Here is a 57222-nt window from a genome sequence, read left to right on the forward strand (position 1 = left end):
AAAATTCTCACATGCCTTAGGAGCAATCTCCGGCTTGAGTGCAAAAACAATTTTTCCTTGTGTAGTTTCAAACACCACTTCACTTGCCATAAGAGCACTAAACAGACCTAAAAATAGAACTAAAATCACTTTTTTCATTTACTAATCTCCAATGAGTTTTGTATTTCGGAAACGATACATTTTATTTTTGACTTTTTCTAAAATACCTACTTTAATAAGCTGTTGAAACATGTGTACAACAGTAGGCTTACTCACGCCAATATTATCAATTATATCTTGGTATGAGCCATTAAAAATCTTGTTTTCATCTAAGTGGTTAATGATGTATTTTAAAATCTCAATCTTTTTACCACCAATAAGTGCGGCAAGTCCCTCAACAATAAAAGAACACCCTTGCAACTCTTTATTGTGTAGTTTTGGAAGCATCACGGTGTAAATATTGCTAATCAAATCTTTCACATTAATCGGTTTCATGATAAAACCATCCACTTTAAGCGTAATCGCTTCGATAAGATACTCTGTCTCCGTAAATGCCGTTGTAATAATGACAGGAATATTACGGTTGTGCTCTTTTTTGAGCTTTTTAAGCATCTCGATGCCATTCATCACCGGCATCAAAATATCAGTCACAATAATATCCACATCTTTTTCAAGAGCAATTTTTAGCCCCTCTTCGCCATTAGATGCCAAATACACCTCTTTGACAAAATCCTTTAAAATCATCTGTGTTTGCATTTGCACCGATTTTTCATCTTCTACATATAATACAACACAGTCTTTTAACCCGTTAAAATCCATGTTATTTGTCCTCCTTTTTATCAAGTGGTACTAAAATAGTTATAATCGCACACTTATCATAACGTTTTCCATTCTGGAAAACATAGGCGATATTTGTGCCACTAATACTTCCTCTCATCTGCTTTTCAATAATTTGCTTGGACATATAAAGCCCTATGCCCGTACCTGAAGATTTATGTTTCGTTGTAAAATAGGGTTCAAACATCCTATCTTGCACCTCATCACTAATCCCACCGCCATTGTCTATAACACTAATAACCGCATTACTCGCCTCTTTTCTAATAACAACTTCAATCAATTTTTCGGCCATGCCTCGTTCTTCAAGTACATCTTTAGCATTGGAGAAAAGATTCATAATGACTTGTGAAAATTCATTGGGATAGCCACTAATTTGAACATCTTGAGTGCAATTTAAAAATATCTCAATTCCTGATTTTGCATAATATTCTTGCACCAATTTTAAACTATAAAGTACCGTTTCTTTAACACTAAAATGCTCTTCATTGTGGTTCGGTTTAAAAAAATTACGAAAATCATCAATCGTATGTGACATTAAAGATGCCAGTTGAATTCCTTCATTAACTTGCTTATCGATAAATTCATCACTCAGCTCCATCCCTGCCATACGCTTCATCTGAAAGCTTTGAATAATCAGCACGATTGCATTAAGTGGCTGACGCCATTGATGTGCAATATTACCAATCATTTCTCCCATGGAAGCAAGCCTTGATTGGCGAAACATGATCTGATCTTTTTGACGACTCTGCTCAACTTCATACTGAACTTTGAGCTCAAGATTACGGTTAAGTTGTTGTAATTCGTGTGTTTTTGCATCGACCATTTTGGCAAGTCTAGCGTGAAGTAAACGAATATTTTGCAACAATACAATCGCTAAAAGTGCCGCAAAAGCAATTGTGCCAAGCGTGGCTACAACAATCCATTCAAAGGTATTATCATATACTTTTTCAGTACGCGAATAGCCCTCTTTGGCGCCATCAAGATTAAGGTTAATAAGTCCTGTAAGATCGATATTGATGGAATAAACACTCGGATAAAGCTCGTTTTGGAGCGTATCAATCGCCTTATGCGCTTGTTTAGTCTCAAAATAACTGAACATTTTAAGCAAGATACCATCAATCGTATGAATCTTTTGTTCAATCTTGGAAGTTAAAATATCATCTTCTTTGGTTTTAAAAAATGGCTTATGGCTTTCATTCATCAAGCCCCAAGAGCGTGCCAATTTAATTAACCAATCACTCTCGTCAATGCCTAAACTATTTTTATACTCTTGAAGTTCTATCTTAATAAGCTCTTGTGCTAACGCTATGACTACTTTCCCATCTTTATCGCTAATGGAGCCTTTTTCAATATCGCGGATTGTGTCTAAGATATTAACCGTGTAAATATCTTTAAGATTTTCAAGCCGAATTGTAGGAAGCATTCGTTTGGTGTATAAAATATCGAAATTGTTTTTGATACGATTGATACTCATGTGAGCAAAACTGCCAATAAAAAGCATGCCAACGACCATAATCAGAAAAAGAAGCGTTGTCTTTTTCGCAATAGTCATCTCATCAATGCTACCCATAAAATCGTTCAATGGACTAGTGCTCATCATTTCGTCCTACGGAGAAGAAGTCATCATCGACATATTCACTTAAATGTACACGATGCAAGCATTTACAACGCTCATCTCTATTTTTTGAAATAACATTTTCATCCAATGTCTTGGAAAATGTGCCTAAAGCTTTGATAAATTCTTCTTTAGTAAACTCTTTTCCTAGACTTTTAAAGACTTCAGCTATCATACGCGCTGCAAAATAGCCCTCCAATGAAACATGACTAAGTTCTTCTTTGGGATAGTATTTACGCATCAAAATACGATAATTTTCAACTTCATCCACCTCCGATGTCCAAGGAGACGGCACAACTTGCGCAAAAGTAATACCCTTACCATCGCCTTTTAAAAAATCGATCAATGGCTTTGGTTCCACAAAAGAAAAGAGTCCAAAGTGAATCTCTTTACGGATTTTGGTACTTTTACGTGCTCGTTTGATAAACTCGGCTACAGGAGTGGTAGATCCAATCATTAAAATGACTTCTGGATTACACTGTTCAATCTCATATAACGCATTACCTACTGAAAGCGTATTGCGTTTATAACTTCCTTCACCTACAAGAACCAAATTACGTTTAGAAAGAGCACTTTTTACACCATTAAGACCTGTTCTTCCATAACTATCATTTTGATAAAAAAGTGCGAACCGCTTATATTTAAGGTCTTCGGCGTAGTACTGTACAAGCTTTTCGATCTCATCAAGATCGCCAGCCCTAGCATTAAGTACGATGGGATTTGGAGGATTACGTAAAAATTCTGCACCTGAATACGCACCTACAAAAGGAATACGCTTTTCAATGGCAATGGGGAAAACAGCTTCCGTTACGGGTGTACCAATAATGCCAAAAAGTGCGAAAATTTTCTCTTTTTTTATGAGTTCATAGACATTTTCAACAGCGATTTTAGGTTCATACCGATCATCTTTGGCAATAATTTCTATTTTTCTTCCATAAACGCCGCCATGATCATTAAGATTTTGCAGATAAATCTCCGCTCCTAATAAAAATTGATTTCCAACACTATTGAGCCCACCACTAAAAGGTCCGCTCATGCCTAAACGAATAGTATTCCCCTCAAATTTAGTATTAGAGATGTAATAAGGCAACAGAAAAATAGATACAAAAAGGATAACTGCAATGAGTTTACGCATCTTTTTTTAGCTTTCTTTAGACTTTAAACACTATGATGGCATAGGCTATAAAAGAAGTCTCTGTATATTTTGCAGATATAATATCAATTATTTTTTATAAAAATGCTTAATTAGTAAAAAAATATTTACTTAACCGATCTTTTCAGAAAAAACTAAAGAGAGTTAAAAAATGAAATGTAGAATTTGCGATTTTGATACAAAACTCTTTGAAGATACACAACTAAAAAAACACTATTTTCACTGTTCAAAGTGCCAGTGTATAAGCCTTGACCCTACCTATTACCTCTCTTTGGAAAAAGAGAACACGCTTTACAATAATCACCAAAATTCGCTTGAAAATCAGGGCTATGTACAGATGTTTGAAGATTTTTTAGATTATTTTTGGGAAGATCTTACATGTAAAGAAAAATCGCTCGATTTTGGGTCAGGACCAACGCCGGTTTTAAGCCAATTACTGACACGAAGAGGTGTCAAGGTTGATTGTTATGATAAATTTTACCAGCCTATAAAATGCTATGAGCATCAAACCTATGACCTCATCACGTCTACTGAAGTGTTTGAGCATTTAGATGATCCAAAAGAGACATTGAGGCTTTTAGCCAAGCATCTTAACCCCAACGGTGTGATTGCATTAATGACCTTGTTTCATAGTAATGACGAAGCTCATTTTTTAACATGGTGGTATCGAAGAGATCCAACACATATTATTTTTTATACGCCAAAAACAATTGAAGTATTGGCGCAACAATGTGGATTAGAAGTTGTTAGAACGGATGGTAAACGAATAGCAGTCTTAAAAAAAAGGTAGCGATGGGTGTCGCTACCTCGACTTTGAACTTTTAATGCTTATCTATAAGAACGGTAATAACCGTCGTCATAGTGATGATGATGGTGACGTGGTGGGTCAACATATATAACCCTCTCTTGCACATACACAGGTTCTCTATATACCACAGTTGGTCTAGGTTCATAATATACAGGACTTTCAACGTAACGTGTTGGTTGTTGCGATGCATTAATCAAACTACCTAACAATACCACTGCACCTGCACCAAGAAGAGCACCCTTTTCTCTATCGCCCATTGCATGAGCGCTTGTGATGCCACTGAAGACTAACACAGTTGAGATTAATAGTGTTTTTACGATTTTCATCTGGGACTCCTTTCCTTTTATGAAGAAATCCTAACGCAAAATCGTGAAGTCTTTGTGAATTCAATCTTTTAAATTTTCGCGTACCTCTAAAAAAGCATCTAGATGCTCAAAGAAAATATCAACCAATTTTGGATCAAACTGTTTCCCTCTCTCCTCTTGAAATAAAGCAAAGATTTTTTCATCATCCCATGCTGGCTTATAAACCCTCTCACTTCCAAGAGCATCAAAAACATCTGCTAACGCTGTAATGCGCCCATAAATATGAATATCTTCGCCACTTTTTTTATCAGGATACCCTTTACCATCATAACGTTCATGGTGCTCTTTAGCCACAATAGCTGCCATTTTGAGAAGTTCTCTTTGTGAATGTTTGAGCATTTCATACCCAAGCATTGAGTGCGTATTCATGATCTCACGCTCCTCTTCATCAAATCTTCCAGGTTTATTTAAAACACTATCGGGAATACCGATTTTCCCAATATCATGCATTGGGGAAGCAAGTTTAAGCATTTCAGCCTCTTCTTCATCAAGCCCATAATACAAAGCAAGTATTTTAGTGTACTCAGCAACACGCTTGACATGATTACCCGTCTCTTTAGACCGTGTCTCGCCAATAGAGCCCATCGTAAAAAGAACCTCTTTTTGCGTATCTTCTATCTCGCGATTAAGGGCATTAACCTCTTCTAAGCCTTCTGCTATCTTTGCTTCAACTTCATCCATTGTAAGAGAAACATTGCGAGAAACTTTGATGGCAAGAAAAACGATAAAAAGAATGGTCACCATTCCTACAAAAAGCTGAATTAATCGCATCTGATCAAGGAAACGACTCGAGAGTTCAGCGATCATCTCTTCCAAAGAAACACTGACTTTTTTATTGTCATCCAAGACTTCAGAAGCTTGATCAATGGTTGTGTTTTCAATCAACTTTGTCTCTTCGATTTTTATTGCTTTTTCGGCAATAGTGCGTACAACTTCCTTATAGTGAATTAGATTTTCATGCAGATCGCCACTATCGTTTTGCGTTGCCTCAATGAGTTTATCAATAGGCACAAGCCATTTCTGCATTGTGGCATCATTACCATGTTGATAAAGCATCTCTTTACTGTAATAGCGAAGGTCGCTGAGTGCTTTGATTTGATCAATACGATTATTATGCAAAATATGATCTTGAATTTCAACGCGTCTATTATTTTCTTGTGGATAAAGCGTGTTAAATACACTTACATATTCTAATTTTTCACGTTCAAGTTTAAAAATTTCATCATACATAAGTTCAAGGCGATGCTCATTCGTATAAAGATCATTAAGATAATTTTTGATTGTTTTATCTTCTTGTATATTGGGTAGCAATGTACTAAGAAGATAATGTTTCTTGTGTTGGGATAACATTTCGCGTAAATCTTCAAAATGTTTTTCATACGTAACAAACTCTGTATGTAATTGCTCTAATTTTTTAGCTTCAGTCGTTTTTGTACTTTCAAGAATAATGTCATTCATGCTCTCTTGCATAAGAAGAATCGAAGAGATACTCTCTCTAAAATTGCTATTTTCTTTGATTTGATAGGTAATCACAACACTAATTAAACCCAAAAAAAGCAACATTGCTATAATTAAAACGAAACTAAGCTTTACCTTATTGCGAATATTCATGCATTATCCTTCATTGATAAAAGAAACTATTTTATCACAGTTTTTGTATCCATTTCCAGTAAAAACCAAAAACAAGGAAAGCGACACCTAATCCACACGTGATCTGCCACAAAAATACTCCCCACTCAAACAATGCTCCAATGGCAAACGAGACGAGTGTACTCATTCCCATAAAAACCATATCGTTATAGGCAATTACTCTGCCATAAAATGCACTATCGGTTTCATACTGTAAAATCGTGTACGTATAAGACCATAATGTTGTGGTAAAAAGTCCGCAAAAAAGAATACCAATGAAACTCAGATAAAAATCATACTGCAATACACCCCACACTATGATGCTCACTCCTTGCAAAATGAAAAGATAAAAAAGGCTCTGTTTGTTAATATGACGACCAAGAAGAAATTGCCCTAAAACTAACGAAAGAGCACGTGAAGCATTGATAAATCCCATGACCAACGAGATCGATAAAAGATGTTTGTATTGATGGTCGGCTAAAAGGGCAATGAGAGCATCATAAGCTGTCAATCCTACACTGGCATGAAGAAAAATAAGATGCATGATCTTGGGATTTTCTCGCAAATAAGTAAACCCACTCCAAATCATCGCCTTTACATGTAAAGCATGTTTACTTACAAGAGAAGGAATATCTAAGCCCAGAAGCATGTAAAAAGCGATCGCATAAAAAAACATATCGGCGATAAATGCGCTAGTCGTTCCAAAATAGTGAATATAAAAACCTGCTACTGCCATTCCAAACGCATACGAAGTTGACCAGATGATTGAGTGAATTTCATTGGCAATTTTCAACTCTTCATCGCTCAAAAGTTTAGGCAAAAGTGACATCTCGGTTTGAAAGTAAATACTTCCCGTTCCCATACGAATAAATATAAGCCCCAAGAGTACCCAAAGAGCATCCAAAGAAGTAATAAACATTAACCAAAACACCGTAAAAATTTCAATAAGCGTTAAAAAAAGCATAAATTTTTTGGTATCTACTTTATCAATAATGGCACCACTAAACGGGGCTAAAAGCATCGAAGGTAAAAAGGTAAATCCCGCTGCTGCGCTGAGTGCCCAAACAGGAGCTTCAAGGTTAATAAGTAATGTATAAATCGCCATATGACTAAACCATGCACCAAAATAGCTAATAAGCTGGATAATACTTAATCGGCGGAGCGTCGCATTAGTGCGCAACAACTCTCTGTAAAGGTTCATTTTTACTCCTAGATTCTTTCGTCACCATTGTAGCGCTTTTCATTAATAATTATGGGCTTTTTTTTATGCTACAATAGTAGCTTGATCTAATAAACCTAATAAAAGAGGAGAAGTTGATATGAAAATCTCAACAAGGATTTTAATCTCACTCATACTATCGTTGGTAGTTTTGGGCGCTTGTATCATCAGTATAGCGTATACCAATACCCAAAAAAATGCGAAAATGTTCATTTCTGAATATGAAAAAGATGCTTACGCGTCTCACGAAGATGAACTGAAAAATATCATGATCATCATGAAACAAATGGCTCATGCAATATATAAAGTAGAAAAAGCCAAAGGAACCTCTGATGAAAAGATCAAAGAAACCATTTTGGCACAATTTGACGCATTGCGTTTCTTTGATGATAAAAGTGGTTATATCTTCGCTTATCAATATGATGGTGTCAATGTTCTCTACCCTACCAATAAATCTTTACAAGGTACAAATCTTATAGGGCTCAAAGATGCTAATGGGGTCTATCTTATTAAAGAGCTTATTGAAGCGGCTCAAAAAGGTGGTGGGCTTGTAAAATACAGCTTCCCAAAAGTAAAAGATGGTAAACCGCTACCAAAGTTCTCGTATGCCCTTTCATTTGAGCCCTATAACTGGATGATAGGAACGGGTATCTATGTTGATAACGTGGAAGAAGAAGTTGCAAAACTTCAAAAAAATATTGATGCCAATACAGCATCTCAAATCCAGTCGTTTCTTGTAATCTCAATCGTGTTGCTATTGCTTAGTATTATTGCTACTTTATTTATTATTAAGAAGACTATTTCTAAACCATTGGGCGATCTTATTCACCGTGCCGATAATCTCTCTAGTGGCGATGGTGACCTCACACGTAAACTTGAAGTCATAGGCAATGATGAAATAGCTATTGCAAGCAGCAGTATTAACCGTTTTATTGAAAAAGTACGTATTCTCATCAGCGAAGCAAAAAACCTCTCTAATGAGAACTCTTCTATTTCGCATGAACTCTCTTCTACCTCTTTAGAAGTAGGTCGAGCCGTGGAAACATCTATGCAAATTGTTGGAAATACGACTTCCAAAGCCCATCTTTTAAAAGATGAACTGGTTGAAGGCATTACGGAAGCAAAAGAAGGAAAAACAGAACTTCTCAAAGCTAACGATTATCTCAAAGACGCTAACAACGCCATTTTAGCTCTTACCAATGATATTCAAAGCAGTGCTGCAACCGAAATAGAACTTGCAGGAAAAATTCAACAACTCAGTCATGATGCGGAACAGGTTAAAGAAGTTTTAGTTGTCATTGGTGACATTGCCGATCAAACCAACTTACTTGCTCTTAATGCGGCTATTGAAGCAGCAAGGGCTGGGGAACATGGACGAGGCTTTGCGGTTGTTGCTGATGAAGTAAGAAAACTTGCAGAACGTACCCAAAAAAGTCTTCAAGAGATCAATGCCACGATCAATGTTATTGTTCAAGCCATTGTGGATAGCAGCGATCAGATGACCGCTAACTCAAAGAAAGTAGAGTCTTTAGCAACCACAGCGAGTGATGTTGAAACAAAGATCAACAACATGTTCCATGTTATGGGTAATGCCACTAAAGTTTCCGATAAGACAACCGAAAATTATCTTAAAACGGGTACCGACATTGAGTCTATGATAGATGATGTAGCACAAATCAATGACATCTCATCTCAAAATGCCAGAAGTGTTGAAGAAATTGCTAGTGCGGCTGAACATCTGAGTCGTATGACCGAAACACTCAACCTCAAACTCTCTGAGTTTAGAACTTGATGAGTTGCTACATGTAAGGATTTGATGGCATATCAAATCCTTCATTGATTTGTAATATAAAACTACTTTTTTGTGATATTTTTTTCATCAATCCCTCCTTTAGTCCTATTTATGTCCTAATGTTCATAATAAAATTAATGCTATTATGTGTTACAATTGAGTAACAATAAGCTTTAAAGGAGGGGAAAATGAAAATATCGACACGGATTTTAATCTCACTGATTCTTTCATTACTGGTTTTGGGCGCTTGTTTAATTGGCATTTCATATACCAATACTAAAAATAATGCACATGTATTTGTGAATGATTATGAGAAAAGTGCTTATAGTTTTTATGCCAGTGAACTTAAAACAATAATGGAACTGATGCAACAGACTGCTCAGACAATTTATAAAGCAGAAAAAGCCAAAGGAACCTCTGATGAAAAGATCAAGGAAATCATTCTGTCACAATTTGACGCATTGCGTTTCTTTGATGATAAAAGTGGTTATATCTTTGTCTATGACCCCGATGGGACAAACGTCTTACTTCCAACTAATAAATCCCTACAAGGTAAAAATCTAACCCATCTTAAAGACACTAACGGTGTCTTTTTTGTGAAAGAGATGCTCGAAATTGCTAAAAAAGGTGGCGGACTTATCCAATACTTCTTCCCAAAAGTCAAAGATGGCCAACCTTTCTTAAAATATGCCTATGCTGTACCTTTTGAGCCTTATAATTGGATGATGGGAACGGGTATTTATGTGGATAATGTTGAAGCCGAAGTGGGAAAACTTAAAAATCAAATAAGTGATAATGTTGCCTCTCAAATTCGCTCTTTCCTCCTTATCTCCATTGTGCTTATGATTCTTAGCATTGTAACGACAATGTTTATTATTAAAAAAACCATTTCCAACCCCTTGGGTGATCTTATTCACCGTGCCGATAATCTCTCTAGTGGCGATGGTGACCTCACACGTAAGCTTGAAGTGATTGGTAATGATGAGATTGCACTTGCTAGTATGAGCATTAACCGTTTTATTGAAAAAGTACGTATTCTCATCAGCGAAGCAAAAAACCTCTCTAATGAGAACTCTTCTATTTCGCATGAACTCTCTTCCACCTCTTTAGAAGTAGGTCGAGCTGTGGAAACATCTATGCAAATAGTAGGAAATACCACACATAAAGCGACCTCGCTTAAAGCGGAGATGAATACCAATATGGGTGAAGCCAAAGCAGGTAAAGAAGAGCTTATAAAAGCCAATGGGTATCTCAAAGACGCTAACAACGCCATTTTAGCTCTTACCAATGATATTCAAAGCAGTGCTGCAACCGAAATAGAACTTGCAGGAAAAATTCAACAACTCAGTCATGATGCGGAGCAGGTTAAAGAAGTTTTAGTTGTCATTGGTGACATTGCCGATCAAACCAATTTACTTGCTCTTAATGCCGCCATTGAAGCAGCACGCGCTGGGGAACATGGACGAGGATTTGCGGTTGTTGCTGATGAAGTAAGAAAACTAGCAGAACGTACCCAAAAAAGTTTACAAGAGATCAATGCCACCATCAATGTTATTGTTCAAGCCATTGTGGATAGCAGCGATCAGATGACCGCTAACTCTAAGAAAGTAGAGTCTTTAGCAACCACAGCGAGTGATGTTGAAACAAAGATCAACAACATGTTCCATGTTATGGGTAATGCCACTAAAGTTTCCGATAAGACAACCGAAAATTATCTTAAAACGGGTACCGACATTGAGTCTATGATAGATGATGTAGCACAAATCAATGACATCTCATCTCAAAATGCCAGAAGTGTTGAAGAGATCGCTAGTGCGGCTGAACATCTGAGTCGTATGACCGAAACACTCAACCTCAAACTCTCTGAGTTTAGAACTTGATGAGTTGCTACAGATGAGTGCTGAATTTTCCATTGTCTCAACAGCCATTTTGTTGATGTTTGTCATCGACCCTTTTGGCGCAGTTCCTGTTATTCTCTCCATCCTAAAAGATGTGGATATTTCACGAAGAAGGGTCATCATTCTTCGTGAGATGATTTTTGGACTTGGCATCTTGATGCTCTTCCTCTTTGGAGGAGAGCTTTTTTTAAGCATCTTTCACCTTGAAACAGAGTCCGTGCGTATCGCAGGGGCGGTGATTTTCTTTGTGATTGGCATTAAGATGATTTTTCCAGGAGTTGAAGGCAGTAGCGGACTTTATGGCTCTTCAAAAGAGCCTTTTATGGTTCCCATCGCTATGCCTCTCATCGCTGGACCTTCGACACTTGCAACACTTTTAGTCCTTGGGAAATCACACACGCAAGAACTTGGAGGCGTATTTGCCGCGCTCATTTTAGCATGGCTTATCTCAGCGCTCATCATGTACCTCTCCCCCCTTCTTTATAAACTGCTTCGCGAGAAAGGGCTCTCAGCGTTGGAGCGTCTAATGGGAATGCTTCTTTTGATGATGTCCGTACAGATGTTCATCGATGGCATACGAGGGCTTATGCATACCTTTTAGCTTTACATGTAAAAGCTAGCTATCAAACGAATTTTGATCTTCCTATACCAATATTAGGGCAAGATATTTATTTCTGAAGTATTAACTTTTCAGTGTATGTTTTTTCTTTGATTTGCTTGAGTTGTTCAAGATTTTTTTCAACTTCTTCGATTTGTTTATCAAGCATCAATCCCGCATTAATCAACTTAATAAGTTCAGGTTTATTTTTTTCCCAATTCCTTAATGTTGTAGGATCAACCTGTAATTTATCAGCGAGTTCTTTGCGTGTCATATTGAATAATTCCTCTTTTTTTATATTTTTAATTAAATATTCACTTTTATGTTGCTTTTTTAATATTTATTTGTTATACTGCTGCAATGAATAATTTATTATTTATTATAAATAACATGAATTATTCATTATAAATCCAATAATGATCTAAAGGATCGTCTATTCTGTTTTAACATAAAAATAGTTCAACATACAAAAAATGAATTTATTTGATACTCAATTATATCCTACATTTTTTAGTGAAACCAAAAAATAAATCATTTATATATATTTATTATAACTCTTAGCATTGTAAATATTTCAAGGAGTATTGATGAAAATTTCAACCACAATTCTTATGGCTTTAACTCTCTCACTGATCATGCTAGGCGCTTGTATTATTGGTCTTTCTTACATAAATACAAAAAAAAATACCGAAACCTTTTTGCATGAATATGGGAAAAGTGCTTACTCATTTCATGCAAATGAACTTAAAAACATTATGGACATGATGCAACAAACTGCCCATGCAATCTATAAAGCTGAAAAAGCCAAGGGTACCTCAGACGACAAGATCAAGGAAGCAATCTTAGAAAAATTTGACACATTACGCTTTTTTGATGATAAAAGTGGTTATCTCTTTGTCTATAAATCAGATGGAGTTGCTGTTTTAATGCCAACCAATAAAATGCTTGAAGGTAAGAACTTGATTGATCTTAAAGATAGTAATGGTGTGATGATCATTAAAGAGTTGATTGAAGTAGCTAAAAACGGTGGAGGGCTTGTCAAATACAACTTCCCAAAAGTCAAAGATGGTAAGCCACTTCCAAAATTCTCTTATGCAGTACCTTTTGAGCCTTATAACTGGACTATAGGTACGGGTATCTATGTCGATACTGTACAAGAGAATATTGCGAGTATTCAAAAACAGACTGATACAAACGTCAAAGAGCAAATTCAATATTTTCTGTTTATTTCAACTATCTTAATTGCTCTTAGCATCGGACTAACTATGTTCTTTATTAAAAAAATGGTATCGGCCCCTATTAACAATCTCATTCAAAGAGCCGATAACCTTTCCAGTGGCGATGGCGATCTTACCCGAAAACTTGAAGTCATAGGCAATGATGAGATAGCCATTGCCAGCCGTAGCATTAATCGCTTTATTGAAAAAGTACGTGTTTTAATCAGTGAGGCTAAAAACCTCTCCAATGAAAACTCATCCATTGCGCATGAACTCTCCTCAACTTCCTTACAAGTGGGTCGTGCCGTGGAAACATCTATGCAAATTGTGAGCAATACTACCCATAAAGCAACGTCACTCAAAACAGAGATGAGTTATGGTATTGATGAAGCAAAAGATGCCAAAGAAGAGTTACTTAAAGCCAATAACTTTTTAAAAGAAGCGAATAGCGCTATTCTTACGCTTACTCATGAAATTCAAGAGAGTGCCACCACAGAAATTGAACTTGCCCATAAAATTCAACAATTAAGTACTGATGCTGAACAAGTTAAAGAAATATTAGTCGTAATCGGAGATATTGCCGATCAAACCAATTTGCTTGCTCTTAATGCGGCTATTGAAGCTGCAAGGGCTGGTGAACATGGTCGAGGCTTTGCGGTTGTTGCTGATGAAGTAAGAAAATTAGCAGAACGTACCCAAAAAAGTTTACAAGAGATCAATGCCACCATCAATGTTATTGTTCAAGCCATTGTAGATAGTAGCGATACAATGACAATAAACTCCAAAAAAGTGGAGTCTTTAGCAGTTACAGCAAATGAGGTAGAGACAAAAATCAATACTTTACTTAATGTTATGGACACAGCAACAAATGTCTCAGATAAAACAGTTGAAAATTATCTTCATACAGGAAATAATATTAGCTTAATGATTGGCGATATTTCTCAAATCAATGATATTTCAAGTGAAAATGCTAGAAGTGTAGAAGAGATCGCTGGCGCTGCTGAACATCTCAATAAAATGACCGAAATGCTTAATCTCAAACTCTCTGAGTTTAAAACCTGATGAATCTTTACATGTAAAGGATTTGGCTACTTTACCAAATCCTGATACTCGTGTTTAAAGTGCTGAACTTTAGGCGAGACCACAAACATACAATAGCCATGACTTGGGTTATTTTTGAAATAATCTTGATGGTACGCTTCAGCTTTATAAAATGTCTCTAAAGGCTTCACTTCTGTCACAATCGGTTTGGTAAATTTGTTTGAAAACTCTTTGATTGAAGTCTCAGCTTTTTCTTTTTGCGCTTCATTATGGTAAAAAATGACAGAGCGGTACTGCGTTCCTACATCATTTCCTTGACGATTAAGCGTAGTTGGGTCATGAATAAGCCAAAAGATTTTGAGCAACGCTTCATACGAAATAATGGTTGGATCAAAGGTGATTTGCACCACTTCAGCATGACCTGTTGTACCGCTACAAACCTGCTCGTATGTGGGGTTTGTGCTCGCACCCCCTGCGTAACCGCTTACCGCATCTAAAACGCCGCGTGTCTCTTCAAAAACAGCCTCCAAACACCAAAAACATCCACCACCTAGTGTTGCAACTTCTTTTGTCATAGGATTCTCCTTCGCATCAAGATAACTGCTAAGTATCAAAAGAATAAAATTTAAAAAAAGTGTTTTTTTCATACTCAACTCCTTTATTAGATGATTATAACATGCGTATATAAAACCCATTCTATGCCGTTTAGAGTAATCTATTTATGTTATAATAAACAAAAAAATAGGGTGTACGCAATGAAAAGAGAACCCTCACTGCATGTAACTCAAAATGAAGATCATTTTAGTGTTGCATTGCGGGGTGTTTGGGTCAAAGAATCGATTCAAAAACTCGAACTTGCATTAAAGACACTTACATGTAAACCTAAAGCTTTCTATACCTTTGATCTCTCGGGGATTAAAGATTTTGACACGCATGGAATTATGCTAATTTTGCACCATGTGAAACAGCTCGAAGCAATGCAGTGCAATGTTTCGACCATTGGGGCTAACGAATCCTTATCAAAACTTTTTAACATCTGCGAAATGCACTATCCAAAAGAAAAAGCTCCTGAGTCTAAAGAAATTTTTATTCTTTCTTTCCTTGAAAATGTGGGAAGAGATGTCTTTGAGGGCTATAAAACACTTTCTTGTTTTTTTGCTTTTACGGGAGAGCTTGCTCATTTTTCGCTTGCTGCATTTCTCAAGCCCCATACGATTCGTCTCAAAGCAATGTTTTACCATGTTGAGCAAAGCGGTGCTGGAGCTATTCCTATTATTTTACTCACTTCTTTTTTGATCGGTATTGTCATCGCATACCAAGGTGCAACCCAGCTTGAAAAATTTGGTGCCAATATTTTTATTGTCGAAATGGTTACCATCTCCGCCGTACGTGAGCTAGCGCCTTTGCTAGCAGCGATTGTTATAGCAGGACGAAGTGCCTCTGCTTACACGGCACAAATTGGTGTCATGAAGATCACTGATGAAGTAGATGCTATGAGTTCTATGGGATTTTCACCCTGGAATTTTCTAGTACTCCCCCGCCTTTTTGCACTTATTATCTCATTGCCTCTTTTAGTCTTCTTTGCTGACATTGTCTCTGTTTTTGGGGGTATGGTCATTGCTGCAACCAAACTTGATGTGAGCTTTGTTGAATTTATTGACCGTATCAAACAAACCGTTGCACTAAAGCATCTTGTGATTGGACTCATTAAAGCGCCTATTTTTGGTTGTATTATCGCAACTATTGGTTGTTTTCGTGGTTTTCAGATCGATAGCAGCACGGAGAGTGTTGGAAAATACACCACTATCAGCGTTGTAAATGCTATTTTTTGGGTTATTGCGATGGATGCCATTATCTCAGTCTTATTGACGGAGCTTGGGCTATGAAAAACCACGTTATTATTGAAGCTAGAAATATTGTCACCCGTTTTGGTAAACATGTTATACACGACGGGGTTAGTTTTAAAATTCACAAAGGCGAAATTTTTGGACTTTTAGGCGGTAGTGGTAGTGGCAAAACAACATTACTTCGCGAAATGATCATGCTCCAAAGAACCAGTGATGGACAGATGCTTGTCTTAGGCACCAATGTGATGACATCTTCTCAAAAGATATCCCAAAAATTGAGGCAGAAATGGGGTGTTCTTTTCCAATTTGGTGCTCTTTTTACCTCTTTGACTATTCTTGAAAATATCACCATTGCGATGAAAGAGTATACCAATCTTCCCGATTGGCTTATTGTTGAGTCAGCGTTAATGAAACTCTCTATGGTAGGTCTCCCTCCTAAAGTCGCTTCCATGTACCCCTCTGAATTGAGTGGCGGTATGAAAAAAAGAGCTGGTCTTGCACGTGCACTTGCACTTGATCCCAAATTACTTTTTTTAGATGAGCCAACTTCTGGACTTGATCCACAAAGTGCGAGAGCCTTTGATGCGCTTATTGTTACTTTGCGCGATACTCTGGGTATCACTGTTGTTATGGTGACCCACGATAAAGATACCATTGCCAATGTATTAGATCGTTTTGTCATTTTAGGCAATAAAAAAGTAATGTTCGAAGGCAATATGGAGCTTTTAAAGCAAACAACGAATGAAGAGTTGAAAAAATTTTTAAATTGAGGCTGAAATGGAAAATAGGTTAAGTTATATTTTGGTAGGTGCATTTATTTTTGTGCTACTTATTGGAGGTGTGCTTTCGATTCTTTGGCTGGGAAACTACTCCGATAAAGGAACTTTCAAATTTTACAAAGTAGCTACCAAAGAGTCTGTTTCTGGGCTCAATGATAAAGCCCCCGTAAAGCTTCGTGGTGTCCAAATCGGTGAAGTGCGTAGTATTACCATCAATCCTGATAATGGTGAAGAAGTTTTAGTTACCATACGTGTTCAAGATAATGCTCCTATTAAAGAAGATACCTATGCCATCATCGAAGCACAGGGAATTACTGGTCTTAGTTTTATTCAGCTTCAAGGCGGAACCAACGAGGCAAAAGATCTTAAAACAAGCAACAAAGCAGAAGAATATGGGCTTATTTATTCACGCCCATCCACTTTTTCAAGACTCGATAAAACCATCACCTCGTTGAGTGCAAAAGCAGAGATGATTTTCGAGAGAGCTGAAAATATCATGAGTGCGAAAAATGTTAGAAACCTTGAAATTATCATCGAAAATAGTGCCAAAATAGCAGAATCCACAAATAAAACAATGGCTAATCTTGAAGCACAAAACAAAGAGATCAATCAATTGCTTAAAGAAGCAACAGCGGCGGCTACGGGTGTTAAAGAGATGTCGCATTCTTTTACCTCGGCTATCGACAATACAGGCATTGATACGATGAATAAAGTACGAGAAGCCGCTCAAAATGTGACAACCGTTATGGGAGGGCTCAATCAAAAGATCGAAAAAGGCTCTTTCGATATTGATATTTTGGTGAAAGAGAACTTAATGCCTCTTCAACAAACACTTCAAGAATTACATGTATTGGTAAATGAAACGAAAGATTTAGTCAGTAACCTCAAAGATAGCCCAAGTGATCTTCTTTTTAAAGAAGAGACCATCAAACCAGCACCTAATGAACGCTAAAGGAAAAAAGATGAAACACATTATCCTCGCCATTTTGACACTTTTACTACTAAGCGGTTGCGGCGTTAAAGAAACCTCTTTAAAACCCTACAACTACACACTAGAGCCAATGCTCAAATTGGAGTCTTTTACAGTACACAACAACGATGTGCTTAAAGTTGCCTACATTGACGCGCCTAGTGGCTTAAACACGCGCTCTATTGTTTATAAAAAAGATGGTGCAATGCAACCTTATAAATATGGCACATGGAGTGAAACACCTCCTTTGAAACTGCAATACCTTATCACGGAAGCATTGCAAGATCAACACCACTTTGAATCTGTCATTTCAGGCACTTCTATGGCAGCCAATAATTTGGTGTTAGAGCCTGTGCTTCAAAATTTTGAAGAGGTATTTCGAGAAGATGGAACATCCTATGTACATGTTAACCTTCGTTTTCGCCTTATTGAAATCAAAACAGGAGAAGTGTTAGGAAGCATTAAACTCTCATCGAAAAAAGATGTCACCAATACCAATGGGGCAGCAGGATGCGTTGAAGCCTTTAATCTTGCAACAGCCGATGTTATCAAAAGCCTCTCTATTTGGATCAATGGGGTTCGCAAGTAGCAATGAAAAAAATATTCTTTGTCTGTTTGATAACGCTTGGCTTTTTGTTTGCTAAAACAGATTTTAGCGAAATGAGCACGGAAGAGCTTGTAGCCCTTATTGGCTATATTGATCCGCCCAAAGAAGAGCGTTTTTATGAAGAACTTGACAAGCGTGTAGTGACCATGAGCGAAGAGCAAAAAGCACTTTATGAAGACGATAAGAAAAGAAGAGACAATGCCAAAGAGTAAACTTCTTCTTTTGGAAGATGACACCAATCTGAGCGAAACAGTATGTGAGTTTCTAGAGTCCAAAGGTTATCATGTCACACCTGTATATGATGGAGAAGCGGCAGAAGAGCTCATTTATGAGCATCAATTTGATCTTTTTTTAATGGATGTCAATGTTCCTTCTTTAAACGGATTTACGCTTCTCTCCAGAGTCCGTAAGGAGGGAAACACGACTCCAGCGATCTTTTTGACTTCACTGAATGCCATCGAAGATTTGGAGCATGGCTATGAGAGTGGTTGTGATGATTATTTACGCAAACCGTTTGCCCTTAAAGAGCTTCTTTTTCGTATTGAAACCATTTTGAAACGTGAGTTTTTTCATACTCAAACCCCTAAAATACGTATTGATGAAGGTATAGAATATGACTCACTGGGTAACCAGTTGTTAGTGCACAACAAAGCGGTACAACTTCAAAATAAAGAGGCAAAGCTACTTAAACTTTTTTTACAAAAGAAAAATGAAATTATTAGTCATGAAATGATTATGGTACATTTATGGGAGTATGACGAACAAGGCAGTGACGATACCCTTCGCACTTACATTAAAAATCTTCGTAAAATTATGGGGAAGGAACGCATTGTTAGCATTAAAAAATTGGGATATAAATTTACGCTCGCGTGAGAAAAAAACACTTCGGTCGTTTCTGTTTCTCTACGCCTTTTTAACACTGCTGATTTTAGCCTTTGTGGCATTTTTGTACTATGGGCTAGAGCGTGATTTGATGCTTCAAAATCAAAGAGAAGCACTCTCAAATCTCACCAACGAGCAAATCGCACGCCTAAAATCTTTACATGTAAACTTTGAAAAAGAACGGACATACCCTAGAGATGAGCGTTTTAATTCTGCCATTTATGACAGTAGCCTCAAACAAATCTTCTCAACACTCAGCACGACTAAAGTCAATCTCTATGAAGATATATACCTCAAAAAAAATCATATTTATTTTATTAAAGAGCTAGAGTCCTATTATTTGGGGGCTCGTTACATCGTTATTGAAGTTGATGCTCCTCCTTCTTGGGATAAAAAAGTTTTTCGAAAACTTTTAGTTTATGGCGCTATCATTTTTGGTATTTTAGTTGTTATCGGTTATTTTTTACTAGGTCTCCTCCTTCGCCCAATGAGAGATACTATTAATCTTCTAGATCGCTTTATCAAAGACACAACGCATGAACTTAACACGCCTGTAAATGCCATTCTTACCAATATTGAAATGATCGATCTTGCAACGCTGGATGAAAGCTTGGCAAAAAAAATCAAACGTATTACCATCGCATCTAAAACAATTTCTAATCTCTATGATGATCTCACCTATCTCGTCCTCTCACATCATATCATCTCTCACGATGAAGAAGTTGATCTTAAAGTTCTCATTGAAGAGAGATTGGAGTACTTTTCACTTCTGATTGAGTCCAAAAAAATTACCTTAACGTCTGCACTTGAAGAAAATATTTTTTTGATGATAGACCGAAAGAAAATCGCCAAATTGATCGATAACATTCTCTCAAACGCTATCAAGTACAATAAAATAGGTGGAACGATTCATGTGCTTTTAACGCCTGAGCAGATTGAAATCAGTGATAGTGGCAGAGGCATTGAAACCAAGAAAATCAACCAAGTTTTTGAGCGTTATGTAAGATTTGACCGCAGTGTTGGAGGTTTTGGGATAGGACTTAGTATTGTTGCAGCCATTGCCAAAGAATATGGCTTACATGTAAAGATTGACTCCAAACTAAGTGAAGGAACAACAGTGAGGATTTCATGGTAAAAAAATGGCTTATTTTAATGACCTTAGTCTCTTGTTTGTGTGCAAAAACGGGCGTATATGAAAAACATTGTATTCCTTGCCATGAAGATATGGCGGTTAAGATTGACAAATTTTTCTACCGTTATTTACTCAAATACAGCAGTGAAATGGATGTTAAGAATGCCATGAGTAAGTATCTTAAAAATCCAAAAGCAGAAAATTCTATTTTAGTGGATGGGCTTCTGAACCGTTTTGGTGTAAAGAAAAAAACAACATTGAGCGATGCGGAACTGAAAGAAGCACTTGATACCTATTGGGAGCAATACAAAGTTTTTGATAAATTAAAATAATTACTTTTTTATTTCACAATAAATTCACTTTTAATCTATATAATTATCCTATCATTTACATAAGGAGTTACGATGAAAAAGGTATTGTTTTTAGCAAGTCTTGTATGTGCTACTTCTATTTTTGCTGCGGATGGAGAGACTCTCTTTAAAACCTGTGCAACTTGTCACGGAGCAAAAGCAGAAAAAGCGGCACTTAACAAATCACAAATCATTGCTGGTTGGGATGCTGCAAAAATTACAGCAGCACTTGAAGGTTACAAAGCAGGTACTTATGGTGGTCCATTGAAAGGTACCATGACAGCTCAAGTCAAAAATCTTAGTGCTGATGATGTTAAAGCTCTCGCTCAATATATCTCAACAATCAAATAGTCTTATGTTACGGGGAGAGTCACTCTCCCCCTTTTCTTTACAAAAACAGAACCTATCTACAATTGAGGCATCCCATTTCGCTTAGCCTTGTGACGCCTGCTTTTTGACCTCTTTTCTTTTTACATGTAAAATAAATTCCGTGTAGCCATTGGGCTGCTTTTTTCCTTTAAAGACAAGATCCAATGCGGCTCGAAAAGCGATACTCTTCTCAAAATGAGGTGACATCGGACGATAATGTTTATCGTGATTATTTTGTTTATCTACCACAACCGCCATCTTTTCAAACGCATTTTTCACCTCTTCATGTGTTACGATGCCATGATGTAACCAGTTTGCAAGGTGTTGACTTGAAATTCTCAGCGTTGCTCTATCTTCCATAAGCTCCACATTGTTAATATCAGGCACTTTAGAACACCCTATTCCTTGATCTACCCAACGTACGACATATCCTAAAATGCTCTGTATATTGTTTTCAATCTCTTGCGTAATCTCTTCTTTGCTTAATGAGCCATGTAATATTGGAGGTGTCAAAATGGCATCAAGACTCGCCTGAGGACGCTTTGCAATCTCTTGGAGTACCTTTTGAACATCAATGTAATGATAATGCAATGCATGCAGTGTAGCCGCTGTTGGTGATGGCACCCAAGCTGTTGTTGCACCCGCTTTTGGATGCGCAATTTTAAGCTCAACCATCTTTTTCATCAAATCAGGCATCGTCCACATCCCTTTGCCAATTTGAGCTTTATCTTTAAATCCCATACTCAAGCCAACATCAACATTGTGATCTTCGTAGGCTTTCAACCAAGCCTCTTTTTTCATTGACTCTTTGGGCACAACAGCACCTAATTCCATACAGGAATGAATCTCATCTCCCGTTCGATCTAAAAAGCCTGTATTAATAAAAAAGACCCGCTCTTTTGCTTGTGAAATCGCTGCTTCAAGATTAATCGTTGTACGTCTCTCTTCGTCCATAAGCCCCATTTTAATCGTATATCGTGGTAATGCTAAGACATCCTCGACGCGCCCAAAAAGAGTGTTGATAAAAGCTATCTCTTCAGGACCATGGCATTTTGGTTTGACAATATAGACACTTCCGTTGACGCTATTGCGAATACCCTCTGTTTTTTGGAGATCGTGCATGGCACAAAGTGTTGTAACAAAAGCATCTAAAAACCCCTCTGGAATCGCTTCATCTTTACATGTAACAGCATCTGTGTACATGTGTATACCCACATTCCGGATCAATAAAAGCACGCGTCCTTTTAAGGTAATCCTTTCGCCCTTTCGTGAGGTAAATGTTTTATCAGGGTTTAGTTTTCGATGAATCGTTTTGCCTTTATTCTCAAAAGTAGCAGATAAATCACCCCTCATCAATCCATTCCAATTTCGATAAATGGCTATTTTATCTTCTGCATCCACTGCCGCTACAGAATCTTCACAATCTTGTATGGCACTGAGTGCTGATTCGATAATAACGTCTTTAAGACCTGAGGGATGGCTCTTTCCTATAAGGCTTTGTTTATCGATTTGAATCTCTACATGCAAACCGTTGTTTTTGAGCAAAAGAGAGCTTATTTCATTCTCATGAAAGTTATACCCTGCAAACTTCTCAGGCTGTAGTAATACCACCGTTTCACGATTGGCGAGGATGGCATAAAGTTTGTGATCTTGAATCGTAAAGCCATGAACATCTGCGTATGAGTGTTCTTGAAGTGGTGCGACCTGATCTAAAAAAGCAAAAGCGAGCTCAAATACTTTCGCCCCGCGTGCTGGATTGTACTGCTCTTTTTTTTCATAAGGCGCTACCTCATCTATCATATCTGTCCCGTAAAACACATCAAACAGACTGCCCCATCTTGCATTTGCCGCATTGAGCGCGTAACGGGCATTATCGGCTGGAACGACCAGTTGTGGGGCTGCTACCTCTGAAATTTCAGGATCTACATGTAACGTTCCAATAGTCTCTGTTTGAGGTACTTCTACCAAATAACCTATTTGTTTGAGAAAATGTTGATGTTCTTCGGGTGTAAAAGATGTTGTCCGGTGGGCTAAATACCAAGCATCAAGTTTCTCTTGAAAAGCATCACGCTTGTCCAAAAGCATTTTATTAATCGGTGCAAGTTCATGAAGTGTTTTTTCAAATCCATTCCAAAAATGCTCAACACTTATGCCTGTTTGAGGTATTGCCTCTTTAGAGATAAAATCATACAAAGCGGCATTAATTTTAAGTGATCCATAGCTGATTGTTTGTGACATGCGAAAGCTCCTTTTGAATTTTGTTAGACTTTTTAAATATATTATACAAAAAGTCTAACAAATTGGTATGATAAGAGCCTGATTTTTTTAAAGAAGTTTTGAGTTTTAAAAGAAAATACGCATAAGACAAAATCCCCACACAACAACAAAAATAACAATGCTTAAAAAGACAACCGCACTGCCCGCGTCTTTGGCGCGTCCTGCCATTTCATGGTATTCTAAAGTAACCAAGTCCGTCACACGCTCAATAGCGCTGTTCATTGCCTCAGCTAAAGGCATCCCCATAAGTGCAATAAACATGAGGAGTTTATAAGAAAGCTCTAATGGCACTAAAAAAATAACGGGTAATAGACACAAAACAATCACAAGTTCTACACGAAATGAGGTCTCATTGGCGATAATATCGCGTAATCCTTTAAGCGCATAGGTTGTATTTTTAAAAAAATGGTATCTAGGTTGGTTTCTCACACTAAGCCTTTATTTTTTTTGGTATGTTAGTATATCTTTTGTCGAATCATAGAGTGCTGTTTGCACACCCATTACGCCCAAAATAGTATGAAAAAGATTATCATGTGAGTAATCTTGTGATGCTCTTTTCATAAGAGATGCTATATCGATGCGCTCTTTGCTTTTATGTCCAAACCACATAAGTGCTCCAACATGCGTCTGCTCATCAGGTGCCATAAAGTAAGGAATCCCATGCAAATAAAGTCCTTTTTCACCCAAAGATTCACCGTGATCCGCCATATAAATCATGGCTGTTTGGAAATTTTGGTCATTCTGCTTTAAAAAAGCGATGGTTTTTGAGAGAAAATAGTCGGTGTACAAAATAGCATTATCATACGCATTACCAATCTCTTCAGAGCTGCATTTTTCAACTTGATTGGTTTGACACGTCGGTGTAAATTTTTCAAAAGCTTTAGGATAACGCTTATAATACGCAGGTCCATGGTTACCCATCTGATGAAGCACGATGAGGATATCGCCTTTTTGCGCATTCACATACTCCTGAAGCCCTACAAGCATTCCTTCATCACGGCACTCATCTTCGCACATGGTATTGTTTTGGCTCAGTTTATAATCTTGATATTCCACGCGTAATGCAACTCCTTTGGAATCAGAGTTGTTGTCACGCCATAAGATACTTGATCCACTGTGCTTGAGTACATCAATGACATTTTCACGTGCTTTTGCCTCTTTATCGGTGTAGTTTTTACGATCTAAGCCTGAAAACATACAAGGTACCGAAATGGCTGTTGAGGTTCCACACGAATAGAGATTGGAAAAATTGATAATGTCTTCTTTTTGCAATAAAGGATTTGTTTGTCTTTCATACCCATTGAGTGAAAAACGATTTGCACGGGCTGCTTCTCCCACAACGACAATTGTTAGTTTTCGTGTGCCATCTTCTGATTTTTTAGCATCCAATCCAATTTGTTTTAGTGTTGCCTCTTTTTTATAAAAACTGTTATAAACATAATAACCCACAGAGTAGAGACAATACGTCGGATTGGTATAGTAACGAAGCGATTTATGTTCTCTAAAAAATGAGGTGTAAAAGCGATTAAAGGCAAAAAGCATCACCGCAATCAGTATCAGTGCGATACCTATACTTTTTACTTTCCCAAAAACCTCTTCTTTAAAGCTTCCATAAGCGACAGGTACGCGATAAATCATAAAAGAAGGAAGTATGCCCAAAAAGAAGAAATATCCTAAAAGCTTCATATTAATAAGATCCATTGACTCATTAATGTTTGTTTCCACAGCATTTTGAATCATCGTATCATCAAGAATGACATTGTAAGTATTCATAAAATAATTGGTCAAAGAAGCGATCAAAACCAATGCGATTAACAAAGGTTTGAGCGTATAACGAGCGCTTAACAGTGTCACTAACACGGTTATAATAGCCGCTAACACGATGCCTAAAGAGAGAAGAAATCCAACATTTGAAGCTGAAAATTCATATACGCTCATGACATGCTTAAAAAAAGAGAGGTTATCAAAGAGTACCAAGAAAAGCGCTACGATTACGACAAATCTTGTACTGGTTATTTTAAATTGCATTTATTCTCACTTGCAGTTTCTTTTTACATGTAAAGTATAGTTTAGTTTTTTAAACAGATGTTCCGAGCAAGATACCATTTAACAATTGCCATCGTCGAATAGCTCATTTCACGCTGTTCAAAAGGGATGGAGCAAATACGCATCTTAGAGCTTACCACACCACTGACAAGTGTGAGAAAAAGAAAAAAAGCGATGCCTATCCAAATATTATAGACATACCCTATCCACAAACCCACAATGGTCGGCGTAAAGGTCAATGCTCCATAAACAGTAAACATCGCTACACGACACCAAAATCCTCTGATCTTAGGAACAATTTCAATAATCGGTGGAATGTGATCCATGGTTATTTAAGATTGGTAAAGTTGACTGGAAAATCGAAATCGCATCCGCGAATGGCTTTGATAGCCTCTTGTAAGTCATCAATTGCCTTACCCTCAACTCTTACAACATGACCACGAATCGAAGCTTGCACTTTGAGTTTAAGATCTTTAATCTCTTTAACAATCTTTTTCGCATCATCACTGGAGATCGCATCCACAATACTCACAGTTACTTTGGTTTTATTGCCACCGGCTACTTCACGTTTTGTCTCTTTGAGTGCTTTAGAAGAAATATCTCGCTTAATGGCTTCCGAAATTAACGCCTCTACCATTGCATCAGCCTTACTGTCTGTTGTGGTTACAAGTGTGACAGTTTTTGCTTTCTCATTGTGATCAAACTCACACGTAATGCCTTTAAAATCCCATCGATTGGTGATGACTTTTTTAGCTTGCTCATAAGCATCTTTAAATTTTTGCTTATCAATCTCTGCACTAATGTCAAAACTATGCTCTTTTGCCATACATTCTCCTTATTGTCTTAGAAATTCTTTGATATTTTCACCTACAAGTCGCATCAATTCCCTCCTTGCCTCCACACTCGCCCATGCAATATGAGGCGTAATGATAAGACGTTCAGGATGCTTTACATGTAAAAGCGGATGATTCTCTACCATTGGCTCAACCGCCAATACATCTAGCCCTACATAAATCTCTTTAGCATCAATAACTTCACGTAAATCATCTTCATTCACGATGCCACCACGACCTACATTGACTAAAATAGCACCTTTTTTCGTAAGGGTTAACTGCTCTTTATCAATCAAGTTTTTTGTATTTTCATTGAGTGGTGCATGAATCGAAATAACATCGCACGTTTGCATCATGGCTTCAAGACTCACACGCTCAAAACGATTGTCACTATTGGCGCCGCTGGTCGAATAATAAACCACATTTGCCCCAAATGCCGAAGCAATTTTTGCAACCTCTTTTCCTATTGCACCAAAACCAACAATTCCCCAACGTTTACCTTTAAGCTCCCAAAATGGACGGTCAATATGCGTATACATTGGACTTTGACACCAAGCGCCTGATGTGACAAACGAATCATAATAACGACAATGCCCCAAAAGATTAAGTACGAGCATCAAAGTCGTTTGTGCCACGGATGCAGTCGAATAACCCGCAACATTTTTAACCACAATGCCTTTTTGCTTCGCGTACTCCAAATCAACGTTATTCGTTCCCGTAGCGGTAATGCAAATTAGCCCTAAATTTGGGCATGCGTCCATCACATCCTTGTCAATTAACACTTTATTGGTTAAAACAATCTTCGCATCGCCAATATGCTCTACTCTTTGCTCTAAAACCGTTGTTTCAAAGGTTTCAAATTCCCCAAACTGCTTGAAAAGAGTTAAGTCTGCATCATCGCCTAATGTCTTAGCATCTAAAAAAACAATTTTCATTGTTTAGTCCTTTATGCGGTGTCCCACAAATTTTGAGAAGTTCTCCATAATAAGCCCTCCTCTTCTAAAACCAAGTCCACATCCCTCATAAGCAAAGAAAACGCCTGCTTGGTATGATTGACCCTCGCTATCTCTTGGAAGCTCTGCATACGCTTGGTAAATGGGTTTAAAGTTACCATATTCACCCTCTGTTTTTGCCATGACAGACATGTCACTGTCGTAAATAATAGTATTTGCACCTTCTCGTCCAAAGGCTCTTTTTTCAACCTGTTTTTTACCCTTTAGTGGATCAAATGAGGTTTCCAAAAGTAAAGGATGGTTAGGGAAAAGATCCCATAAAACTTTCATAAACGCTTTACTTTGAAACAGAAGCGTATAGGCAGGGTTTAAAATGATCGCCTTTTGCTCACGAACAATCTCATCTAGAAGCAGTGCCAAATCACCCTCTTCGATAGCGATATTTTCCCAAGGAACTAGCTTGAACCAATATTCAAAGTTCTCATCTCCTTTAAAAATACCCTCGCTCCCACTAAATCCAACCTTATCGACATAAGCAAAATCAGTGTGAAAACCTGCTTCATTCGCAGCTGTCTGAAGAAGTCTGGTCGTATTTTCATCTTCGATATTTCCGCGAATGGAAGAGAAAAGGATTTTCCATCCCTCATAATATTCGGCAAAATCTTCTGGGTTGCCACCAAGTACCACCAAGCGTTTGAAGTTCTCTTTGAGCGCTTCAAAAACGGTATTAAACTGTTTAGCTTCATCCATGCCATTGGCTTTAAGCATTGCCCATTGAATAATCGCTGTTTCATACAATGATGTTGGTGTATCGGCATTGAATTCTATGAGCTTAATGGGTTTGCCATCCACGCCACCCGCAAAATCAAAACGTCCATACAGATGCCAATGCACATCATTCGACCATGAGTTTTTAATCAATTCTACAAGATTAAACGGAATATTAAGCTCATGAAACAGATTGTTGTCAATGACATATTGACCGGCTTCCGCAAACATATCATAAAGTTCATTGGCAGCGGCATAATAAGCTTCTACCTCATCATTACTCACAAGCACTAACTCATCCGCTACATAAGATGTCTGATCAGCATCGGTATGCCAATAAAATCCGATAGACTCTAAAAACTCTTTACTTAACGGTTTAATTTTTTCTACATGTAACATCATTAACTTCCTGAACTTGGGGGTACGCTTGAACTCGAAGTGCCACTTCCGGAACTACTACTTCCTGAGCTTGAACCAAAAAATCCACTGCTTTTAGTTGTACTGCTTGTGCTCGAAGTGGACATTGGCTTATTAAAACTGGTCGTACTGCGAGAATAGGCTTGCGGGCTTGAATAATTGGTCGCTCTTTGATTTTGATATGTTGGGTTATTAAAAAGCTTTCCACCAATCCAACTACCAATCATAGCACCTGCAATACTGGAGAGAAGAATGCCCCCTAGTCCCATCTGTCCAGAACTCATGTTCGGATTGGTTAAAGGTGATGTGTTATTGTCGATCTTTTTTGCCTCTTCTTGTACCAAAGCATCAATTTCGGTTTGTGTTAAAATACGCTCGCTACCATCGGGTTTTCTTACAATAACACGTGTTGTTGAACTTGGGTACTCTTCCGCTATTTTGTACTCCCCTGGAGCGATTTCATCCACAATAACCAGAGCACCTTGTGTTTTTGCCGCATCAGCAAGAGCGTTTTTATTCCCCTCTTTTTGATCACAGCCTTGCATACTAACAATGACCATCACGCCGATACCACCAGCAATCATATAATCTGAAATTTTACGAATATAGCGCATGATCTTTTATTCTCCTAGAATCTCTTTAAGTTTTTTCCCTTTTTTGATAAAAAGCTTGCCATTTTTATCCATGACGTCATTTAACTGCCCTACTTTTTTACCAATTTTATCGCTGATATGTTGTTTCTCTTTTTTAGAAAACCCTTTTTCTTTGAGATAACTTCTTAAATCTCTCCAGTCACTGTAAGATTCAAACATATCATCAACGACCCTATTATCATCCTCTTCATCTAAAACATCTGCTTCTTCAAATGAAAAAGGTGTGGGTGAAGATGTAGCATGTGAAGGAGTAATGGATGCGGGTGCGTTAGTCGATGTTACTGTCTCATTTCCCGTATGCGTGATTTGTCGATTAGCTAAGGTAAGAATCGCTTTGAGTTGCTCATCGCGCTCTTTGTAGATCATCTCTATCTTTTCTTTCGATTCAATCAAAAGACGTTCTTTATCAGCGATAAGGCGCTCTTTATCGGCTTCGAGTTTTTCATTTTTCAGTTTCATCTCTTCGAGTTGCACTTTGAGTAACTCTACATAGGCACTCTCTGTAGGGCTTTCTATCTTGCGTATAGATGGTCCTTCTTTGAGGCTACTTTTTGTTAGTAAAATGTACTTCACGCCATTTTCAATAACACTTTGCAGAGAGCCTCTTCGCAAACGATTATAGATAGCCTCTTTGCTCACGCCTAAAAGCTTTGCCGCCTCAATAACAGTTAGTTTTTTATCCATCTTGTGACCCTTTGCTAACGAAGAGAAATATATTTGCTCTTATGTTATCACAGCTTTGATTAGTTTATTTTGAGAAAATGTTTTTGAGGGGTTAAGAAGAGAAGCCAAGAAGCTAACTTCTTGGCTGTGTGTGTTAGAGTCTCGACTCGTAACGGCGAAGCATATAAAGTCTTTTCAACTGTTTTTTGCGAGCACTAATTTTATCTTTTTTGCGTTTTTCTGTTGCTGTTTCATAGAAACGTCTTGCACGCACTTCAGTTACAACTAGGTTACGATCAACTTGTTTTTTAAACTTTCTATACGCTTCGTCAAACGAATCGTTAGGATGTACTTTAATTCCTGGCATACTCTATCCACCACCTTTCTGATGAATTTAGGAGGGAATTGTATCTAACAAGCTTTACATGTAAGCTTAAAAAGCATGACTACTTGCGTTATTGCCACTTTTTTTATTTTACAATTGACGATAAAAATCAATTATCTCTTGACTTTATACGTCAATACGTGTATACTTTCGCTTAATTTTAATGATAAAAAGGTGACATTTTTATGAACATCGTCCTTTTAAAAAATAGAAATGATGATTTTCCAATCATTATTCAACAAAAGCAAATCTTAAAGTATGCCCACCATTACGATCTTAAAATTGATACCACAGAGATTGAAAACTCTGATCCTACACTTGAACTTGAGGAAAGAAAAGAATTCAAAGGCTTTTTGCGTTCACTTTCAAAAAATGACCATGTTATTATTTTTGACCTCTTTACCTTTTCAACTCACGTAGAAGAATTAGTCAAAATTTTTGAATGCTTGCTCACACGTTCTATATCCGTCCATATCGCTGATGCTAATGTATGTATTCATACTGACTCTAAACCTTTAGTACTTCTAGAACTTCTTGTCAAACAACGAGAACTCAATAAAAAGCTAGACAAAGAAAAAACGCAAGGTAGGCCTAAAGGTCGTATGTCAAAATCAAAATTTGATATTCACAGACCTTATATCATTGAACTTCTTGAAAACCGTACTTCAATCAGTGAAATTTCAAAAATCTTACATGTAAGCCGTACATCGCTGAAAGATTATGTCAATTCTAGAGGTCTTAAAGATCTTGTCAAAGCAAAAATTTTACTGCTTCAATCATCTAAAAAACCATCAGTAGTGTTAAAATCTCCAACTCCAAAAGAGTGTTCACTCATTAAACAGCCAATAGATCAAACAGAAGGAAGACACCATGAATTGTAATAGCGATTTATCAATTCAACCCACTTATTATCGGTTGAAACGCTATCTTAGTTTTGGCATCATTACGCTCATAGCACTAATTTTGCCATTTATATCCATAGAAGGAAAACACTTTTTCTTGCTCAGTTTTGACAAAAAACAGTTGCATCTTTTCTTTACAACTTTCGATATGCAAGAGCTCTACTTAATGCCCTTTGTCATCATGCTTTTCTTTTTGAGTATCTTTTTTATCACGACTCTTGGAGGTAGAGTTTGGTGCGGCTGGTCATGCCCCCAAACTATTTTTAGAGTTATTTTTCGTGATTTGATTCAAACAAAACTTTTGGGTATCCGAAAAAATATTAATAACAAACAGAAAGAACCTGAAGAAGGACAAATATTTAAACGTATTTTTGCACTTCTTATTTGGGCATGTTTAGCCCTTTTAGCAGCTTCTAATTTCCTATGGTATTTTATTCCGCCTGAAGACTTTTTTGTTTATCTCAAAGATCCTTTTGAAAACAGTGTTATGTATGGCTTTTTAATATGTATCACGTTATTTTTGATCTACGTTGTTACTTCTTTAAAAGAAAATTTTTGTGTCTATATTTGCCCGTATGCACGTATCCAATCAGCACTTTTTGATGAAAACACCATTCAAACAATCTATGATGAAAAGCGCGGTGGTAAAATTTACGATGCAAAAGGGCTTAAACTAAGCAATAAACCACCTTTAGCAACAGACGATTGTACAGGATGTGAAGCATGTGTGCGTGTATGTCCAACACATATTGATATTCGCAAAGGTATGCAATTAGAATGTATTAACTGCTTAGAGTGCGCTGATGCATGTACCCCTGTTATGGAAAAACTTGGCAAGCCTTCGTTGATTACATGGACAAGTTCTAACGCTGCTGAAAAAGACATCAAAACACAATATATCCGCTTTAGAACCGTTGCCTATGTCATTGCTTTAACCTTAGCACTTATTGGTCTTTTTGTTATGGGGACTAAGAAAGAGTATATGCTTTTAAATATCAACCGGACAAGTCAACTCTACAAAGTAGCAGATGATGGCAAAACGATTGAAAATGTCTATACCTTTTTATTTCAAAATACAGACTCTAAAGATCATCTTTACTATTTTGACATTTCAAATCAAGCCATTAAGATTGATAAACCAAGTGAGCCTTTCTTGCTCAAATCTGGCGAGAAACTTAAAAAAGTAGTCATTCTATCATCGGTACCTAAAGAGCTAAAAACTGAAGGTGAAGATATGCCTATTAGTATTAAAGCCTATGCTATCGATTTAAAAGAGAAAATTGTCGTTGAACGCAAAAGTATTTTTATTTATCCTAAAAAAAGTGATGTTCATCCCCAATAACTCACTCTTACGCGTAAGGGAATAAACTTTCCTTACGCGATCTTAACTCTTTTTTTCCCAAAATTTTTTTAATCTCAGGAGTATCCTATGATAACCTCTAGCCGTATTCAAAACTTTCCTATTATGATGTTTGCTATCGTTATGGGACTTTCAGGGCTCACCATCGTTTATCAAAAAGCTACTTTATGGCTTGGTTTCCCAAATATCATTGCAGCTTCTTTAGTACTTTTAGTCACCATTGTTTTTATAATAATTGTTACACTCTATGCAATGAAAATCATTTTTTTCTTCGAAGAAGTTAAACAAGAATTTGCCCACCCTATTCGGATCAATTTTTTTGCAGCAGCTTCTATCTCATTATTATTGCTTTCTATTATTTACCAAGATATACACATAGGTATATCTGCGTGTCTTTGGTATATGGGTGCTGGCTTACAAACATTTTTGACATTTTATACTATCCGCTTTTGGATTACTCAAAATATGGAAATTGTACATTCCAATCCAGCATGGTTTATTCCTATCGTAGGTAATGTTATTGCTCCTATTGGTGGAGAGCACTTTGCAAGTCCCGAAATACTCATTTACTTCTTTGCAGTAGGTATCTTTTTTTGGATTATTTTATTACCAATAATTGTCAATCGTATTATTTTTCATCATCAGCTTGCTCAGAAGTTTTTACCTACTCTTTTTATTTTAATAGCACCACCTGCCATTGGGGTTATCTCGTATCTTAAAATAACAGGCCATTTTGACCTCATGGCAAGTATACTGTACAGTTTAGGACTTTTCTTTACATTACTGTTGATTTTTATGGTAAAAAACTTTTTAAAACTACAATTTTTTATCTCGTGGTGGGCATTTACTTTTCCATTAGCAGCTATTACGATTGCTTCTCTTGTTGCTTTTCATGCTACACAAAAACTATTTTATAGCTATATTGCAACTCTTTTAATTGTAATAACAACTTCTGTTATTTGTTTTGTAGGATATAAAACACTTTGGTATATTTCTAAAAAAGAAATTTGTATCGCAGAGTAGGAAGTAGAGGAACTAGATGATGGTCTAGCCATCATCTAGTAATATTATTAAAGCGCTGCTTTTGCTTGTTTTACAACAGTTGCAAAGGCTTCAGGGTCATTCATCGCCATATCTGCAAGAATCTTTCTGTCTAAATCAATATTTGCTTTGTTTAGAGCGTTGATGAAGCGTGAATAGCTGATATCGTTAAGTCTGCATGCTGCGTTAATACGTGTGATCCAAAGTCTTCTAAAATCTCTTTTCTTTTGTCTTCTATCACGGAATGCATAAACTAAACTTCTCTCAATTTGCTCTTTCGCTTTTCTAAAGTGTTTTCTTCTTCCACTAAAGAAGCCTCTTGCCATCTTTAAAATTTTCTTGTGACGTCTTCTTCTGACGATACCTGTTTTTACTCTTGCCATGGTGTCTCCTTGACCAAATAAATCAATGTCGGTGTCCCACAAGGGAACTTGCCCTCATTACGAGGGGAACATTACATGTAGGGTGAATGACTCTTGTCAAAAACTCTTTTTAAATTACGCTTTACAAAGCATTAATTTAACGGACTTCTCATCACGTGCATCAACAGTCTTAGCAACTTTCAAACCACGCATTCTTTTCGTTGGTTTTTTAGTAAGAATATGACTTCTAAAGGCTGCGCCTCTTTTAATCTTGTTCTTACCAGCTCTAAAACGCTTGGCTGCGCCGCGTACCGTTTTCATTTTCGGCATGCTTACTCCTTGTATTTATTCTAAAATCTAATGAGGAAATATCCCCTCTAGCATTAGAAAACGGCTATAATAGCTTAATTTTCCTTAGAGGGGATTAAAATAGTGAAGATACCGACGAATTCAGGTTACTTTTTTGGAGTGACCAGCATATTAATATAGCGTCCTTCAAGCTTTGGAGTCTTTTCACGCTCAGCAATGTCTTCCAACATCGGCCATAGGCTCTCTAGAACCTGCTCACCAATCTCTGGATTAGACATCTCACGACCTTTTAGAAAAACTCTAAAACGGACATGTTTGCCCTCTTCCAAAAACTCTCTAGCATGCTTGACTTTATAGTTAATATCATTAGCAGCGATTTTTACAGAAAGCTTGATCTCTTTAATCTCAATGATTTTCTGATTTTTGCGTGCCTCTTTTAACTTCTTTTCTTGCTGGTACTTAAACTTGCCATAGTTCATAATTTTACAAACAGGTGGCTTTGCATCAGGTGCAATTAAAACGAGATCTAATCCTAGCTCATCTGCTTTCGCAAGAGCCTCATTTCTGGAAATGATGCCATATTGTGTACCATCATCGCCAACACATCTTACCTCAGATGCCCTGATTTCGTCGTTTAGTATAACGTCTTTGTCTTTACTCAAAAGTGTACCTCACTAAGTTTCTCCTTCATATTTGATATTAATGCTTCTTTTGTCAAATTATACTGTGTTCTCTCACGTCTATCTCTAACAGCAACACTTTGTTCTTCCACTTCTGCATCACCAATGACCAAAATCATTGGTACACGCATGGTTTCAGCGTTACGAATACGTTTATTAAGACTCTCATTTTTGGAAGAGATCTCAACATCAATACCCTCTGCCATTAACTCATTGGCTAATGTTTTTGCGTACGCTAAATGCGCATCTGAAATTGGAACAATTACGGCTTGAATTGGCGCAATAAAGAATGGAAACTCTCCAGAAGTATGCTCAATCAAAATACCAATAAAACGCTCAAATGAACCTAAAATTGCACGATGTAACATGACTGGACGCGCATGCTCATTATTCGCATCAACATAAGAAATATCAAAACGCTCAGGCAAGTTAAAGTCAACTTGAATAGTACCACATTGCCATTTACGTTTAAGGGCATCGGTAATTTTGATGTCGATTTTAGGACCATAAAACGCTCCACCACCTTCATCGATACCATAATGGATGCCATTCTCATCAAGAGCTTTTTTTAAGCCTTCGGTTGCTGCTTCCCAGTATTTTTCATCGCCGATTGATTTTTCAGGGCGTGTTGAAATTTCCATATCATACTTAAACCCAAAAGTTTTCATAATAGAATCGACAAAACTTAAAATTTCTAAAACATTCTCTTTAATTTGATCAGGTGTACAGAAAATATGCGCATCATCTTGTGTAAATTCACGCACACGGAAAAGTCCATGCAATACGCCACTTTTTTCATGTCGATGCACGACACCGTATTCAAAAAATTTAAGTGGTAAATCACGATAGCTTCTGACCTCATTTTGGAACACTTTAATATGTCCTAAACAGTTCATTGGCTTAATACCATATTCTGCTTCATCAATTACGGTAAAATACATATTTTCACCATAATTTTGATAGTGACCACTAATCTTCCACGCATCTGATTTTAAAATCTCAGGACCACGTACAGGCTGATAGCCACGCTGTCGGTGTGCTTTAAAAAGAAGCTGTTCTAGTTTACTTCTCAGTCTTCCACCATTTGGAAGCCAAATAGGAAGACCAGCTCCAACTTCGTCATCAAAGGTAAAGAGTTTGAGTTCATTACCAAGTTTTCGGTGATCTCGCTTCTTTGCCTCTTCAATCATAGTCACATAATCTTTGAGACTCTCTTTATCTGCAAACGCTATTCCATAGATACGAGTAAGCATTTCGCGTTTCTCGTCACCGCCTAGATAGGCACCCGCAACTTTGATCAGTTTAAAAAATCTAAGATATTTGGTGTTTGGAACGTGAGGTCCACGACATAAATCTTCAAAATCACCTTGCTTATAGATGGAAACTTCACCATCAGGAATTCTAAGTAAGACTTCTTGCTTCAAATCATCGTGTTCAAAATGTTTAATAACAGCCGTTTTCGTTGTGTAAATCTTCTCAATGGGTAACTTAGCATTTGCAAGCTCTGCCATCTTTTTTTCTATCTCTTTAAGATCAGCATCACCAATCTTTTCATTGACACGAAAATCGTAATAAAAACCGTCTTCAATGACAGGTCCAACAAAAAATTGTGCATCTTTGTACAACGCTTTAATCGCTTGAGCCATTAAGTGTGCGCACGAGTGACGAATCACTTCAAGGGCATCTTTAGAGTTGTCAAATAAGATTTTGTCTTCGTAAGTCTTTGAGGAGGCAGCAGCAGTTTGAGTGTCAATGACGAGTACGCCATCTTTATAGGCTATAACATCATTCATCATAGTAAGATCCTTTTACTTGTATGAACTCCCAAACAGACGGGAGAACAAAAAAATGGTGGCCACGAGAGGATTCGAACCTCCGACCACTACCATGTCAAGGTAGTGCTCTACCAACTGAGCTACGCGACCACACAATTTAAGAGCTGAGATTATACCAAAAAAAAATAAAAATGCAACAATTTTTTGGATTCAAAAAGGAAAAGAGGCAGTTTAAACCTCTTTAGGCGTTTTCCATGAAATGAATAAAATCAGAACGACTCCAAAATCAATCATGACATCTGCGAAATTAAACACAGCAAAATTAAATCCATAATGCCAAAAGAAATAATCCACAACACCGCCATGAACAAAACGATCATAAATGTTACTCAGTGCAGCCCCTGCAATAATGCCAATAGCAATATTAAACTTTTGGAGTATCTCTTTATGAAAAAGAAGATAAATCCCTAGACCGCTGACGAGCAAGAGTTGTATGTATTTTAGATACTCTTCCAAAAAGGCGAACATGGAAAAAGCAACGCCTTTGTTATACGTCAAAATTAGTGAAAAAAAATCCCCATTCCAACGAAATCCCTCTAAAAAGACTCTTTTGATATATTGGTCAACAACAAATATAAAAATCAAAAAACCTGCACTTATGACCAATTTTCTATTCATTTAGTGCGCTTTTAAAAAATTTAACGGTCTTTTCCATGCTCTCTTCAAGAACTTTTTCATTCTGTCCTTCTAGCAAAATACGCAATAAATTTTCAGTACCAGAATAGCGAATAAGAACTCGAATTTTTTTATTTTCTAATTCAGAGACGAGGGCATCGTAGCCTTTAAGTTCGCAAAGAGGAATCTTATTATCAATTTTTATATTTTGTTGAAGTTGAGGATAGAGATCAAAAGGATTAAACAATTTACTCACTTTTTGTTTTTCCGTTAGCATACAGTGCATAACAGCAAGAGCCGCTACTAACGCATCTCCAGTCTTAGCAAAATCAGACAAGATAATATGTCCACTTTGTTCTCCACCAAAGTTAATTTTTTCCCTATATAAGGCTTCTAAAACATTTTTATCACCGACATCACAACGGTATGTTTTTATGCCTGCTTTACTTAAATAATCTTCTAACGCCTGATTACTCATAACAGTAACGCACACGCCTTTGTTAGCAAGTCTGTTTTGGCTTTGTAAAAAGGTGGCAATTTTACCTAAAAGTTTGTCGCCATGTATAGGATTGCCATTTTCATCAACCACAACTAAACGATCTGCATCGCCATCAAATGCAAAACCTATATCTGCACGAAGGCGTCTTACCTCTTCACCTAACTCTTCAGGATGTAAGGCACCACAGTTTAGATTGATATTACTACCATTTGGCTCATCATTAATGATAATAACATCCGCCCCAAGCTCATTAAAGATAGTAGGGGCTACTTTATAAGCGGCTCCATTTGCCGTATCAAGGACGATACGCAACCCTTTAAGTGTCAAATTCTTTGGAAATGAGTTTTTAATCTGAACAATATACCGACCAATCACATCATCCACTCTTTTAGAACGTCCAATATCAAACTCTATTTTTTGATTGGCTTCAATTAAAGCATCATCATAATAGATTTTCTCAATCTCTGCCTCTTCTGTTTCTCCAAGTTTATTGCCAAAAGAGTCAAAAAATTTGATTCCATTGTCGAAATAAGGATTATGCGACGCACTAATCATAATGCCTGCGTCACAGCGCATGTCTTCTGTTAAAAAAGCAATTGCCGGAGTTGGCATAGGACCTATCTGTCTCACATCGTAACCAACAGCCGTTAAGCCCGATACAATGGCATTCTCAATCATATAACCACTGCGTCTCGTATCTTTGCCAACTAAGATTTTATTGGTAATGGAATTTTTACGAAAATAGATGCCTGCAGCCATTGCTAAACGCATCGCCATAAAAGCACTCAATTTTTTACCTGCTTTACCTCTCACACCATCAGTTCCAAAAAGTTTCATTGTTTTTCCTAAATTTTATCTTTACATGTAAGAATGATTAAGAAATTGTAACAAAAGTTTTTTTAATCTTTAGATGTATAGAAAATAAAGAGCACCTCACTCTCAATGACGTATAAAGCATTTTTGCTATTTTAATAGAAAATAAACAATTTTCAATAATAGAATTGATGAAACATGCCAATAAAAAGCTCTATTTATTTTAAAACATACTTAAAATAAGTTCTATTTAATATTTATTTTTATATAATCTACGCCTAAATTTAAAAACGAAAGGCTTATCTATGGCAAACCACAAGTCAGCAGAAAAGCGTATTAGACAAACGAAAAAACGCACTGAAAGAAATAGATTTTATAAAACTAGAATCAAAAATCTAACACGTGCTGTAAGAGAAGCTGTTGAAGCTGGTGATCAAGCAGCAGCTGAAGTTGCATTGAAAAATGTAAATAAAAACTTCCACTCTTATGCAGGCAAAGGTATTTTAACTAAAAATACTGCTGCGCGTCGTGTAAGCAGATTGTCACAACTCGTTAATACGCTAGGTAGTGTTGCTGCATAACTTGCGGCAACTCTCTCCTTATCTTAGTTCCCTCTCATGTTGAAAGAAAAATTACTCCCATTCCTTGATCGCTACAATGAGCTTACAACGCTTTTAAGTGATCCTAATGTCTCTAATGATATTAAAAAAATGACGGCACTTTCTAAAGAGCAGTCAGGATTAGAATCGATCAAAGAAAAGACACTTGAATACCTTTCAACATTGACTCAAATCGAAGAAAATAAACTTTTACTTGATGATGAAGAACTTGGTGAGCTTGCAAAAGAAGAGCTCAAAGTCCTTGAACCTCGTATCGTAGAAATCGAAGAAGAGATTAAACTTCTTCTCTTACCAACAGATCCTAATGATGACCGCAATATCTTTTTAGAGATTCGCGCAGGTACGGGTGGGGATGAAGCAGCTATTTTTGCAGCTGATCTTTTTAAATCTTATCTTCGTTATGCTGAAAATCGCGGCTGGAAAGTAGAAGTTGTCTCACTCAGCGAAGGCGTACTCAACGGATTCAAAGAGGTTATTGCACTTATTAAAGGGCAGGGCGCTTTTTCACGCCTCAAGTATGAAGGCGGTGTACACCGTGTTCAACGTGTTCCTTTAACAGAATCTCAAGGTCGCGTACATACTTCAGCTGTTACGGTTGCTGTTATGCCTGAAGTCGATGATGTCGAGATCGATATACAAGAAAAAGACCTTAAAATTGATGTTATGAGATCAAGTGGAAACGGCGGACAATCCGTCAATACCACAGATAGTGCCGTAAGAATCACTCACTTGCCAACAGGTCTTGTTGTTGTCAACCAAGATGGCAAATCACAGCACAAAAACAAAGATGCTGCTATGAAAATCCTCAAAGCAAAACTCTATGACATGGAGATGCAAGAGCGTAATGCCAAAGAGAGTGAAGCACGAAAGACACAAGTAGGATCAGGCGATAGAAGTGCCCGTATTCGTACCTACAACTATCCACAAAACCGTATTACAGACCATAGAATAGGGCTTACGCTCTACCGTTTGGACGCTATTATGGAAGGTGGATTGTACGATGAGATTATTGATCCTATTATTACGCACTACCAAGCAGAACTGATGAAAGAAGCAAACTTCTAATACACTATTTATCGTAGATTAGAAGATTGTTCTGCTCTATCATCTCTTTAATCATTTTGTTGTACTCTTCTTTAAGTTCTGAATAATTAACCATTGTTTTAGCTGCATCCATCCCCGTATATGCTTTTCCACTATTCCGTGCTATAAGTCTTCTTTCGCGAAAAAGGCTATACGCGTCATTAGTATTAAGATTGAGCATATAAGAATTGACCGATTTTTGAAGTGAGCTAAAAATACGAATCATGTGTGTCTTGCCAATGGCTCTATTTTGAGGCATTAATCCCACACCCGAATAGGTCCAGTGACCAAAAAGGTTATTGGCTTCTCTTGCAAAACGGCTTTTACCCCATCCACTCTCGAGCGAAGCTTGCGCTAGTGCTAAAGAAGTTGGAATGACATCAATGCGTTTAAAGTATTCGTCTCTATCAAAAAGTGATTCTATCCCGTATTTATTGCGTAAAGAGATAAGATAGCCTACATTTTGCTGGTTGAGCCCTCTAAAGGCGCCTGGTACAGCTTTTGCAAAAAAATTGGTAATAAATTCTCGATCTTTTTTGATCTCGTCATTACCTTTATCCACAAGAACTTTCATCTCGCGGATAAATTCCTCTTTTTGCTTTGGACCATCTTCAATCTGATAATATTCTGAGGAAAGACCTCCTGCGTAAAGTATTCCGCTTTGAAAAAACACACAAGAGACGATAAAAAGAGTTGAAAAAAATTTCACGAAATTAAAGTTCCAACACCGTCTCAAAGACTTTTTGAACTCCACCTTTGAAAAAAAGTCTCTGATCTTCAATACGCAAACTTAACTCTTCCCCACTGGTAGGATAAACTTTAGCGCTTTCTCCTACTATTTTTTGACGATATGCACTGTAAAAACAAGCTGCCATTCCCGTACCACATGCCAAAGTCTCATCTTCTACTCCACGCTCGTAGGTTCTTACATGTAAAGTATTTTCTTTGAGCATTGCATAGTTTACATTGGCATTGTATTTATAGCGCATTTGGCGTGCGATCACTTTATCAAAGCATGCTGTATCCTCAACAAAAGTGACTAAATGAGGGACTCCCGTATCGCAGAAATGCCATGTTAAGCCATTTTCATCAAACGATTCACTAAGTACTTTTGGTGTGGTGAGTTCTGTTTCAACCACATCGCCTTCTACGACGGATGTAATCACACCAGCACCCGTTAAAAAACGCATGGAAGTGCCTGAGAGATGGTTATTAAACGCATAGTGAGCACAAGCGCGTGTACCATTTCCACACATCGATGCATGACTTCCATCACTATTGTAAAATTGCCATTTAAAATCATACTCTAGATGCGGTAGCAAAACAATCAAACCATCTGCCCCCACACCTTTTTGTCTGTCACATAGTTTTTGGGCAAGCGCGCTTCTATCGACCTCTGTAAAGGTGTGAAAAATAATAAAATCATTGCCACTCGCATTATATTTTGCAATTTGCATATTTGCCTCGTACAAATTTGATAAATTTTTCGATCTCGCTCTCTAAGAATTTCATATCAAAGGAGTTGTTGATGAGAAAATCGGCTAAGATCTTTTTCTCTTCAATGCTAATCTGCGCATCAATACGTTTTTGCGCCTCTTCTTTACTAAAATCTTCTCGCACCATCAACCGTTTGCGTTGAACTTCAACCGGTGCATACACAACAGCAACAAGCTTACACGCATACCCATCGCTCTCAAAATAGAGCGGAATATCGATAATATAAGGCTTTTGTTTCTCTTCTAAAATGTCGCAACGTCTAAATATCTCTTGACGAATCAAAGGATGTAAAAAAGCATTAAGCTTTTCACGCTCTGCTTTGTCATTAAAAATAAGTGTTCCAAGCGCTTTGCGGTCAATGACACCCTCTTTAATCACGCGATCTCCAAAAATAGCCTCAACCTCTTTTACATGTAAAGGCAAAACCTCTTTTGCGATCACATCTGCGTCGATTACTTCAAAACCATGGGACTTTAGCATCGCAGATACTGTACTTTTGCCAGTGGCTATTCCACCTGTTAAAACAATTGCATGTTCATACGCCATTTAATCCTAATACCTTATACTATTTTTATAACGATTTTAACATAGTTTTGTTAAAATCTATTAAACAATAACCTCACTAAAGGCATATCCATGAGCACAGTCAGCTACAAAGACGCTGGCGTCGATATAGACGCGGGAAACCAATTTGTCGAAAATATTAAACCACTGGTCAAATCCACTTTTGATAAAAATGTCATCGGAGGTATTGGTTCATTTGCTGGAGCATACGAACTACCATCGGGTTACCAAAAACCTGTTATTTTAGGTGCAACGGATGGCGTTGGAACCAAACTCAAACTAGCTATTGATTCAGGCATTTACAACACTGTGGGCATTGATTTGGTTGCTATGTGTGCAAATGATCTAATCTGTAACTTTGGAACACCACTCTTTTTTCTTGACTACTACGCTATGAGCAAACTGGAAATTGATGCTGCGGTAAGCATTGTGAAAGGTATTGCAGAGGGTTGTATTCAAGCTGAATGTTCACTTATTGGTGGCGAAACAGCTGAAATGCCTGGTATGTACCACAGTAAAGATTTTGACCTTGCTGGTTTTGCCGTAGGCATCGCTGAAAAAGACGAAATGAACCGCTTACCACACGTAAAAGCTGGAGACATTCTCATTGCTCTTCCAAGCTCAGGTGTTCACTCTAATGGCTTTTCTCTGGTACGCAAACTCTTCTTTGACAAGCTCGGTTACACTTTTGATACCGAGTTTGATGGCAAACCACTCATTGAAACACTGTTAACACCAACGCGCATTTATGTGAAGCTCTTTAAAGCGCTTAAATCTAAGATCAACGCTTTGGCGCATATCACAGGCGGTGGCATTATTGAAAATCTTCCTCGTGTTCTCCCTGAAGGGCTCCAAGCACACGTGTACAAATCAAAAATCAAAACACTCCCCGTCTTTGACTTTATGAGCCAGTACGTCGAAGAGAGTGAAATGCACCGTACGTTCAACATGGGTGTAGGTATGATCCTTGTGGTTAGTCCTGAAAATGTAGACGAAGTTCTTGCAAACAGCGACGGATATGTGATCGGCGAGCTCAAAACTGGGCCTAAAAGTGCCATTATGCTCTAATGAGTAGCATTTACATCCTCTCAAAACTTTTTGCATACCTGGTTTTACCGCCAGGTATTTTTATTGTCCTTTTCTTTGTTGCCTCTTTTTATGCTAAACGCTTTCGTCTTTTTTTCCTAGCCAATGCTATTATTTTTTATCTTTTAAGTAACTCTTACGTGGCAGATTGGCTTTTGGCACCTTTGGAGGCTCCTTTCAACAAATCTCTTGAAAAACAGCCCGCTGATGCAGTGGTTGTTTTAAGCGGAGGAAGCCATAAAGGCGTTGCCAACCTTCCCTTGGGCGATGAAGCCTACAAAAGAGTTTCATGGGGACTAATGGTTGCAAAATCAAACAATCTTCCATTGCTTTTTAGTGGCGCAGGCATCAACCAAGATTACTCAGAAAGTGATGCATTTTTAGATAGCGTTAAAGAGATTAAAACCTATCTTGCTTTGGATATTCCCTCCGCTAGAGGCTTACAAAAAAAAGAGTTTTCTCTGTATGTCGAAAATAAAAGCATCGATACTTATGAAAATGCCAAACTCAGCAAACAAGCGTTTGAAAATGCTGGGCTTAATGAGCCTACCATCTATCTTGTCACTTCGGCGTATCACATGAGACGCTCTATTAGGCTTTATGAACACTTCGGTTTTAAAGTAATTCCTACTGCAACGGGTTTTAAAATCAGCTCAAAAGCCAAAGATGCGTGGGATTACCTTCCTAATGCGTACGCTTTATGCGAAAGCTATGTGGCGCTACGAGAATATGCAGGACTTTTAAGTCTGAAATTTCGGGGTATTTAGCCTTTACATGTAAAGATTATTTACGTTTATCGCCAGTAATTTTATAGATAAAACTAAAGACCTCAGCAACCGCTTTATAAAGCATCGGTGGTATTTCTTTATTAAGTTCTATCTTAGAGAGCAGTTCCACCAAATCCGCATCTTTTTTGATGAAAATGTCATGTTCTTGGGCTAGTTTTATGATGTTATTGGCAACTTCACCCTTGCCAGAAGCAACAACTTTTGGTGCGCCACTTTTTTCACGATCGTATTTAAGTGCAACGGCTTTTTGCGGTTTTGGCGTTGGCGTATTCATATTGTAATATTGATCCCAAATTGAAGTTTTTCACCACTAAAATAGTCGTTTTTAACCATACTCACATCTTTGTATTCGAGCATTTTTACATTTCCCGTAATCAGCCCCACTTCATTAAAGGCTTGTTTTAGCTGATTCAATCGATCCGTAATTTTTTCGCTCAGCTCTTTTTTCTGAGCTGCGATTGAAATATCAATGTATTTCTCACCTGAGAGCAAAAGCATCATATTGAGCTTTCCATAGGCTTCAAGATCAAGATCAATTTGGCAGTGAAAATTATCATCGCTGGATTTTTTCATCATCATTGACCCACCTTTAAGCCCATCCCAACTGAAAGGAATATACAAATGCGTTGAACTACTCACATACGAGACTAACTGATGATACTCAATCTGCGTAAGAAGTCGATTGGTGATCTCTAAGGCCTCTTTATTTTGAGGTGATGTTTGAAGATTATCGCTTAGCTTAGTCAACACGCCTTTCATATCGCTGAGTAACTCCACATCGGTTGGATCAAGTGAGAGTTTTTGAGCAATTGCTTTACCAACAAAGAGTTCAGGTTTAATAAGACTATGAATTTTTTGCTCTATAAGAGTACTTTTGTCGGTAAATTCAGCCTGCTGAGTACTTTTAGGATCAAGGATATCGATTTGCTGCTTAATGCGATTGGCAACCATTTTTAGTGCTTCTTCAATCGTTTCAGGAGGTTTTGCAGATAGATTCATCTGTTCCATTATAAGGCTAGAGGAGGGCATGGAAGCCTCTTTTTGGATCAATTCTGCGTCATCCACAACAATGGCTTTTTCTAAATTTTCTCCACTATGCTCAATTAAAGGCGGTTGTGCTGTTTTTAAAACCTCTTTAGCATTTGAGGTAGCCAGAAGAGTTGCACTATTGATTTGCGCAGGCTCTTTTTCTATAGTAGTGCTAACTAACGCCTCTTGAGGAGGTATGGTAACGGTGTTAGTCTCTTTTAAAAGGCTATCTTTGCCCAATAATTGATCGATCTGTGGTTGAAGATCATCAAGCTGGAGAGCACTAAGATTTTCTTTGAGCATTTCTAAAAGAACTTTAACCTGCGTTGTGAAATGCTCTTCGATTTTCATACTTTCAGGATAATTCTCGACCTTAGACGTGATTAAATCCATTTGTTGAATGGCATAGTCAAGCTTTTGAACGTTTTGATAAGCCTCTTTAAAGAGAGGAACACTTTGGGATGAAAGCTCTTGTTTAACACTTTGGCGAAAAAGATCAAGTAATGCTTTAAGACTTGTTTGCGCCTCTTTTGAAGAGATGTCTTGTGTTGAAATAAGACGATCCATAATCGTATTGATCTCTTTTGCAAGCGGTGTGATCATTTTGCTTGGCGTACTTAGATGCTCTTGAAGCTCGGATGAGAGTGTTTGAAGCGTCTCTGAAACCCCTTTTTGAGTAACAATGTTAGCTAACTTTGATTCAAAAAAGATTCCAGAATTTTGAATTTGCTCTTGAAGCACTTTGACATCTATCTGTTGAATATCTTTAGAAAAAAGCTGTAAAAGCGCCAAAGGTTTGGCAATGGTCGAATCAAGTTTCACAAGGGAAGTTAAACTCTTAATATCTTCGGCAAAATTTCCCATATTTTTAAAAAGCTGGTTATTTTGCAAAATTTCAAAAATGGCACTCTTAGACTTGGCTTCACTCACAGCACTTCCTAGTAACTGTCCAATGACTTCTTGCGCATTATTGGGTATTACTGTCGTTTTTTGTGCAGTAATCGAAAGCGGTATATCAGCACTGTTTTGGATAATTTTTGCAGCATTCTCTTTAGCCATAGCTTTTGGATCAAGCGTTTGAAGTTGATTGGCAAGAAGAGAAGTAGTCGAAATGTCCATTAAGAGACCTTTGTACCAAAAATGAGCATCATCCGTGCCTTTTTATGACTGTTTGTCTTTTGTTTTGATTTTAATCAGCCATTCAGAAAGTGTTTTCTCATACCCTATCGGCAAATTGTCGTAAAAATGAAGCGGTTTTTCCAAATATTTCTGCTCCACCCAACCACCAAAATCATGCGGATAGAGATAGCCTTTAGAAGAAGGGCTTTTCAAATGGGCAGGTACTTTAAGTGCCTTTTCATTTTTGACATACTCTAATGCACTGTTGATCGCCATATAAGCACTATTGGACTTTGGACTACACGCTAAGTAGATAAGACACTGAGAGAGAATAATGCGAGCTTCAGGATAGCCTATCTTACTGACGCTTGTAAGGGTGCTAGAAGCCAAATTAAGCGCATTGGGGTTAGCATTGCCAATATCTTCGCTTGCAAGGATTACAAGCCGTCTAGCGATAAAATCTGGGCTCTCTCCGCCATCAATAAGACGGGCAAGATAGTAAAGAGCTGCATCCACATCTGAGCCTCTAACACTTTTAATCATTGCACTGATTAAGTTATAATGCGTGTTATCTGAACTTACGCCGTCTTTTAGGGCACTTGGGCGCAACGTTTTGAGTGTTTCAAGCTTTACATGTAAGTCCACTTTGAGTGCAAACTCTAGTAAATTTAAGAGTGCTCTGCTATCGCCTGCGCTTGAGCTTATAAGATATTCAAGCGCATCTTCATCAATCTCAAAATCAATCTTTTCACGCACACGTTCAATAATTTCTTTGAGGTCTTCGTACTCAAGTGGATAAAACTCAAAAAGCATCATGCGTGAACGTATACCAGAACTAAGTACAAAGTAGGGGTTCTCCGTTGAAGCGCCAATAACAATGGCTTCGTGGTTTTCCATAGGAAGCAAAAGCACTTCTTGTTGCGTTTTGGAAAGACGGTGAATCTCATCAATAAAAATAAGCGGCTTTTGAAGGGCTCCTCGATGCTGAGAAAGTATCTTGCGAATCTCTTCTACTTTGACACTTGTGGCATCTAATTCATAAAAAGGGAGGTCTAACTCGTTAGCCACAATGCGTGCTAACGTTGTTTTTCCTACTCCCGCTGGTCCAAAGAAGAGAGCATGGCTCATTGAGCCTGATTTTAAGAGCTTACGAAAGGGACTACTCTCACCACTCAGGTGTTTTTGCCCCGCTAACGCTTCAATCATTTTAGGACGAAAGAAGAGGGCGAAGTTATTGATCATCGTCCTCTTCATCCTCATCAACGCCTTGAATTTTATCGTTATCTCTTTTGACGTACTCAAGATAATCTCTCAGTGCAGTATATTCACCGCCATCAAAATAACGGTGTTTACCAGGTTTTAACATTCCTAGATCAATTTTGCCGTAACTCACGCGTTTGAGGTCAACAACATCAACATCAAAATAACCAAAAAAGCGTCTTAGTTCTCTGTTTTTACCTTCATTGATAGTCACTTTAATAGTCGAAAATGTTGGATTGTTTTTGATAATACGATATGAAACGAATGGCGCAAACTCCATTGAACGAATTTCACTGTGTGAATGTCCACCTTTGCGTGCATTTTCAAGAAAAAGTCCTTCTTGCATCGCTTTTTCCATTGCTGGTGTTATCATTCCATTGATTTTCACGTAATACACACGCTCCAAGTCTCCATGCATCAACGCTGAAACAACGGATGGTGAATCACACAAAAGAAGTAATCCCTCGCTCGCAAAATCTAGCCTTCCAACACTGAGGTAATGACCAAATTGTGGCGGCAATGTATCGTAAATTGTTCTACGACCACGATCGTCTTTTTTACTGACTAACTCACCTTTTTGTTTGTGATAAACAATGACTGAATAACCATGTTTTTCAAAAAGGGCTTTGCCATTTAGTTCGATTTTATTTTTAAAACTTACCTGTGTGGAGAGGTCTTGTACGACTTGACCGTCAACCTTCACATGTCCTGCTTTGATAAGTTCATCCGCCTCACGCCTTGAATAATGCGTGTTGTGCGAAATCATTTTATTGAGTCTCATTAATTCCATTTATTTTATTCCTGCTTCCACTAAATGGTGGATATGTAAAACACCTTTAAGCGTACCCTTTTTATCAGTAATCGCTAAAAGCTGTATTTTGTATGTTTCAATGAACGCTAATGCATCACTTGCCAAAAGCGTTTCATCGTCTAGTTTTTTTGGATTTTTTGTAGCGTATTCATACGCAGTAGTATCCATTGTAAAATCATCTCTCATAAGCGCTCTACGCAAGTCACCATCGCTCAAAATCGCCAAGAGTTTATTCTCCTTATCGGTGATAAGGACATTGCCTAATCTGCCTTCGCTCATCGTAATAATCGCATCTTTAAGTCTCGTTGTTTCATGAACAATCGGAAGGTCTTGCGTTAACATGAGATCTCTCACCTTAACAAAAAGTCGCTTACCCAAACTTCCACCCGGATGAAAAGAGGCAAAATCCTCTTTCTGAAAATTTTTCTTTTTCATCAAACAAACGGCTAACGCATCACCAAGGGCTAACGTGAGTGTTGTTGAACATGTTGGTGCAGCATCTAACGGACATGCTTCTTTTTCTACATGTAAAGGTAAAAATATATCACTGTAATGCCCCAATGATGACTCTATCGTGCGTGCCATACCAATGAGAGGTATCTCAAAACGTTTGATATGTGGCAGTATTTTAATAAGTTCTTCGCTCTCACCACTATAACTAATTGCCAACACCGCATCGTCTTTACCAACCATACCTAGATCGCCATGCATCGCTTCTGTTGGATGGAGAAAAAAGCTACTGGTTCCTGTACTAGCAAGCGTTGCTGCAATTTTTGCTCCAATGAGTCCACTTTTCCCCACGCCTGTAACAATCAGTTTGCCTTTGATGTTAGCAATTAAATTCGTTGCAGCACTCATCTCATCACCGATTAAAAGAGCTGCATTTAAAAGCTCTTTTGCTTCTAGTTCCAATACTTCTTTAGCTATAGCTTTAAAATCTTGCATAAGAGTCCCTACATCATAAAGATCGTTGGCACGATCGTTGGATATTTTTTCATTTGTCTGTAAATATGCTTACGAACCACTTGTCGTACCTCATTCTCCAATGCTCTTGCATTCTCAAGAAGCTCTGCTTTGGCATTCACAATAAATTGATCAATAACGCCTTCCATCTCAATTGAAAAAGCTTTATCATCTTTATCTGGAACTAATCCATAGCTAATAATTTTTGGTTTAGAGATCAATTTGTGGTCACTTTTGCCTATCTGAATCACTAACATAACCAAACCAGAATCTGCTAACTTTTGACGATCTATGACAACATCATCAGCAATTTGCTCATTGATCTGATTGTCAATAAACACTTTTCCTGTTTTAATGGTTTTGATTTTTTTCATATATTTTGCACACACTTCGATCTGATCACCATCACTCATAAGTACGATATTGCGCTCAGGAATGCCACATTGCATTGCCGTCTCTTTATGCTTTGTTATATGATTATACTCGCCGTGAACTGGAAGGAAAAAGCGTGGTTTAACCAAACGTAATATGAGTTTTTGCTCTTCTTGCGCAGCATGTCCGCTCACATGGATTTCACTAAAATCTTGGTAAGCAACGTTAGCGCCACTTTTAAGTAGGAAGTTTAGCACCTTTGAAACACTACCTTCATTACCAGGAATGGCTTTAGCCGAGATAATAATCTGATCGGTTGGCTTGATTTTAACATGTCTATGCTCATCAGTCGCCATACGGTAAAGCGCACTCATGGTCTCACCTTGACTACCAGTCGTGACAATTAAAACATCTTTATCAGGATGTTTATTCACCTCATGTGGATCAATAAAGATACTTTTGTCCAACTGGATATAACCTAGATCAATCGCGGTAAAGAGGTTACGTTCCATAGAACGACCAATAACAGAGACTTTTCTACCGTATTTTAGACCATAATCAATCGCCTGATAAACCCTATGAATGTTAGAAGAGAAGGTTGACATTATCACACGACCTTTTGCCTTAGCAAAAATAGAGTCAAATGTTTTTCCAACCGTACTTTCTGAACGGGTAATGCCTTCTTTGTAAGAGTTTGTACTATCACTCATCAAACACAAAACACCTTTTTCACCGTAAGCTGCAAAACGGTTTAGATCGGTTACATAACCATCAATTGGCGTATGATCGATTTTAAAATCACCGGTGTGAATAATTGTTCCAGCTTCCGTGGTAATGGCAAGAGAAGAGGCGTCAATAATGGAGTGTGTAATATGTATCCACTCGATCTCAAACTCGCCAATTTTATAGATTTTTCGTTTTTCAACAGGTCTAAAATATTTTTTATAGGCTTTAAGACCATGTTCATCAAATTTGTTTGAAATCATTCCTAATGGAAGGGGTGTTGCATAGAGTGGAAACTGCATCTCTTTAAAAAGATACGAAATAGCACCAATATGATCTTCATGGGCATGTGAGATGACAATACCTGCAATTTTCTTCTTAATCTGTCGAAGGTAGCTAAAATCAGGCACTAAGATGTCTACACCATGCATGTCTTCGCTTGGGAAGCTCATACCTACATCAAGAATTATCGCTGATGTATCGGTTTCAAAAACACAAATATTGCCGCCAATTTCACCAAGTCCTCCAAGAGGAGTGATTTTGATCTTCCCTTTAGATACTTGGTCAATAAGATTAGAGCGATTGAGCCTATCTTTGTGCATTTTTTGATTGGCTTCAATAGCCTTTTTCATATCTCTCTGCCAAGGTTCATTACCTTCAATAGATGCTGTTGGAGATTTATTACTTTTTCTTCTTCTGTTATTACGAGGCTTCTTCTCGCTTGCTTCACCTTGCTCTTTTGGAGCATTGGCTTGCGGATTTTGACTCACCGGTTTTTTAGCGTTAGAATGGGGAGTTTGTTTGGGTTGCCCTTGAGGTTTTGGCGTATTCTCTTTAGGTTTCTCGTTACTGTTATTCTGTTGTTGCGTTACTTCGTTTTCTTGCATCATTCAACCTTAAATGTTTAAATAGTAGATGATGAGACAAGACGCTTATTTCATGAGGACGAATGGTTACTGGGAGGTTTTGCATCTGCATCAAATCTTGCACAGATTGCTTATCAAACTCGGAAGAGATATTTTTCAACCAAGTTTTTCGAGGACTTTGGAACGAACAACGCAAATATTTTTTAAATTTTTGCAGTTGCTCTTTGGTTTCAAAAATACCCGAAAATGACCCCTCAACAAACTCTTTCTGTTTGTCAATTTTGAGAATAGAAGAGACAACTTTAGGTTGTGGATCAAACGATGTTGGATCGACATCAAAAAGTAGTTTTGCAACGCCAACACTTTGGGCTAAAATGGCTAAAGAAGTAAATTCTTTGGTTTTTGGAGATGCCGCAAATTTCTCTGCGACCTCTTTTTGAACCATCACCTCCATTGATTTACAATAAGGATCTTCTAAAGCGTCCAAAATAATCGTTGTTGCAATATAATAGGGTAAATTCGCCACCAAATCATAGGGCTCGTTGAGCAATGAACCCTTTTCAAATTGGCTTAAAACATCGGCGTGGACCAATGTTAGGCTCCCCTCATCTATCTCTTTTGAGAATTTCTTTCTCAAATAAACGCACAAGTCTTCATCGACCTCGTATGCTACCAAAGGCTTAACCTTGAGTAGTTCTTGCGTCAAATCACCTAAGCCAGGCCCTATTTCAACGAGTTTTCGCTCACTCTTGGGCATCGCTTGGATGATTTTGCTTAGAACAGTACTATCTTTTAAAAAATTTTGGCCAAATTTTTTCTTTGCCTCTATCAATTTGTACCCTATTTTCTAAAATTTAACCGATTCTAGCTAATCTTTACTTATAAAAGAGTTATAGTCTAAATTAATCTCTATTTTCAGAACTTTTTTTTAATTCTTTCGCTATCATTTGTGCCTATATTTATCTATAAAAGAGAGCCTTATGGAGCATTTTGCAAAGCGTATTATCCCTTGTCTTGATGTCAAAAACGGACGCGTTGTTAAGGGTGTTAATTTTGTTGGACTCAAAGATGCAGGCGACCCTGTTGAAATAGCAAAACGATACAATGAAGAAGGGGCTGATGAACTCACTTTTTTAGATATTACGGCAAGCCATGAAGGTCGCGGAACCATTGTAGATATTGTTGAAAAAGTTGCACGCGAAGTTTTTATTCCACTCACTGTTGGGGGAGGCATCCGAACATTGGATGATATCTATAGACTTTTACATGTAGGATGTGACAAAGTAAGTATCAACTCTCCTGCTATTGCCAATCCACATTTTATAGATGAGTCATCCAAACGTTTTGGCTCTCAATGTATTGTTGTAGCAATAGATGCAAAACGCATGGGTGATTCGTGGCATGTTTTTGTTAATGGCGGACGAATTGATACAGGTCTTGATGCACTTGCTTGGGCAAAAGAAGCCCAAGAGAGGGGGGCAGGAGAAATACTCTTAACCTCAATGGATTGCGATGGTGCTAAAAATGGATACGATATCCCACTGACTTCGCAAATGAGTAGCATGCTTGATATTCCTGTGATTGCGAGTGGTGGGGCAGGGACAATGGAGCATATTAAAGATGCGTTCTTAAATGGTGCGGATGCTGCACTTGCCGCTTCTATTTTTCACTTTAAAGAAATTGATATTATGGATCTAAAACGTTACCTCAGGAATGAGGGAATTGCAGTACGATTATGATCCTCTGCGCAGGAAGAAATGAGACATTTGATTTTGCTAGACCTATTGGTGTAGGGTTAATCGAAAGTGCTATCAATTTAACGAAGTTTGTACTTGAAGAAAAACCTGCTTTTTTATTTTTTTTAGGAACGGTTGGAAGCTATGGCAATTATCAGCCACTAGATCTCGTTTATAGCCATAATGCTGCTAACGTTGAACTTGGTTTTTTACAAAATCAATGTTATACCCCTTTAGAAAATTGTATTGAAGCAGAAAAAGCCTATGTTTCACGTGGAACTATTCACCCATCACCTATTATCAATTCGAGCAATTACATTACAACTGATCAAGTACTTGCTCAACAGATGCTTAACAGAAATCTTGAACTGGAAAATATGGAGTTCTTTTCTGTTGTGAGTGTTGCCAATCAATTTAAAATTCCTTGTTCTGGACTTTTTGTTGTTACAAATTATTGCAATGAAAATGCTCACAATGATTTTATAAAGAATCATGCTAAAGCAAAAGAGTTAATTGCTTTACATGTAGAAAAAAATATGAAAATTTGAGGTATTATGGAAAAACAAAATATATTTGATCTCTCCAAAGAAGAGTTATCTGAAGTTATCAAACCTTCTTTTAGAGCTAAACAAATTTACCAATGGCTCTATCAAAAATATGTTACTTCTTTTGACGAGATGAAAAACTTACCAAAAGATTTAAAAGAGCAACTCAATTCAACATACTATCTTGATCCACTTACGATCGTCAAAGTTGAAGAGAGTAGGGATGGCAGTAAAAAATATCTCTTTTCACTCAATGATGGCAATACGGTAGAATCTGTACTTTTACCCATGAAACAAGAGCAAACAGATGAAGAAGGAAACCTTGTTCATCACACACGCTATACCATCTGTATCTCTTCGCAAGTAGGGTGTAAAATAGGATGTGCTTTTTGTCTTACTGGAAAAAGTGGTTTTAAACGTAATCTAACAGCAGGGGAGATAACATCCCAAGTTTTAATGATTAAACGTGATAATGGTATTGCAGAAAATAGACGCGTGAATATTGTTTATATGGGAATGGGTGAACCACTGGACAATCTCACTAACGTAAGCAAAGCGGTACGCATTTTTAATGACCTTGATGGACTTTCGATTTCACCTCGTAGACAAACCATCTCTACAAGTGGACTGAGCTCTCAAATAGAAAAACTAGGCAAGATGGATCTAGGTGTTTTGTTAGCCATCTCACTTCATGCCGTTGATGATGAACTCAGAGAAAAACTAATGCCTATCAATAAAGCGTATAACATTGAGTCTATTATCAATGCAGTTAAAGCATTCCCAATAGACGCACGTAAACGGGTCATGTTTGAGTATTTAGTTATGAAAGGGATAAACGATGACCAGAAGAGTGCAAAGAAACTGGTGAAGCTCCTACATGGCATAAAATCGAAAGTTAATCTTATCTATTTTAACTCACATCCAGGAAGTGAATTTGGACGCCCCTTAGAAAAAGATATGGTAGCGTTTCAGCAGTATCTTGTTGATCATGGCGTATTATGTACCATCCGCCAATCAAAAGGCTTAGATATTAGTGCCGCCTGTGGTCAGCTTAAAGATAAGGAGCAAAAAAATGACAATGCTTGATCTTTTTCAAATTGGATTTTTAATTATTGTCGTTGTAGTTGGAGTAGGGGGACTTATTACCGTCCTTTTTAAAAAAGAGAAATAAAAGCTTTACATGTAAAGACGATATTTTATAACGGCTCTTAGGAAAATCCTAAGAGCGTACACTAGTCAAAGGTGCTCTACAAAATAAAATCTCTTACAAAATTGAAAAAAGCAATATTTTATTTTGCTACCCATTCTTTAAAAATAATTTCTCGATCTGCAACAAAGATCTTACCTACAAATTTATCACCTTTAACATAACTACCAACACCTTTAGGTGTGCCACTCATAACAATATCATTATCTACGAGTGTTGAAAAAGAGTTAATCTCTTTAATAACCGTGAGTGGTTTATAGATCATCAAATCAATATTTCCCTCTTGAACTAACACATCGTTAATCCAGAGTTGCAAAGAGAGTTTATCAATGTCTGATTCTTCAATACTTACAAACTGACTCATAACAGCAGCGCCATCAAAAGCCTTTGCGCGTTCCCAAGGTAAACCTTTTCCTTTAAGCTCACTCTGAAGTTCACGGTTAGTTAGATCGAGCCCAAAACCAACAGCAGAAATCTTTCCTTGCTTGATTAAAAAAGAAATTTCTCCTTCATAATGAAGAGGTGTTATTGCACCTGTTATTAACTCACTGCTTAGTGCCGTGTTAGGCTTCATAAACAAAACCATCGAAGTAGGGACTTCATTGTTTAACTCTTTAATGTGCTCAACATAATTTCTTCCCACACACACTACTTTACTTGGAGCAACTCTTACACCATCTAAAATAACTGTTTTCATTTCTATCCTTTCATTAAATTATAAAATACTGTTTTAGCATCAAAACTTGATTCTATTTTATAGGGTATCCCTTTATATTCAAATGCTAATGATTGGGCATGTAAAAGAAGCCTTGAGCTTTGAGTGATTTCAAGTTGTTCTTCTGCGCTCATCAAACCATCTAAAAACTTTTCTGCATAAACTTCATTAATTCCATAAAGTGGATCTCCAACGATGTGATGTTTCACGTGGAACAAATGAACTCTAATTTGGTGTTGCCTACCCGTATAAGGCACAGCCTCAACGAGTGTTGCATTTTTATCTGCAAAATAGTGAAGTGGAGTAATTTTTGTTTGAGAAACTTTTCCCCTTTCATCCACATGCACTTTAAGACGAATTTGACTTGTTTCAACATCGCGTTTTAGTTTTTCATTGATCATCAAAGTATCATCTATTTTACCATGAACCAACGCTAAGTAACTCTTATGAACTTCTCTTGATGCAAAAATACGTTTGAGATCAATCTCGGCTTGTTTATGCTTACCAACTAAAACCAATCCACTTGTACTTTTATCAATTCGATGAGCTGCATTGGCATCTTTTCCATAGAGAGACTTTATTTCATCATTAAGAGTATATCCATCGCTTCGTTTTCGTGGGTGCATCATAACCCCACTTGGTTTTTCAAAAACTGCAAAATCATCTGTCTCAAAAATAGGTTGTAGCCCTTTAGGATTACCTTCAAAAACAACAACACCAATATTACCCACAATCAGAGCTGATTTCTTTAGAAGCTGTTCTTCATCAACAAACACGCGTCTTTTATCAACCATTTTTTGTGCTTCACCCATACTAATCTCAAATGTATCCATTAAGAAACGAAAGGCAAGTGTAGGTTTTTCAAGAACAAACTTTTTCAAAGTATACGCCAAAATTCAACCCTTTTTTAGTCCGAAATTGTTAAAATAAAAAATTACATAAAACACGAATTTACAGATAAATTCAACGTATTTTATCACAGAAAAATCACAAAACAGACAAGGAATGAAAATGGTAGAGCGCTATGCACGAGAAGAGATGAAAAAGCATTGGACAATTGAAGCAAAATACGACGCATGGCTCAAAGTCGAAAAAGCTGCGACCAAAGCATGGAATAAACTAGGACTCATTCCTGATGCCGATTGTGAAAAGATTGTTAAGAATGCCAAGTTTAATATTGAGAGAATTGATGAAATTGAAAAAGTAACGCGTCATGATGTTATTGCCTTTTTAACCAGCGTAGCCGACAGTCTTGGAGAAGAGAGTAGATGGGTACACTACGGTATGACCAGCTCTGATTGTATTGATACGGCTGTTGCACTTCAAATGCGTGATTCATTACATGTAATTATCGAAGATGTCAAAACATTGATGGAATCTTTAAAAACCAGAGCAATGGAACACAAGATGACATTGATGGTTGGACGAAGTCACGGAATTCATGGTGAGCCTATTACTTTTGGTTTGGTTCTTGCCATTTGGTATGAAGAGATCAAACGAAACCTGAAAAATCTTGAAAATGTGATGGAAGTAATTTCAGTGGGACAAATCAGTGGAGCAATGGGTAACATGGCACACTCTCCAATTGAGTTAGAAGAATATGTATGTGCTGACCTTGGACTTACACCCGCTCCCGTTTCAAACCAAGTCATTCAACGTGATCGTTATGCGGCACTTATGAATGCGCTTGCTCTTTTAGCTTCAAGTTGTGAAAAAATTGCTGTAGCCATTCGTCACTAT

Annotated in this window: 62 protein-coding genes and 1 tRNA gene (2 of these 63 running past the window's edge); 25 read left to right on the forward strand and 38 right to left on the reverse strand. The window is 37.5% G+C overall.

Going from position 1 to position 57222, the window contains the following annotated elements:
- The 4 genes in view from N0B29_RS03690 to N0B29_RS03705 are tightly spaced (at most 3 nt apart) and all read right to left on the reverse strand, a layout consistent with a single transcriptional unit that may run on beyond the window.
- Positions 1-138, reverse strand: the 5' end (the start) of a protein-coding gene (locus N0B29_RS03690) for a peptidylprolyl isomerase (RefSeq protein WP_263832331.1). Its footprint begins 381 nt before the window's first position; 138 of the gene's 519 nt are visible here — the first part of the coding sequence; its start codon is at positions 136-138; the stop codon falls past the left edge of the window.
- A gap of 3 nt (positions 139-141) precedes the next feature.
- Positions 142-798, reverse strand: a complete 657-nt coding sequence (locus N0B29_RS03695; protein ID WP_263832332.1) for a response regulator transcription factor — start codon at positions 796-798, stop codon at positions 142-144.
- A gap of 1 nt (position 799) precedes the next feature.
- Entirely contained in the window at positions 800-2413 is a 1614-nt protein-coding gene (locus tag N0B29_RS03700) for a sensor histidine kinase (protein ID WP_263832333.1), read from the reverse strand.
- Positions 2403-3566 carry an ABC transporter substrate-binding protein gene (locus N0B29_RS03705; protein ID WP_263832334.1) on the reverse strand — a complete coding sequence of 388 codons (1164 nt, stop codon included), beginning with the start codon at positions 3564-3566 and terminating at the stop codon, positions 2403-2405. The genes N0B29_RS03700 and N0B29_RS03705 overlap by 11 nt, the downstream gene beginning before the upstream one ends.
- Positions 3567-3735: 169 nt before the next feature.
- On the opposite strand from N0B29_RS03705, the gene N0B29_RS03710 reads away from it, so the two are divergent.
- The gene (locus tag N0B29_RS03710) at positions 3736-4374 is read left to right on the forward strand and encodes a class I SAM-dependent methyltransferase (protein ID WP_263832335.1); all 639 of its coding nucleotides are present in this window, start codon (positions 3736-3738) and stop codon (positions 4372-4374) included.
- A 38-nt stretch (positions 4375-4412) separates the two neighbouring features.
- On the opposite strand, the gene N0B29_RS03715 is transcribed toward N0B29_RS03710, so the two are convergent.
- From N0B29_RS03715 to N0B29_RS03725, 3 genes are read right to left on the reverse strand one after another with little or no spacing between them, the layout of a single operon-like run.
- Positions 4413-4718: a hypothetical protein gene (locus N0B29_RS03715; protein WP_263832336.1), complete on the reverse strand. Its 306-nt coding sequence runs from the start codon at positions 4716-4718 to the stop codon at positions 4413-4415.
- Between the two features lie 60 nt (positions 4719-4778).
- The gene (locus N0B29_RS03720; protein WP_263832337.1) at positions 4779-6368 is read right to left on the reverse strand and encodes an HD-GYP domain-containing protein; all 1590 of its coding nucleotides are present in this window, start codon (positions 6366-6368) and stop codon (positions 4779-4781) included.
- A gap of 34 nt (positions 6369-6402) precedes the next feature.
- Positions 6403-7587, reverse strand: a complete 1185-nt coding sequence (locus N0B29_RS03725) for an MFS transporter (RefSeq protein WP_263832338.1) — start codon at positions 7585-7587, stop codon at positions 6403-6405.
- Positions 7588-7705: 118 nt separating this feature from the next.
- On the opposite strand from N0B29_RS03725, the gene N0B29_RS03730 reads away from it, so the two are divergent.
- From N0B29_RS03730 to N0B29_RS03740, 3 genes are all read left to right on the forward strand, one after another.
- Positions 7706-9397, forward strand: a complete 1692-nt coding sequence (locus tag N0B29_RS03730; protein WP_263832339.1) for a methyl-accepting chemotaxis protein — start codon at positions 7706-7708, stop codon at positions 9395-9397.
- Between the two features lie 188 nt (positions 9398-9585).
- Positions 9586-11277 (forward strand): methyl-accepting chemotaxis protein, encoded by a 1692-nt coding sequence (locus N0B29_RS03735; RefSeq protein ID WP_263832340.1) that lies wholly within the window; start codon positions 9586-9588, stop codon positions 11275-11277.
- A 13-nt stretch (positions 11278-11290) separates the two neighbouring features.
- Positions 11291-11896 carry a MarC family protein gene (locus N0B29_RS03740; protein WP_263832341.1) on the forward strand — a complete coding sequence of 202 codons (606 nt, stop codon included), beginning with the start codon at positions 11291-11293 and terminating at the stop codon, positions 11894-11896.
- Positions 11897-11963: 67 nt separating this feature from the next.
- Here N0B29_RS03740 and N0B29_RS03745 read toward each other — a convergent pair whose 3' ends face one another.
- Positions 11964-12167 carry a MerR family transcriptional regulator gene (locus N0B29_RS03745; RefSeq protein ID WP_263832342.1) on the reverse strand — a complete coding sequence of 68 codons (204 nt, stop codon included), beginning with the start codon at positions 12165-12167 and terminating at the stop codon, positions 11964-11966.
- Between the two features lie 313 nt (positions 12168-12480).
- Between N0B29_RS03745 and N0B29_RS03750 the strand changes: the two genes are divergently transcribed.
- Entirely contained in the window at positions 12481-14172 is a 1692-nt protein-coding gene (locus N0B29_RS03750; RefSeq protein WP_263832343.1) for a methyl-accepting chemotaxis protein, read from the forward strand.
- 26 nt (positions 14173-14198) lie between these two features.
- Here the strand turns inward: N0B29_RS03750 and msrA are convergent, their stop codons facing one another.
- Entirely contained in the window at positions 14199-14726 is a 528-nt protein-coding gene (msrA, locus tag N0B29_RS03755; RefSeq protein ID WP_263832499.1) for a peptide-methionine (S)-S-oxide reductase MsrA, read from the reverse strand.
- A 180-nt stretch (positions 14727-14906) separates the two neighbouring features.
- On the opposite strand from msrA, the gene N0B29_RS03760 reads away from it, so the two are divergent.
- From N0B29_RS03760 to N0B29_RS03800, 9 genes are all read left to right on the forward strand, one after another.
- Positions 14907-16037 carry an ABC transporter permease gene (locus N0B29_RS03760; protein WP_263832344.1) on the forward strand — a complete coding sequence of 377 codons (1131 nt, stop codon included), beginning with the start codon at positions 14907-14909 and terminating at the stop codon, positions 16035-16037.
- A complete protein-coding gene (locus tag N0B29_RS03765) occupies positions 16034-16768 on the forward strand; it encodes an ABC transporter ATP-binding protein (protein ID WP_263832345.1) in 735 nt (244 codons plus the stop codon). The genes N0B29_RS03760 and N0B29_RS03765 overlap by 4 nt, the downstream gene beginning before the upstream one ends.
- A gap of 7 nt (positions 16769-16775) precedes the next feature.
- Positions 16776-17729, forward strand: a complete 954-nt coding sequence (locus tag N0B29_RS03770) for an MlaD family protein (RefSeq protein WP_263832346.1) — start codon at positions 16776-16778, stop codon at positions 17727-17729.
- A gap of 10 nt (positions 17730-17739) precedes the next feature.
- Entirely contained in the window at positions 17740-18336 is a 597-nt protein-coding gene (locus tag N0B29_RS03775) for an ABC-type transport auxiliary lipoprotein family protein (RefSeq protein ID WP_263832347.1), read from the forward strand.
- Positions 18337-18338: 2 nt separating this feature from the next.
- On the forward strand, positions 18339-18566 hold the full coding sequence (locus N0B29_RS03780; protein ID WP_263832348.1) for a DUF1104 domain-containing protein: 228 nt from the start codon (positions 18339-18341) through the stop codon (positions 18564-18566).
- Complete coding sequence (locus N0B29_RS03785) at positions 18526-19227, forward strand: response regulator transcription factor (RefSeq protein WP_263832349.1); 702 nt, start codon at positions 18526-18528, stop codon at positions 19225-19227. The genes N0B29_RS03780 and N0B29_RS03785 overlap by 41 nt, the downstream gene beginning before the upstream one ends.
- Positions 19184-20371 carry a sensor histidine kinase gene (locus N0B29_RS03790; RefSeq protein WP_263832350.1) on the forward strand — a complete coding sequence of 396 codons (1188 nt, stop codon included), beginning with the start codon at positions 19184-19186 and terminating at the stop codon, positions 20369-20371. The genes N0B29_RS03785 and N0B29_RS03790 overlap by 44 nt, the downstream gene beginning before the upstream one ends.
- Complete coding sequence (locus N0B29_RS03795) at positions 20365-20700, forward strand: hypothetical protein (RefSeq protein ID WP_263832351.1); 336 nt, start codon at positions 20365-20367, stop codon at positions 20698-20700. The genes N0B29_RS03790 and N0B29_RS03795 overlap by 7 nt, the downstream gene beginning before the upstream one ends.
- A 72-nt stretch (positions 20701-20772) precedes the next feature.
- Positions 20773-21069, forward strand: coding sequence for a c-type cytochrome (locus N0B29_RS03800; protein ID WP_263832352.1), 297 nt, complete (start codon positions 20773-20775; stop codon positions 21067-21069).
- Between the two features lie 81 nt (positions 21070-21150).
- Here the strand turns inward: N0B29_RS03800 and N0B29_RS03805 are convergent, their stop codons facing one another.
- The 10 genes from N0B29_RS03805 to rpsU all read right to left on the reverse strand — a co-directional run bounded on the left by N0B29_RS03805 (position 21151) and on the right by rpsU (position 30064).
- On the reverse strand, positions 21151-23325 hold the full coding sequence (locus N0B29_RS03805) for a malate synthase G (RefSeq protein WP_263832353.1): 2175 nt from the start codon (positions 23323-23325) through the stop codon (positions 21151-21153).
- A gap of 105 nt (positions 23326-23430) precedes the next feature.
- Positions 23431-23793, reverse strand: coding sequence for a diacylglycerol kinase (locus N0B29_RS03810; RefSeq protein ID WP_263832354.1), 363 nt, complete (start codon positions 23791-23793; stop codon positions 23431-23433).
- Positions 23794-23802: 9 nt separating this feature from the next.
- Entirely contained in the window at positions 23803-25392 is a 1590-nt protein-coding gene (locus N0B29_RS03815) for a phosphoethanolamine transferase (protein WP_263832355.1), read from the reverse strand.
- Positions 25393-25433: 41 nt separating this feature from the next.
- Positions 25434-25736, reverse strand: coding sequence for a hypothetical protein (locus N0B29_RS03820; RefSeq protein WP_263832356.1), 303 nt, complete (start codon positions 25734-25736; stop codon positions 25434-25436).
- Between the two features lie 2 nt (positions 25737-25738).
- Positions 25739-26236 carry a YajQ family cyclic di-GMP-binding protein gene (locus N0B29_RS03825; protein ID WP_263832357.1) on the reverse strand — a complete coding sequence of 166 codons (498 nt, stop codon included), beginning with the start codon at positions 26234-26236 and terminating at the stop codon, positions 25739-25741.
- A gap of 9 nt (positions 26237-26245) precedes the next feature.
- A complete protein-coding gene (locus tag N0B29_RS03830; protein WP_263832358.1) occupies positions 26246-27178 on the reverse strand; it encodes a D-2-hydroxyacid dehydrogenase in 933 nt (310 codons plus the stop codon).
- Between the two features lie 3 nt (positions 27179-27181).
- On the reverse strand, positions 27182-28363 hold the full coding sequence (locus tag N0B29_RS03835) for a glutathionylspermidine synthase family protein (protein ID WP_263832500.1): 1182 nt from the start codon (positions 28361-28363) through the stop codon (positions 27182-27184).
- 2 nt (positions 28364-28365) lie between these two features.
- Positions 28366-28995: a UPF0323 family lipoprotein gene (locus N0B29_RS03840; RefSeq protein ID WP_263832359.1), complete on the reverse strand. Its 630-nt coding sequence runs from the start codon at positions 28993-28995 to the stop codon at positions 28366-28368.
- Positions 28996-29001: 6 nt separating this feature from the next.
- Complete coding sequence (locus tag N0B29_RS03845; RefSeq protein WP_263832360.1) at positions 29002-29718, reverse strand: helix-turn-helix domain-containing protein; 717 nt, start codon at positions 29716-29718, stop codon at positions 29002-29004.
- A 133-nt stretch (positions 29719-29851) separates the two neighbouring features.
- A complete protein-coding gene (gene rpsU / locus N0B29_RS03850; RefSeq protein WP_025343347.1) occupies positions 29852-30064 on the reverse strand; it encodes a 30S ribosomal protein S21 in 213 nt (70 codons plus the stop codon).
- 203 nt (positions 30065-30267) lie between these two features.
- Here rpsU and N0B29_RS03855 point away from each other — a divergent pair, with 203 nt between their 5' ends.
- From N0B29_RS03855 to N0B29_RS03865, 3 genes are all read left to right on the forward strand, one after another.
- Entirely contained in the window at positions 30268-30963 is a 696-nt protein-coding gene (locus N0B29_RS03855) for a recombinase family protein (RefSeq protein WP_263832361.1), read from the forward strand.
- The gene (gene ccoG, locus N0B29_RS03860; RefSeq protein ID WP_263832362.1) at positions 30953-32326 is read left to right on the forward strand and encodes a cytochrome c oxidase accessory protein CcoG; all 1374 of its coding nucleotides are present in this window, start codon (positions 30953-30955) and stop codon (positions 32324-32326) included. The genes N0B29_RS03855 and ccoG overlap by 11 nt, the downstream gene beginning before the upstream one ends.
- A gap of 87 nt (positions 32327-32413) precedes the next feature.
- The gene (locus N0B29_RS03865) at positions 32414-33367 is read left to right on the forward strand and encodes an SLAC1 anion channel family protein (protein WP_263832363.1); all 954 of its coding nucleotides are present in this window, start codon (positions 32414-32416) and stop codon (positions 33365-33367) included.
- A gap of 47 nt (positions 33368-33414) precedes the next feature.
- Here the strand turns inward: N0B29_RS03865 and rplT are convergent, their stop codons facing one another.
- From rplT to glmM, 7 genes are all read right to left on the reverse strand, one after another.
- Positions 33415-33768 (reverse strand): 50S ribosomal protein L20, encoded by a 354-nt coding sequence (gene rplT, locus N0B29_RS03870; protein ID WP_037961431.1) that lies wholly within the window; start codon positions 33766-33768, stop codon positions 33415-33417.
- 114 nt (positions 33769-33882) lie between these two features.
- Positions 33883-34077, reverse strand: a complete 195-nt coding sequence (gene rpmI / locus N0B29_RS03875) for a 50S ribosomal protein L35 (protein WP_263832364.1) — start codon at positions 34075-34077, stop codon at positions 33883-33885.
- A gap of 125 nt (positions 34078-34202) precedes the next feature.
- Positions 34203-34718: a translation initiation factor IF-3 gene (gene infC / locus N0B29_RS03880; RefSeq protein WP_263832365.1), complete on the reverse strand. Its 516-nt coding sequence runs from the start codon at positions 34716-34718 to the stop codon at positions 34203-34205.
- Positions 34715-36532: a threonine--tRNA ligase gene (gene thrS / locus N0B29_RS03885; protein ID WP_263832366.1), complete on the reverse strand. Its 1818-nt coding sequence runs from the start codon at positions 36530-36532 to the stop codon at positions 34715-34717. Before thrS ends, infC begins: the two co-directional genes overlap by 4 nt.
- A 53-nt stretch (positions 36533-36585) precedes the next feature.
- Positions 36586-36661, reverse strand: a tRNA-Val gene (locus N0B29_RS03890).
- An 81-nt stretch (positions 36662-36742) separates the two neighbouring features.
- Positions 36743-37189 carry a signal peptidase II gene (lspA, locus tag N0B29_RS03895; RefSeq protein ID WP_263832367.1) on the reverse strand — a complete coding sequence of 149 codons (447 nt, stop codon included), beginning with the start codon at positions 37187-37189 and terminating at the stop codon, positions 36743-36745.
- Entirely contained in the window at positions 37182-38522 is a 1341-nt protein-coding gene (gene glmM / locus N0B29_RS03900; protein WP_263832368.1) for a phosphoglucosamine mutase, read from the reverse strand. Before glmM ends, lspA begins: the two co-directional genes overlap by 8 nt.
- 281 nt (positions 38523-38803) lie before the next feature.
- On the opposite strand from glmM, the gene rpsT reads away from it, so the two are divergent.
- Together rpsT and prfA are read left to right on the forward strand one after the other, a co-directional pair.
- The gene (gene rpsT, locus N0B29_RS03905; protein ID WP_025343336.1) at positions 38804-39079 is read left to right on the forward strand and encodes a 30S ribosomal protein S20; all 276 of its coding nucleotides are present in this window, start codon (positions 38804-38806) and stop codon (positions 39077-39079) included.
- A gap of 36 nt (positions 39080-39115) precedes the next feature.
- Positions 39116-40183, forward strand: a complete 1068-nt coding sequence (prfA, locus tag N0B29_RS03910; RefSeq protein WP_263832369.1) for a peptide chain release factor 1 — start codon at positions 39116-39118, stop codon at positions 40181-40183.
- Positions 40184-40187: 4 nt separating this feature from the next.
- Here prfA and N0B29_RS03915 read toward each other — a convergent pair whose 3' ends face one another.
- Genes N0B29_RS03915 through coaE form a run of 3 tightly spaced genes read right to left on the reverse strand, consistent with a single transcriptional unit; the run spans position 40188 to position 42244 of the window.
- Complete coding sequence (locus tag N0B29_RS03915; protein WP_263832370.1) at positions 40188-40910, reverse strand: glucosaminidase domain-containing protein; 723 nt, start codon at positions 40908-40910, stop codon at positions 40188-40190.
- 4 nt (positions 40911-40914) lie between these two features.
- A complete protein-coding gene (dapF, locus tag N0B29_RS03920) occupies positions 40915-41658 on the reverse strand; it encodes a diaminopimelate epimerase (protein ID WP_263832371.1) in 744 nt (247 codons plus the stop codon).
- A complete protein-coding gene (coaE, locus tag N0B29_RS03925) occupies positions 41639-42244 on the reverse strand; it encodes a dephospho-CoA kinase (RefSeq protein ID WP_263832372.1) in 606 nt (201 codons plus the stop codon). Before coaE ends, dapF begins: the two co-directional genes overlap by 20 nt.
- A 90-nt stretch (positions 42245-42334) precedes the next feature.
- Between coaE and purM the strand changes: the two genes are divergently transcribed.
- Both purM and N0B29_RS03935 read left to right on the forward strand, forming a co-directional pair.
- Positions 42335-43330: a phosphoribosylformylglycinamidine cyclo-ligase gene (purM, locus tag N0B29_RS03930; RefSeq protein WP_263832373.1), complete on the forward strand. Its 996-nt coding sequence runs from the start codon at positions 42335-42337 to the stop codon at positions 43328-43330.
- Positions 43330-44115 (forward strand): YdcF family protein, encoded by a 786-nt coding sequence (locus tag N0B29_RS03935; protein ID WP_263832374.1) that lies wholly within the window; start codon positions 43330-43332, stop codon positions 44113-44115. The genes purM and N0B29_RS03935 overlap by 1 nt, the downstream gene beginning before the upstream one ends.
- A 16-nt stretch (positions 44116-44131) precedes the next feature.
- Here N0B29_RS03935 and N0B29_RS03940 read toward each other — a convergent pair whose 3' ends face one another.
- The 7 genes from N0B29_RS03940 to rsmA are packed head-to-tail and all read right to left on the reverse strand — an operon-like array spanning position 44132 to position 52111.
- Positions 44132-44410: an EscU/YscU/HrcU family type III secretion system export apparatus switch protein gene (locus N0B29_RS03940; protein WP_263832375.1), complete on the reverse strand. Its 279-nt coding sequence runs from the start codon at positions 44408-44410 to the stop codon at positions 44132-44134.
- Positions 44407-46284, reverse strand: a complete 1878-nt coding sequence (gene fliK / locus N0B29_RS03945) for a flagellar hook-length control protein FliK (protein ID WP_263832376.1) — start codon at positions 46282-46284, stop codon at positions 44407-44409. The genes N0B29_RS03940 and fliK overlap by 4 nt, the downstream gene beginning before the upstream one ends.
- 42 nt (positions 46285-46326) lie before the next feature.
- Complete coding sequence (locus N0B29_RS03950; RefSeq protein ID WP_263832377.1) at positions 46327-47526, reverse strand: replication-associated recombination protein A; 1200 nt, start codon at positions 47524-47526, stop codon at positions 46327-46329.
- Complete coding sequence (locus N0B29_RS03955) at positions 47516-48325, reverse strand: pseudouridine synthase (RefSeq protein ID WP_263832501.1); 810 nt, start codon at positions 48323-48325, stop codon at positions 47516-47518. The genes N0B29_RS03950 and N0B29_RS03955 overlap by 11 nt, the downstream gene beginning before the upstream one ends.
- A 9-nt stretch (positions 48326-48334) precedes the next feature.
- Entirely contained in the window at positions 48335-49300 is a 966-nt protein-coding gene (locus tag N0B29_RS03960) for a KpsF/GutQ family sugar-phosphate isomerase (protein ID WP_263832378.1), read from the reverse strand.
- An 8-nt stretch (positions 49301-49308) separates the two neighbouring features.
- Entirely contained in the window at positions 49309-51300 is a 1992-nt protein-coding gene (locus N0B29_RS03965; RefSeq protein ID WP_263832379.1) for a ribonuclease J, read from the reverse strand.
- Positions 51266-52111 (reverse strand): 16S rRNA (adenine(1518)-N(6)/adenine(1519)-N(6))-dimethyltransferase RsmA, encoded by an 846-nt coding sequence (rsmA, locus tag N0B29_RS03970; protein ID WP_263832380.1) that lies wholly within the window; start codon positions 52109-52111, stop codon positions 51266-51268. Before rsmA ends, N0B29_RS03965 begins: the two co-directional genes overlap by 35 nt.
- Positions 52112-52259: 148 nt before the next feature.
- On the opposite strand from rsmA, the gene hisF reads away from it, so the two are divergent.
- The 3 genes from hisF to rlmN are packed head-to-tail and all read left to right on the forward strand — an operon-like array spanning position 52260 to position 54646.
- Positions 52260-53018 (forward strand): imidazole glycerol phosphate synthase subunit HisF, encoded by a 759-nt coding sequence (hisF, locus tag N0B29_RS03975; RefSeq protein ID WP_263832381.1) that lies wholly within the window; start codon positions 52260-52262, stop codon positions 53016-53018.
- Entirely contained in the window at positions 53015-53563 is a 549-nt protein-coding gene (locus tag N0B29_RS03980) for a phosphorylase family protein (RefSeq protein ID WP_263832382.1), read from the forward strand. Before hisF ends, N0B29_RS03980 begins: the two co-directional genes overlap by 4 nt.
- Before the next feature lie 6 nt (positions 53564-53569).
- Positions 53570-54646 (forward strand): dual-specificity RNA methyltransferase RlmN, encoded by a 1077-nt coding sequence (gene rlmN / locus N0B29_RS03985; protein WP_263832383.1) that lies wholly within the window; start codon positions 53570-53572, stop codon positions 54644-54646.
- A gap of 203 nt (positions 54647-54849) precedes the next feature.
- On the opposite strand, the gene N0B29_RS03995 is transcribed toward rlmN, so the two are convergent.
- Together N0B29_RS03995 and N0B29_RS04000 are read right to left on the reverse strand one after the other, a co-directional pair.
- Positions 54850-55464: a fumarylacetoacetate hydrolase family protein gene (locus N0B29_RS03995; protein ID WP_263832385.1), complete on the reverse strand. Its 615-nt coding sequence runs from the start codon at positions 55462-55464 to the stop codon at positions 54850-54852.
- Between the two features lie 2 nt (positions 55465-55466).
- Positions 55467-56375 (reverse strand): RluA family pseudouridine synthase, encoded by a 909-nt coding sequence (locus N0B29_RS04000; protein WP_263832386.1) that lies wholly within the window; start codon positions 56373-56375, stop codon positions 55467-55469.
- Positions 56376-56493: 118 nt separating this feature from the next.
- Here N0B29_RS04000 and purB point away from each other — a divergent pair, with 118 nt between their 5' ends.
- A protein-coding gene (gene purB / locus N0B29_RS04005) for an adenylosuccinate lyase (RefSeq protein ID WP_263832387.1) crosses the window boundary here: on the forward strand, positions 56494-57222 show its 5' portion. It continues 600 nt past the right edge of the window; 729 of the gene's 1329 nt are visible here — the first part of the coding sequence; its start codon is at positions 56494-56496; its stop codon lies beyond the right edge, outside the window.

It is taken from the genome of Sulfurospirillum oryzae, assembly GCF_025770725.1.
In the GTDB taxonomy this organism is placed as follows: domain Bacteria; phylum Campylobacterota; class Campylobacteria; order Campylobacterales; family Sulfurospirillaceae; genus Sulfurospirillum; species Sulfurospirillum oryzae.

Coding starts and splice junctions, on each gene's coding strand:
- N0B29_RS03695 (WP_263832332.1), bottom strand. CDS start 798: ATGGATTTTAACGGGTTAAAAGACTGTGTTGTATTATATGTAGAAGAT.
- N0B29_RS03700 (WP_263832333.1), bottom strand. CDS start 2,413: ATGAGCACTAGTCCATTGAACGATTTTATGGGTAGCATTGATGAGATG.
- N0B29_RS03705 (WP_263832334.1), bottom strand. CDS start 3,566: ATGCGTAAACTCATTGCAGTTATCCTTTTTGTATCTATTTTTCTGTTG.
- N0B29_RS03710 (WP_263832335.1), top strand. CDS start 3,736: ATGAAATGTAGAATTTGCGATTTTGATACAAAACTCTTTGAAGATACA.
- N0B29_RS03715 (WP_263832336.1), bottom strand. CDS start 4,718: ATGAAAATCGTAAAAACACTATTAATCTCAACTGTGTTAGTCTTCAGT.
- N0B29_RS03720 (WP_263832337.1), bottom strand. CDS start 6,368: ATGAATATTCGCAATAAGGTAAAGCTTAGTTTCGTTTTAATTATAGCA.
- N0B29_RS03725 (WP_263832338.1), bottom strand. CDS start 7,587: ATGAACCTTTACAGAGAGTTGTTGCGCACTAATGCGACGCTCCGCCGA.
- N0B29_RS03730 (WP_263832339.1), top strand. CDS start 7,706: ATGAAAATCTCAACAAGGATTTTAATCTCACTCATACTATCGTTGGTA.
- N0B29_RS03735 (WP_263832340.1), top strand. CDS start 9,586: ATGAAAATATCGACACGGATTTTAATCTCACTGATTCTTTCATTACTG.
- N0B29_RS03740 (WP_263832341.1), top strand. CDS start 11,291: ATGAGTGCTGAATTTTCCATTGTCTCAACAGCCATTTTGTTGATGTTT.
- N0B29_RS03745 (WP_263832342.1), bottom strand. CDS start 12,167: ATGACACGCAAAGAACTCGCTGATAAATTACAGGTTGATCCTACAACA.
- N0B29_RS03750 (WP_263832343.1), top strand. CDS start 12,481: ATGAAAATTTCAACCACAATTCTTATGGCTTTAACTCTCTCACTGATC.
- msrA (WP_263832499.1), bottom strand. CDS start 14,726: ATGACAAAAGAAGTTGCAACACTAGGTGGTGGATGTTTTTGGTGTTTG.
- N0B29_RS03760 (WP_263832344.1), top strand. CDS start 14,907: ATGAAAAGAGAACCCTCACTGCATGTAACTCAAAATGAAGATCATTTT.
- N0B29_RS03765 (WP_263832345.1), top strand. CDS start 16,034: ATGAAAAACCACGTTATTATTGAAGCTAGAAATATTGTCACCCGTTTT.
- N0B29_RS03770 (WP_263832346.1), top strand. CDS start 16,776: ATGGAAAATAGGTTAAGTTATATTTTGGTAGGTGCATTTATTTTTGTG.
- N0B29_RS03775 (WP_263832347.1), top strand. CDS start 17,740: ATGAAACACATTATCCTCGCCATTTTGACACTTTTACTACTAAGCGGT.
- N0B29_RS03780 (WP_263832348.1), top strand. CDS start 18,339: ATGAAAAAAATATTCTTTGTCTGTTTGATAACGCTTGGCTTTTTGTTT.
- N0B29_RS03785 (WP_263832349.1), top strand. CDS start 18,526: ATGAAGACGATAAGAAAAGAAGAGACAATGCCAAAGAGTAAACTTCTT.
- N0B29_RS03795 (WP_263832351.1), top strand. CDS start 20,365: ATGGTAAAAAAATGGCTTATTTTAATGACCTTAGTCTCTTGTTTGTGT.
- N0B29_RS03800 (WP_263832352.1), top strand. CDS start 20,773: ATGAAAAAGGTATTGTTTTTAGCAAGTCTTGTATGTGCTACTTCTATT.
- N0B29_RS03805 (WP_263832353.1), bottom strand. CDS start 23,325: ATGTCACAAACAATCAGCTATGGATCACTTAAAATTAATGCCGCTTTG.
- N0B29_RS03815 (WP_263832355.1), bottom strand. CDS start 25,392: ATGCAATTTAAAATAACCAGTACAAGATTTGTCGTAATCGTAGCGCTT.
- N0B29_RS03820 (WP_263832356.1), bottom strand. CDS start 25,736: ATGGATCACATTCCACCGATTATTGAAATTGTTCCTAAGATCAGAGGA.
- N0B29_RS03825 (WP_263832357.1), bottom strand. CDS start 26,236: ATGGCAAAAGAGCATAGTTTTGACATTAGTGCAGAGATTGATAAGCAA.
- N0B29_RS03830 (WP_263832358.1), bottom strand. CDS start 27,178: ATGAAAATTGTTTTTTTAGATGCTAAGACATTAGGCGATGATGCAGAC.
- N0B29_RS03835 (WP_263832500.1), bottom strand. CDS start 28,363: ATGTTACATGTAGAAAAAATTAAACCGTTAAGTAAAGAGTTTTTAGAG.
- N0B29_RS03840 (WP_263832359.1), bottom strand. CDS start 28,995: ATGCGCTATATTCGTAAAATTTCAGATTATATGATTGCTGGTGGTATC.
- N0B29_RS03845 (WP_263832360.1), bottom strand. CDS start 29,718: ATGGATAAAAAACTAACTGTTATTGAGGCGGCAAAGCTTTTAGGCGTG.
- rpsU (WP_025343347.1), bottom strand. CDS start 30,064: ATGCCAGGAATTAAAGTACATCCTAACGATTCGTTTGACGAAGCGTAT.
- N0B29_RS03855 (WP_263832361.1), top strand. CDS start 30,268: ATGAACATCGTCCTTTTAAAAAATAGAAATGATGATTTTCCAATCATT.
- ccoG (WP_263832362.1), top strand. CDS start 30,953: ATGAATTGTAATAGCGATTTATCAATTCAACCCACTTATTATCGGTTG.
- N0B29_RS03865 (WP_263832363.1), top strand. CDS start 32,414: ATGATAACCTCTAGCCGTATTCAAAACTTTCCTATTATGATGTTTGCT.
- rplT (WP_037961431.1), bottom strand. CDS start 33,768: ATGGCAAGAGTAAAAACAGGTATCGTCAGAAGAAGACGTCACAAGAAA.
- rpmI (WP_263832364.1), bottom strand. CDS start 34,077: ATGCCGAAAATGAAAACGGTACGCGGCGCAGCCAAGCGTTTTAGAGCT.
- thrS (WP_263832366.1), bottom strand. CDS start 36,532: ATGATGAATGATGTTATAGCCTATAAAGATGGCGTACTCGTCATTGAC.
- lspA (WP_263832367.1), bottom strand. CDS start 37,189: ATGAATAGAAAATTGGTCATAAGTGCAGGTTTTTTGATTTTTATATTT.
- glmM (WP_263832368.1), bottom strand. CDS start 38,522: ATGAAACTTTTTGGAACTGATGGTGTGAGAGGTAAAGCAGGTAAAAAA.
- rpsT (WP_025343336.1), top strand. CDS start 38,804: ATGGCAAACCACAAGTCAGCAGAAAAGCGTATTAGACAAACGAAAAAA.
- prfA (WP_263832369.1), top strand. CDS start 39,116: ATGTTGAAAGAAAAATTACTCCCATTCCTTGATCGCTACAATGAGCTT.
- dapF (WP_263832371.1), bottom strand. CDS start 41,658: ATGCAAATTGCAAAATATAATGCGAGTGGCAATGATTTTATTATTTTT.
- coaE (WP_263832372.1), bottom strand. CDS start 42,244: ATGGCGTATGAACATGCAATTGTTTTAACAGGTGGAATAGCCACTGGC.
- purM (WP_263832373.1), top strand. CDS start 42,335: ATGAGCACAGTCAGCTACAAAGACGCTGGCGTCGATATAGACGCGGGA.
- N0B29_RS03935 (WP_263832374.1), top strand. CDS start 43,330: ATGAGTAGCATTTACATCCTCTCAAAACTTTTTGCATACCTGGTTTTA.
- N0B29_RS03940 (WP_263832375.1), bottom strand. CDS start 44,410: ATGAATACGCCAACGCCAAAACCGCAAAAAGCCGTTGCACTTAAATAC.
- fliK (WP_263832376.1), bottom strand. CDS start 46,284: ATGGACATTTCGACTACTTCTCTTCTTGCCAATCAACTTCAAACGCTT.
- N0B29_RS03950 (WP_263832377.1), bottom strand. CDS start 47,526: ATGATCAATAACTTCGCCCTCTTCTTTCGTCCTAAAATGATTGAAGCG.
- N0B29_RS03955 (WP_263832501.1), bottom strand. CDS start 48,325: ATGAGACTCAATAAAATGATTTCGCACAACACGCATTATTCAAGGCGT.
- N0B29_RS03960 (WP_263832378.1), bottom strand. CDS start 49,300: ATGCAAGATTTTAAAGCTATAGCTAAAGAAGTATTGGAACTAGAAGCA.
- N0B29_RS03965 (WP_263832379.1), bottom strand. CDS start 51,300: ATGCAAGAAAACGAAGTAACGCAACAACAGAATAACAGTAACGAGAAA.
- hisF (WP_263832381.1), top strand. CDS start 52,260: ATGGAGCATTTTGCAAAGCGTATTATCCCTTGTCTTGATGTCAAAAAC.
- N0B29_RS03980 (WP_263832382.1), top strand. CDS start 53,015: ATGATCCTCTGCGCAGGAAGAAATGAGACATTTGATTTTGCTAGACCT.
- rlmN (WP_263832383.1), top strand. CDS start 53,570: ATGGAAAAACAAAATATATTTGATCTCTCCAAAGAAGAGTTATCTGAA.
- N0B29_RS03995 (WP_263832385.1), bottom strand. CDS start 55,464: ATGAAAACAGTTATTTTAGATGGTGTAAGAGTTGCTCCAAGTAAAGTA.